Raw genomic sequence first — 57,671 nt, forward strand, 5'->3', positions numbered from 1 at the left:
GAAGGAAGAAGCCCCACCGTGGAACGCGGACGAAGAGGTGAACATGGAGGAGATCGAATCGATCGCCGCCGCCCTCGAATCCGGCGAACTCGGCCCCGAAGCGGAGGAAGACGAACTGCCGCTTGAGGACGACAAGATCCCGGACCGCTACCCTTACATCGTCGTGCTGATCGACGAGCTTGCGGACCTGATGCAGACCGCGCCGGCCGATGTGGAAATGTGCATCGCACGCATCGCCCAGAAGGCCCGTGCCGCCGGTATCCACCTGATCATCGCCACCCAGACGCCGCGCGCGGATGTCGTCACCGGCATCATCAAGGCGAACATCCCTTCCCGCATCGCCTTCCAGGTTTCCTCGCAGCTAGACTCGCGAGTCATCCTCGACACCAAGGGCGCCGACAAGCTGGTCGGCAAGGGCGACATGCTCTACCTGCCGCCCGGCTCCGCCAAGCTGGAGCGCTCACAGGGTGCCTTCGTTTCGGACGAAGAGGTCGAGCGTCTCGTCGATCACTGCGCCGCCCAGGCATCACCGAACTTCGAATCCGACATCGTCCGCTCGATCGATTCCGGTGGCGATGGCGATGACGACGAGGAAGAGATCTCCCCGGCCGACGAGGACTTGATCATGAAGTGCATCGACGTCGCCCGTCAGGAGCAGAAGTGCAGCACTTCACTCCTCCAGCGCCGCCTGCGCCTCGGCTACACCCGCGCCGCCCGCATGGTGGACATCCTCGAAGCCCGCGGCGTCGTGGGCCCCGGCGATGGTGCCAAGCCGCGCGAGGTGTATTTGAAGTGAGGGGCCTCGCCATCGTAGCAGAACCGCTGCCTCCCCAAGCGAATCACATGGTGGGGAGCTGAACATGATGCAAGGCTTGGACCTTTCGGTCATTTCGATGGATATCCCTTGAGCGTCTCCTCCACTTCGCCAGTCGGCGGCAAGGTGGGGTCTGCCCGTCTCAAGCTGAGATAAGCGGCATCGAGCAAGGAGCGCGTCTCGTCGAACTCGGCCTTGGGTGGCGTGTGGTTCATCCAGAAGGAGTAGACGTGGACGGTCCTGATGCCTTTGAAGTCTTCTCGCGTTTCAACGGTGCCTCCGGTCGTGGCAGTGGAGAATGTGAACTGCTGGAAAGCAGGATCGTGTATGATGCCCTCGGGCAGCATCCAGGAGGATCGGGGAGGGACTTCGCGCTGCTTGACCTGCTGGACACCGGGGACGGATTTGAGGGCGCGGACGACAAGCGGTGCGTCCGGTAGCCGCGCCACGGTCACAGTGCGACTCGTGCCGTTAATGATATCGCAGGCGGTAAGAACGAGGGCACTAAACGTGCAGATGAGGACGGTTGGCAGCTTCATTCGTTCTTATTGGCAGAATTCGAATCTCTCGGTGTGAGGCCAAGGATCTGGCTCCAGCGGGACCTCAGTTGCCTGCATCGGCTTGTTTGTCCTCACTTGGGAAAATTTGCTACGCCTCTCGCAAAAGCAGCACAAGCCTAAATGCTTCTTTTCTAGCATTTGATTTTCGTGAGAGGGTCCTTGGCTTGGCGCGTGACCGGAGCTGCCTTGCTTTTGCTGGCAGCGGTCCTCACCCCATATGCTCCACCGTATCTTGCCCCACCCCCACCTTCATGTTTATCCTCCCTCTCTCAAGCCATGACAACCGAGCCCGAAGCCAGCCTCGATCCCCACTTCCTGAGCCCCGCCGATGCCAGTGCTCTTTTCGAGGCGCTGCTCCGCGAGGTCCAATGGGATGAGCGGATGAAGGCGCGCAAGACCGCCTGCTTCGGGCAGACCTACGACGACTCGGGCGTGGACTATCAGCTCGTGCCGATGCACCCGCTGCTGCTGCTGCTTTGTGAAGCGATCTCTTCGCGACTCGGCTTCATGCCGACGAACTGCCTGCTGAACTACTATGAGACCGGCCGCTCCTCGATGGGCTTCCATTCGGACGCGACCCACAATCTCGCGGCGGGAACCGGCGTGGCCATCCTCTCCATCGGGGCGGAGCGCTGCCTCAGCTTCCGCAGCAAGGCGGCCCCCGAGATCGCGGTGGACTATCCCCTGCCCCACGGCTCGCTCTTCTACATGAGCCAGGCCACGCAGGACCACTGGCTCCACGCGGTGAAGAAGACCGAGACCGACGACAGCAGGATCAGCCTGACCTTCCGGCATATCCTGACGCCGGAGGAACTGGCGCTGAAGCTTGCACCATGAGCACGATCCCGAACCGCGTTCATCTCCTAACAGTCCAAGACCCGCTCTGGCTGCCGCAAGCCTCCATGCTCGTCGTTCAGTCCGTCTTCCCCCACGCGGATCGAAACTGGCACAACCGCGACGAGAGGGTCTGGGTCATCACCCCGGATGGCCGGGAGTTAGAGGCTACCGCCCACATCCAGATCACCCATCTCAACATCCGCGATCCGGACGTATCCATCGAAATGCGGTGGCCGGTGACCATGTGGCTAACGGATCGCTCGGCCGAAGAGGTCCCGAACGGCAGCCGGATCGAATGCGCCCCGGAAATGCGCCGGGCACTTCTGGGGCCGGAGACGGAAGGATAGGCGGGAGAGAAAAACCCCATCCCCTGCGTCATTTCCCGTATCGTTTCTTGCTGGCCCTTGCGCAAATCGCTCGCTTTGTTGCGTAGGAATCCGACTTCACCCACCGCGCCCGTGCTCGAACTTCAGGACGTTTGCTTCACCATCAAGAAAGACGGCGAGTCGATCAATCTCGTCGATCTGGTCAACATCAAGGTCCCCCGCGGTCACTTCATGGCCATTGTCGGCCCCTCCGGCTGCGGCAAGACCACCCTGCTCAAGACCATCGCCGGCCTGAATCCCGAGTCCGCCGGCGGCCTGTTCTGGGAGGGCCGGAACCTCTCGGTCGACGGTGACCTCGATCCTTCGGACATCGGCTACGTCCCACAGTTCTCGATCGCCTACGATCCGCTGACCGTGGACGAATCGGTCGAGGCCGCCACCAAGCTGCGGGTCAAGGTCCGCGACAATGAGGAGCTGGACCAGCGGATCGACCGGGTGCTGGAGGAGAGCGGCCTCGCCTCGATCGCTGACCGCCAGGTGAAAGTTCTCTCCGGCGGCCAGAAGCGCCGCCTCGGCCTGGCCATGGAGCTGGTCTCCGACCCCAAGCTGCTGCTCTGCGACGAAGTCACCAGCGGTCTCGACCCGCGCTCGGAACGCGAAATCGTCCGCCTGCTGCATGACCTGTCCCGCCGCGAAGGCCGGATCGTCCTGTCCGTAACCCACTCGCTGGCCCACCTGGAGCTCTACGATTCCATCCTGGTGATGCACGAGGGCCGGGTGGCCTATCACGGCCCGCCGGATCAGGTGACCCACTACTTTTCCGTCCACGATACTGAGGAAGTCTATCCGAAGCTCGCCACCCAGACCTCCGAGCGCTGGCAGAGCTCGTGGATGAAGCACCGCGATCCCTACTACACCAAGCTGGATAAGGTCCGGAAAAAGCTGATCGACTCCGGGGCCCTGCACCTGCCGCCGGAAGCAGCCAAACCCGAGCCCGCGCCCGTCAAAGTCCCCGACCCCGCCTCCCCGATAGCCACCGCCCCGGTGGAAGAGGCACGGCCACTAAGCACCCCGGCACCGAGCGAGCCAGAGACGGGGACCAAGGCGGAGGAGGAGAAGGTCCGCACACCGGGCTTCTTCACCCAGTTCATGACCCTGCTCTCGCGGCGCTGGCGGATCTTCTTCCGCGACCGCGGCCAGGTCTTCCTGCAGCTTGCGATCCTAGTCTGCTTCCCGGTGCTGGTCACCCTCTTCTCGGCAAACGCGAACAAGCCGATCGCCAGCCTCTCGGACACCCGGGTGACGGACGTGATGGCGGACGCCAAGGAACAGCAGAGCGTGAAGAAGGACCAGGTCCTCGTCGGTTCCTCGGTCTCCGGGATCATCATGTTCCAGGTGATCTTGCTCTCGCTGATGGGCTCGAACAACGCCGCCCGCGAAATCGCCGGGGAGCGCCAGATCTTCGAGAAGGAAAAGTTCGGGGGACTCAGGCCCACCGCCTATCTAAGCAGTAAAGTCGCCTTCCTCGCCTGCCTGGTGCTGGCCCAGTCGCTATGGATGGCGGTCTTCGTCAATTTGTTCGCGCCCTTCCGTGGCGGGACCGGGGGCTTCGAGAGCCACATTGTCTTCCTGCTGCTGATCAATGGCGGCATGACCGCCATCTGCCTGGGGATTTCCGCGCTTATGCGGACTGCCGAGCAGGCTTCCCTGCTCTCGATCTATCTGGTCGGCTTCCAGCTTCCCCTCTCCGGTGCCGTGCTCGCGCTGCCGGACAACGTGGAAGCCGTCACCCAGAAGTTCATCTCCGCCTACTGGGCCTGGTCCGGCAGCGTCAAGGCGCTGGATGAGAAGACCTTGAGCGCCGTCACTTCGGTCATCGATACCGGCCTGGCGGAACGTTCGGAGTGTCTCTACATGCTAGGCTTCCACGTGGCCGCCGGATTGATCGCCGCATGGATCGGGGCGCGCCGCCACCAGTGGGACTAACCACCAAGAAAAAGGCGTGTAACCTCTCGAATTTCGTGGAAACTTGCACTCGCCCCGGACGTTTTAACCGCAATCTCACGCCCTAGCTCTGCTCATATCTTATGGCTCGTCGTGCCAGTTCTGGAATCAGCCCCGCTTTGCTCATCGGGATCGCCGTCTTCGTGGCCGTCGCCTTCTTTGGCGGCAGGGCCTTCATGGGCAAGAAGAAGGAGTCCTTCGCCGGCACCAGCACGATGGACGTGAAGGACTTCCTGGATAACGGCAACTCGCTGCGCGACAACGAGTACGTCATCGAGGGCGTGGTGGATGAAAAGTACACCCGCGACTGGAGCCCGAATCAAGTGGTGAGCCTGGAAATCAAGGGCTCGGGTGAATTTCCCGACTACGTGGGCGTCGAAATCCCGCCCGAATTCCTCAAGGTCAACATCGAGCGCAAACAGCGCTACGCCATCAAAGTCAAAGTCCGGCAAGGCGGAATCCCCGTCGCAACCGGTATCAACCGCCTCTGAGCACCGCACCCGCCATGAGAACTCTCGTTTCCCTAGCCCTCCTCGCCGGTGCCGTGATCGTTCCGGCGCAGTCCCAAGTCCTGCAGCCGGAAGCCCGCGATCGGGTGACCGACAATTCCGGCCAGAACAACACCGGGGGCAATACCGACCCCAACAACCAGACCACCGGTGGCGGCCAGCAGCAGCCGAAGCAGAACAACTCGGCCTTTGGCAGCGAGCTGCCTTTTTTCGATCCCTCCGGTGAGACCGTCTCTTGGAACGGCCATACCTGGGCCGCGACTGACAATCGCTTGGTCGCCGCACGCTTCGAGCGCTACCTGAACGAGCCGGAAGACAATTCCGAGGCCGCGCGGGAATACCGCGAGACCATCTCCCAGATTCTCGAGCAGGTCTCCCCGCATCATCCGGGAGGTCCGGACTTCGCCGGTGGCGTGCGCCTGCTCCCCCGCGCCTCCACCTTCCCCGCGGATGCCAAGCTCTGCGACTCACTCTCCCAAGCGATCTACACCGCGGTCCTCGCCAAGAAGGACGTGAAGGCCACCGCCGCGCTCAACGCTGCGATGGATGATGAGAAGAAGCGGATCATCCGCAACGGCGACACACTCGCCAAAGGCACCCGCAATGGGGAACGGCGCACCGTGAGCAGTGGCGGCGGAAACAATAACAACAACAATCAGAACAACCAGAATAACAATAACAACAACCAGAACAATAGGAACAACAATAACAACCAAGGCGGCGGCCCGACTGAAGACAGCACCACCACCGGGACCGGGACCGACTCGCTCGAATACCGCGACTACGAGAGGCGCATCGAGGAGATCGACGGCATCAAGAAGGAGAACCAAGCGAAGGGCGAGATCCAGATCTTCCAGGCCAAGGTCCAGTACCAGGCACTGATGATGCAATTCTTCGTGCAGCGCCGCTTTGAGCACGTGCTGATGGCCTCGCGCTTCTACAACCAGATTTTCAAGGACGGGGACAGCAAGCTGCACATCGACAAGAAGTCCGACATGTCCAAGCTCTTCAGCGAGAGCCTTGGCACCAGCCCCACCGTCTCCGCCCTCGACTCGCTCGCCAGTGAGGCCATCCGCGACGTCGACCAAGGCGTTGAGGCCTTCAAGTTCCTGCTGGAAAAGAAGGAATACCAGAGCGCCGCCAAGCGCCTGAGCGAATCCTACATGGCCGGCGAGTTCATGCCCTCGATCCGCACCCTGCCGCGCGATGACAAGCGCAAGGTCCTCGAGTTCGTGCGCGAGTCCTACAAGCTGCTCGCCGCGCTGGACGTGAAGGACTACGGCACCGCCAAGGACCTGACCGAGAAGCTCAAGAAGAGCTCCGGTGACTTTGACCCGACCAAGGCTGAGGCCGCCATCGCGACCTTCACACGGGTCAGCAACATGCACATCGATGCTGCCAAGCTGGCGGCCTCCAAGGGTGACCACGAAAAGGCCAGCACCGAGATCCAGAAGGCCATGGAAGTGTGGCCGCAGAATCCGAAGCTCGCCGAATTCGACAAGCTGGTGGAAACCGGCAGCGGCATGGCCGTGGCCAAGAACGACTTCGACCGCCTCGTCAGCGAGGGCAACTACCGCGAGATCGTGAAGCGCCAGTACGAGCTGGCCCCCGCCATCAATGGCGACAAGGACCGCGAGGAAGCCTTCAAGCAGATCGTCACCAATATCATGAAGATCGAGCAGGCCATTGCGAAGGCCTCCGAGTTCACCAAGGCCGGCCAGAAGCCCGCCGCTTGGGAGCAGCTCGCCGTGCTGCGCAAGGAATTCCCGGACGATCCGATCCTGGGCCGCAAGCTTGAAGATCTTGCCCCTGACGTCTCCGCATTCACCCAAGCTCTCAAGAAGGCCCGCGAGTTCGAGGATCGCAAGGACAAGCAAGTCGGCTCCGCGCTCTCTTGGTACCTCAAGGCCCGAGCCATCTATCCGAAGAGCGAGTTGGCCGAGGAAGGGATCGAGCGCATGCTCAATGAAATCCTCCCCGGCGGCGGGAAGTCCGATAGCAACCGCGAAGCCAAGTCCTCCAGCAAGAAGGCCTCGGCAGACTCGAAGGATTTCGAGTGATCCTGTTAGGACCGCGGCGCTGAAAGCCGCCGGTTAATTTCAATCAAGGAAGGGCGCGGATCACGCGCCCTTTCTCTTTTTAGAAAGCGTCCTTTCCTGGGAGCGCGGAGGCACCTGCCCCGCAGAACGGTCCCCAACGACACGCCTCTTCTCCCGGCACGCAATCGCCGTCCCAAGCTCGACTCACCCACACTCACCGGCTCCTCTTCCCCCATGGAAGAACTGCCGCCTCCCGCCTTCTGGCATTCCCGCGGCTATCTCCCCCATTTCGATGGACCCGGCCAGCTGCAAGCTCTCACCTTCCGCCTCGCGGATAGCGTCCCCAGCAAAGTCCTGGCCTCTTGGAGGGCCGAACTCGGCTTAGTCACCGGAGATAACCCCACTCTCCGCAGACGAATCGCGACCTATGAAGATTCGGGGCACGGCAGCTGTTTGCTCCGCTTCGAAGCAAACGCGGCAATCGTGGCGTCCTGCCTTCTACGGGCGGATGGCCAGCGTTACCGCCTCCTTGAGTGGTGCATCATGCCGAATCATGTGCATGCTCTGATCGAGCCCTTGGATGGCATCCGGCTCGGGAATATTGTGAGGACTTGGAAGACCTACAGCGCACGGGAAATCAATCGTCGGCATCAGCGCTCGGGAGCACTTTGGGAAGCGGAGTATCATGACCGCTACATCCGGGATCAAACCCACTATGAAGCAGCGAAAGCCTACATTCGGGAGAACCCGGTGAAAGCCGGTCTGTGTGGAGTTGCGGGAGAGTGGCGTTGGAGCAGCACCTTTGAGTCAGGTTAATATCCTTGGGAGGAGAGCGCTATTAGGGACCACTCTGCGGGGCTGCTGGCTTGTATGTTGCAGCGCCATCCAAAACAACGGCCAGCCGCGGGCTGCCACATGGCGGCACGCACGGTGGGTTGATCCCCACACCGTGACGCTCCGCGAGCGCAGTCGTGGCCCTAACCGGAAGTCGTTGGGAGATCCGCCGTTAGAGCCACTTCCTCCGCACACCGTCTGCACGGACGGACTACTTCTGATCCAGATTCGCCGTCATCTCCTCATCGGTCGGCGTCTTGCTCGGCACCCCGTCCTTCGGCACATCCACGTGCGCGATCCAGGCAATCGCATTCAGGACGATGCCGCGATGGTCATCGTTCTTCCAGTTCTTGTGGAAATGCCCGCCGGTGAAGCCGAAGGCCCGGCTCTTGCCGCCATCGCGCTCATAAGCCCACATCACATGCTGCGGCTCCTTGCGCTCCAGCACCGCCGCGCGCACCTCCGGATTCCCCTCGTGCTCGCCATCCGGACGGCTCAGGGATTCCTTCGGCGGCAGGTCGGTCAGGATCGGGGTGACACCATCCATCTTCTCGCGGAAGCGCATGTGGTAGTACCACTCGTCGACGATGTTGAACTCCTTGATGCCATTGCTGATCTCATGCTTGGCTGGCTTGAATTTGCCATCCCAATGCGGGTTCACGGACCAATTGCTCTCGAAGTAACCGCCGATCACATCCAGGAAAGTCTGGCCACCTTCGCCCTTCGGCACTTCCACGGCGTAGTGGATGCAGCCGATCCCGGTGCCCGCGTCCGCCAGCTCCTTGAGCTTCTTGAGGTGCTTCATCGCCGGGTGCCCGTCACCACCGTCCGCGTAGATCACCACTGCCGCGGCACCGTCGAAGACCTTCTCATCCTGCGGCCAGCCATTGGTGACCACGGTGGCTTCCACCGGCAGACCGCTCTTGTTCAGTTGGTCCGCCAGCAGCATGCAGCCGGCGCGATGCTCGTGCTCGCCCTTCGGGTGGCTCGGTCGCCCAGCGACGAAGACGATCTTCTTCTTCGCCGACTCCGCGGCCTTGGCCGGCTCAGCGGGGCTGGGGCTCATGAGCGCAAAGGTGGCAGCACCGGCCGCAGCCAGCGCCAAGATCAGCGAACGAGGATTCTTCAACATGGGATTCCTCCCATACACGGCCATCGCGCGGCGGATTTCAAGGGATCACTCCGTCGGCATCCCCGCCGTCTTCCAATCGGCGAAGCCGCCTTGGAGAACCGCAACGTCATGTCCGCGGGCTGCCAGCTTCTCCGCGACCGTGCGGGCATCCGGACAAGCGGCGTCCGTGCAGTAAACCACCACGATCTTCCCCGCCTTCACAGCGGCACCGATCTCCACTTCGCGGCTGGCGATCTGATGGTCGAAGTCTCCCTTGGGCCAGGAGATCGCACCCGGGATCTTCCCGAAACGAGACACGAAGCCCGGCCGGGCGTCATAGATCAGGGCCGTCCCGGCCTGCTGCCGCGGGAAAAACGCCTCCAGACTGATCTCCGTCAGCGTGCCCCGGACGGGAACAGGTGCCGGGGGCGTCGGGGCGGCGGGCTTCGGCGTCACCGCTTTCTTCGGCGGGGTCGGCTTGGCCACCACCTGAGCCGGAGGGACCGAAGCGGCATGACCGGTCTGCCCCTCCTCACAGGCAGCAAGTTCCAACAGGGCCAATCCGGCGAGCAGGCAGCGCTTCACGGCGCTGATTCAAACCCTCTACCGGCCCGCTGCCAAGCGGACTCCGCCGGGTGTCGAAAAAGTCGGGATTTCCCCGATCGTGTCCGGCACTGCTTCTGCTAGATCTGGCATTCGTGCCGGTGAAAACCTTCGCCTCCCTCCTGGCGCTCACAGCGATGGCGGCTGCCGTCGAAGTGCGCGTCGCGGCCTTCAACATCGGAGCCCACTTCAACGGCAGCAATCCCGACTACAGCCTCGGCGACCCGGGGACGCCCGACTACGAGTCGGTCAAAGCGATCCTCGCCCGCATCAACGCCGACGTCGTTTCCCTGGAGGAAATCGATGGGGCCGATGTCAGCAATCCCAGCGACCTGGGCACCCTCGCGAGCAGCCTCGGCTACCCTTACATGCACATGCCGCCGGTCTCGGGGAGCCAGCCGGCCTACAGTGCCCCGCTCGATAACAACCTGCGCGTGGTGATTCTCTCCCGCTACCCCTTCGCCGCGACTGGCTTCATCACTTCACCCCCCGGTGCGCGGGAGATGACGCGTTTCCTTCCTTGGGCACGAGTGGACGTTCCGGGTACCCTCAATGATCCAACGATCGTGGGCGCCCACCTCAAGTCGAGTGATGCGACGGAGGACCGCTTCCGGCGGGCGGTGGAACTCCGGCGTCTCAGCAACTACCTGAGTTCCTCCAATCTTGATGAGGACGACAACTACATCATCGTCGGCGACTTCAACATGGTGGGGGCCAACCGCACCTTCCAGAGCCTGCCCACCACGCTTCCCGCAAGCTACACTCTCGGCGGCGATGTCAGCTTCCCGGTCAGCTATTCCTCCAATCCGGTCGCTTATTTCGGCGTTCCCGGTGTAGTCCGCCTGGACCCGCGGCAACTCAATGGCTCCGCCGTGACTTTTCCCAGCAGTGGCAACGTGCTTGATGTGATGATGGTCTCGCCGGCAATCGCAGGCCGGATGCACGCCACGGAGATCTACAATTCCGCGCTGGATACGGCCAACGGCGGCTTGCCCAAGGCCAGCGATCCGCTCGCTGCCGGCACCAGCAGCAGCGCTTCCGACCACTTCGCGATCTTCGGCGATTTCGAGCTCGATGCCGACTTGCCGAACCTGACCCTGAGTCTCTCCCTGCCGGCGGTGCTGGAGGGAATGCCAGATGGCACGGTCACCGGCACCGTGACCTTGCCAGCGGTCCAAGCGAATGCGGTGAGTATCACGCTGTCTTCGGATGATCCGGAGGCCGCGCAGCCCTTCCCGCCGGTCGTGCAGATTCCGGCCGGGCAGTTGACCGGCACGGTCACCATCCGCACACCGCGGAACTATCTGGTCGATCCGCAGCGCAGCGTGACCATCACCGCACTCGCCCCGGGCCACGATCCCGACAACGCGGTGCTGGCAGTGGAAAACACCGACGGTCCCTATGTCCTCGATGGCCAGGGCGACACGGTCACCGAGAACTTCAACGGCTTCGCTGGAAGCCACGATCCGGCACCGTGGACCAGTAGCGGCGGCATCGCCTGGCGCGGTGTCGATGACGGCAGTTCCGCGGTCGCCGGACTGCGGGCCTACGGCTCGCTTACCGATTCCTCGCTGGGCTTCCTGGCAGACGGAACCGGCACCGTCGCGGCTGCAACCTTCACCAATGGCTCTAGCCAAACGCTCACCGCGCTGCAGATCGCCGTGGATTTTGAGCAATGGCGCTCCGCTCTCGGCGGCCGCGCGGACACGCTCAAAGCCTTTCTATTCTACGATGGATCTAGTATTCCCCTGCCTGCACTGAACTACACCGCCAGCACCGCGCTGCCGACCGGCCCGGTCAGCAACGGATCCACCGCCACGCTTTCCGCCACCGCCACCGGCCTGGCCATCCCACCGGGAGCGAACTTCGAGCTGCACTTTAGCTTCACCCCCGGACCCGCAGATGTGGTGCCACCAGCGGATGTCTTCATCAACGAGTTCCACTACGACAACGCTGGCACCGACCAAGGCGAGTTCGTGGAGGTCGTTGTGGGCCCGGGCTACACCGGCCCTCTCTCCGCGGTCTCGCTGATCCTCTACAATGGCGCTGGCGGCGCGAGCTACGGGACCCACGCCCTGAATACCTTCACCGCGGGCGACACCACGCCGTCCGGCTACCGCCTATTCTGGAAGGCCATCTCCAGCATCCAGAACGACAATGACGGCATGGCTCTGGTGGTGAACGGCGTGGTCTCGCAATTCATCTCCTACGAAGGCGCCGTGACTGCCACCACCGGTCCCGCCACTGGCATGAGCGCCGTGGATATCGGCGTGGACCAGGATCCCGCGCCTGCCGCGGGCGTCGGCTCACTGGGCCTGACCGGCACCGGCGGCCAAGCCTCCGCCTTCACCTGGACCCAATTCGCCGGCGCCTATACCCCCGGGCAAGTGAATGCAGGCCAGACCTTCAGCATCCCCGCGCCGCCCTCGCAAGGCCTCGCGATCGACAACCTGAGCGTAACCGTCCTGGCTACCAGCAATCCCGACAGCGATGGCGACGGGCTCGCCGACTCGATCGATCCGGATGACGACAACGACGGCCAGAGTGATGCGGATGAGATCGCCTTCGGCACTAACCCGCTCGATGCGACTTCAATCTTCCGCCCCATTTTCTCCCGCGTCTCTCCACGCAGCTTCGAACTCCGCTTCCTCGCCGCGGCGGGCATTACTTACGCCGTGCAATCCAGCTCCGAGCTTGAGCACTGGAATACTTACACCTATCCCGGCACGGGTGAGGAAACGATCATTGCCTTCCCGCAAGTGGAGGGAAATTTCTTCGTGCGGGTGAAGGTGGGTCAATAGGCAGGCACCGATCACCAAGGGTCAGCCGGAGGGAGCAAACCTTCATCATCTCGTGTTGCGCGGGCGGGCGGAATTCTGCAAAAAGCATCCACCCACAGTTGAGATAATTTTGACGCGCAGGTGTCTCAGAAGCTCCAAGCCCGAATTAGGAGGTGGGAGCAGTTGACTTCGCACTTCCGGAGTGCACCGCACTAAACTTGAATCCTTCTTTGCAAAGAATATGCCCAATTGCGACGACATCGATCCCCAAAAGATTCGCGCTGCATCCCGGAAGCAGGATCTCGTGTACATGCGCGACAACCTTGGGGCCTCGGGTATGCGAAGAGTGTTGGCCGATCTTATTGATGTCGGCATAACGATTGCCATCGCAGTTGGTCTCTACCACGCAGGCGCGAGTCCTTGGTATTCCCTCGGATATTTCCTGATCAGGGACTGTATTCCCTTGGGACGCAGCATTGGGAAGCTGGTGACCGGTGTGCATGTCAGGGACGCTGGCAGCCTCGGGCCTTCCACATTCCTCCAACGGCTAATCCGAGGGGCCACAACCATCGCTATCCTAGCACCTCTCGGGTTGCTGATCGCGACGTTCATGGCTCTGTCCTTTGGAGTTCTCGCAGCCGCCGGATTCATTGTGATCCTTTGGGGAGGGCATTCCTCCTTCCTGCAAATGATCGGCTACGATTTCGCGACAGGCCGGACCGTCGCGGACCGGATCGCACGGACTCACTTGGTAACCATGAGCGATCTTGAAGTGCTTTCAGCTTCTGCCCGGAAACTGGAGTCCCTCCGGAGCGACCTGCCCAACCGTTAAGCCGGAGATCTACCTGAACAACGCATCCACCCCCATCGCGCTCTTCCGCAAGAACTTCGGCACCGCCTTGCTCTTCCCCGGCCGGAACAAGCGGAACACCAGCCCCAGCAGGTTCAGCGTTAAAACATGGTCGATCAGCCGGTAACCGCGCTGCCGCCGCAGCAGCAGTGAAGACAGCCAGCCCAGAGTCTGCCGCTTCACCTTGAAAGGCTCGAAGGACAGCTTGATCCGGTAGCGCTGCCGCTTCTCGCTCGGCCACGCCTTCTTATACGCCTTCTTCGAGGCACGGATACGCTCGGTGAGCTCCGGCTCGAAGGGCAGGAAGTAGTAGCGCCGCGCCAAGCGGATCAGATGGCAGAAGTCGCGCCAGTGCTCGATGTCCGCCACCGGCAGCTCCGCCGCGCGGGCCAGCTCGATCATCCGCGGGAAAAGCGCATAGGCCGCCTCGCCCTCGCGCAGCGCCCGCTCCGGATCCTGCACGAAATGCCGCAGCACCTTCCTGACCGCGTGATTGATAAACAGGCAATCCCAGTAGACATGCAAAAGCGGCGGAATCCGCACCCGCCGGAAGAACAGCTTCTGCGAGGCGAAGTCACCGATGTAGTGCAGCTCCTTCACCACCGTCTCCGCGTGGCGCAGCAACTCCAGCGCCGCGGGAGCCCTCTCCACGCCAACCAGATTCGCCACCGCGTCCTCCACCGATTCGCGGTCTCGGAAGATCCGCAGCGCGACCACCGTGTTCAGCCGCAGCCAGAAATCGCGGTCATTCTCCTCCAGAAATGCCAAGCGCCGGAAGCGGTGCCAGCCACCGGTCTGGCACCACACCGAGATCCCCGCCAGATTCGCGTCCCCCTGCAGCTCGCGTGCGAATTGCTCGCAGTCCCAGCCGATGAAACTCGGAAACTCCCCCGCTCCCTCATACTCGCGCCGCGCCTGTAGCTCCACGATCTTGCGGTGCGGCGTGCGGAAGAAGGCCCGGTTCAGTGGCAGGTAGCGGAAGAAGTCACTCTCCCCATACTTCATCGAGAGGATGAAGCTCGGCGAGTTCACTCCCACTAGCGCCTTCGCCAAGGTCCGGCGATGCCAGATCAAATCGCCCACCCGGTGCGCCCCCACCGTCCAAGTCCGGAGAATCAAGGTCCGCTCCTGGCGCTCGAAGACCGGCAGCAGGGTCCGCAGCAAGCGATTGGTCTCCGCCGCGCTGCGCACATGCAAGCGGGTGCGGATCGGATCCTTCACATCCACCCCGTCGCTCTCACCGATCCGCAGCACCAGCCCGGCCACCTCCGGGTGCGCCTTCAGGAATCCCTCCACCAGCGCCCGGTAGTATTCCTCCAGCTTCTGGCGGTCCTGCCCCAGCGCCGCCTCGATCGCCGGGGTCACCGGCAGCACGTCGGAGGTCACGTAGATCTGGAGCCCCGCCTCTTGGATAATCCGGAAAAGCTCCGCGAACTCCTCCCGGAAGACCGCGATCCGCGCCGCCGTCTCCGGCTCGTGCAGCGGGTGCGGCGCCAGGTGCGCCAGATCATCCACCGTCACCGCATTGAAGCCGGCGGCGGCGACCTCGCGGGTGAATTTCCGCATATCCTCCCGGATTTGCGCCCATTGCGTTCTGCGCGCCTCACCCTCGGTTGCTAGATGAGTGAAGGGAATCTTCGACCAATTGATCCGGCGGCGCTCATAGCCGCGGAAAAATGGACCGATCGCGTCGATGAGAAAGATCCCCGGCGGCATGATTCCTGCAACGTACGTGTCACGTGCACAGGGGGCAAAGACCGTGAATTTGACGAGATCGTCGCAATCCCGAATTTGTGGCGGGGCGCTCGGCGACCGACGCCTTGCGTGTCTACTTCGTGATGGCGCGCAGTCTCTTTTGCATCTGCGTGCTTTCGGTCGTCTTCCCGTGAAACCGCCGTTCCATCCCTCCGCAGGCCCCGCGCCCGGCTTCAGCTTGATCGAGCTGCTGGTGGTGATCGCCATCATCGGCTCGCTGACGGCCCTCGGGATGTCGGTGCTTGGCACAAATGCGGCGAAGTCCCAGCGCACCGCCACGGACCAGTTCTCCGCCGCGGTAGAGCAAGCCCGCACCGCCGCCATCACCCGCCGCAAGCCAGTGATCCTGGCCGTCGCGGAACCGCAACCGAATGCCACCGATGAGGAAGCCCGCTTCGGACTCTTCGAGGTGGATACCCTGCCGGATGCGGGAGCTTTGATCGAAGCCCGCCAAGTGGAGCGCTGGCACATCGTCCCGAACGGTGTGGTCTTCCTCGCCGGCAGGGTGCAGGAATTCGAGAACCTCTTCGATGAGACCGAAGTGGTCCTGAGCCTGAAAGGCGGCCAGGAAAAAGTCTCCGTCCATGCCCTCGCCTTCGACTCCCGCGGCGGCCTCGCCTGGCCGAAGGGTTCCGATCCGGTGGCCGTGAAGCTTGGCAATGGCCACTACGCCAGCGGCAAGCCGGTGACGGTCTCCGGCGGCGGCCACAACTCACTCCGCATCGGCCGCGTGGTGGCCCGTCCCTGGAGACTCGACTGATTCGATGAAGCTCGCCCTCCCACTTCCCGGCCTGAAGCGCGGCGCATCCCTGGTGGAGATCATGGTCTCCATCGGCGTACTCGCAGTGGTTGCTCCACTCGCCTTGGCCACGCTGTTGCAGGCCGGTGAAGGCGGCAGCACCTCACGCGCCGAAACCCGCTCGCCCCTGATCGTGGAGAACTGCCTGTCCGAACTGAGTTTGGCGCGCCAAGGCCTTTCGGCGAACCTGCCCGCCCTGCAAGCAGGCAGGGAGTTCGGCAAGGATCAGGTGATCTGCCTCGCCTTCGGCGGCGACGGCAAGCTGCTCGGCAAGATCGAGGGCCTCGGCTACGATACCGGCACCGGCAAGGTGAAGGATGAAGACGCTGCCTTCCTCGTCCGCCTGAGCGGCGTGGAGGACAAGAGCCGTAGCGACTTCCCGTCCATGCTCACGGTCAAAGTCAGCATCGAGCGGCCCGCCATCGCGGCGTCGAAGAACCGGCGGGTGATGGATTTCTACACCAAGCTGCCATGAAGCTTCCGCGACATTCCCGTGGCTTCACGCTGATCGAGTTGCTGGTCACCATGGCGATCGGCTCGGTCATCCTCTTCGTCGCGGCCTTGATGCTCTCGAAGGCGGGCGAAGGCTACGACCACGGTGCCGGCAGCGTGGCCGCGGAGCGCGAGGCCCGCGCGATCCTCCACCAGATGGGCAGCGACCTCGCCAAGGCCGAATGGCACAAGGACACCCGCTTCAAGAATGACGGTGCCGACTGGATCAAGGCCGACCTCGGATTCTTTTCCCTGCAACCGGAGGATGCGCAGTCCGAGAGCAAGCGCAGCGCCGACCTCTGCGCGGTGCACTACTACCTCCAGGACATCACGGTCGGAAACGCCACGATCCGCTGCCTGATGCGCGGCTTCCGCGAAAGCGGCGAGGTCTTTCCCGCTCTCAAGACCGGCTCGCTCGATCCCCTCTTCACTCCGGAGAAAACCGACGAGCCGGTGGCCTTCGGCGTGCTTTCCTTCGAGGCCCAGCCACTGCAGCGCTCGAAGGCCGGGCAATGGGAAAACTGGAATGGCGACAAGACCAAGGCTCCCACCGCCGTGCGCCTGCGACTGGTGGTCGCCCGCCGCGAGCTGCTCGGCAAGCTGACCACCGCGCAGGATTGGAACAGCAGCCCACTCCGCGGCGTTCCCGGCCAGGTTGCCAACAACCCCAACCTCGAAACCTACGAGGCGATCCAGAGATACGGAAACGATGCTTGAACGCCCCCGTCACTTCCAAGCGCACGCCGCGGGCTTCACCTTGCCCGCGGTCGTCATCGTCGCCGCCGCTCTGCTAATCCTCGCCGTCGGCCTGCTCTCGATCATCGGCATCGAGCGCAAGACCGCCCGCTCCTTCGCCGATGCCAAGCGCGCCGAGTTGGCCGCCCGCGCAGGCTTGGAAGACTTCCGCGCGATCCTCCGCAAGGAGACCGCGAACGACGACTATCTGGTGATCTCGGGGCAATCGCCGAACAAGCCATCCACCTCGGTCTTGGAATCACCGGCCCAGCTCTTCATCGCCCGCGGCTCCGGCGGCGGCGATAAAGTCAGCTACCGCTACCAGCCACTCTTCAGCACCCAGAAGCTGCCCCAGAGCAGCGGTGGCGGCATCCTCAAAGCACCGCCGATCGACCAAGCGGATGAGGGCAGCGAGGACTACACCCCGGTCAAAGCCCTGCCTTGGCAGGATGCCCCGCGCGTCCAGTGGGTCCCAGTACAGGATGAGAAGGGCGAGACCGTCGCCCGCTACGCCTACTGGGTAGAAGACCTCCAGGGCAAGGTGGATGCCAAGACCGCCGGCAGCGAGAACCTCGCTGATACGCCACGCAACGCCTGGCCCTTCCCCGCCTCCGGCATCAATCCCGAAGCGCCTTCCGACACGGAGCCCAAGCTCAAACAGATCGCCATCCATGCGCTCGATCCGGCGGCCGGTGAAGCCGACACCGCCGGGCTGACTCGCAAGATCGTCGATGGCCGGCCGCTGATGCTATCGCCGGAGTCGGTTGCCGCCGCAGCCGGCTTTGCCGCGCCGCTCAAGCGCAAGTCGGATGGCCTGTTGGAGAATCCCATCGCCGCCGGGCTCGAGCGCAGCGCGAGCGCGGCGATCCAACCCTACGAGGAACTCGCCACCGTGCCCTACGCGCCGGGTATCAGCACCGAGGTCGCCGGCCGGCCGAAGCTCAATCTCAACTTGCTGCTCTCGAAGCCCCGGCCCACCGCAATCGATGAATTCGCGAGTTGGATCAAGAACGGCCTGCCCGATTTCGAGTCGCGCAAGGGCGGTTTCCCCGACGATTATTTGCGGACCCTCGCGGCAAATGCCTTCGACTACGCGGACGCTGACAATGACCCGAGCTTCGCCAAGGGCGTTTACCGCGGCCTCGATGGCTATCCGCTGGTGAGCGAGTTCCTGATGAGCTTCCACTGGGACGGCGTCACCCGCGAGAACAACCGCACCTTCATCAACTTCACGGTCGGCACCTTCGCAGAACTCTGGAACATGACCGACCAGCCGGTCGAGGGCATGGCCCAGATCAGCTTCGAGACGAAGTTCGACTTCCAATTGGGAGCCAATCCTTCGGTCTCCTTTGAAGAGTATGCGATCGACAAGGATGCGGCGACTCCAGTCCTCAGCCAATCCGACGGCTACACTTGGCACGAGCCCTTCCCGGTCACCCTGCGCCCGAATGAAATGCGGGTCTATGCCAAGCGTGTCGTCCTGAAGATCGACGCGGGCCCGGCCTCTCTCTTCGTACCCAGCCCGCTTCAGATCAACTCCAACGGCTACGACCGCGAAGCAGGCTACCGCTTGCGCTGGAATGGCCAGCTCGTCGACCAATCGCGGGCCCAGATGTGGAAGTCCGGTGGCTCGGTCTACTACCCGGACGATACGGAAAAAAAATCCCGGCAATTCGTCCGCGCCACCATTCCCGCCCACAGCCACGCTTCGACCTCCAGTCCGGACGACTTCCGCAACAACATGGGCGATCCGCGGATGGCCTTCTATCTCACCGATCCTCAGACGCGGAACAATTACCCGAACAACTATAGCCCCAACCGCCGCAACATCCGCTGGGAGAACGTTTACAAGGGTGACGGCCCGACCAAGCCCCTGATCTACGGCCGGGTCTTGCCCTCCGAGTGGCCGGACCTCGGCCACGATGCCCCCTACGGCACACGTCCGTCCGTGAGTGCGGACGACCAGCGGATCAACCCCGACGATCCGAAGTTCTTCCAAGACCTGCCCACCCCGCAACGCGAGCAGGCACCGCTCCGCCTTTCCAACCAAGGCCGCTTCTACAGCGCGACCGAACTCGGCCGGGTCTACGATCCGATCATGTGGCGGCCCACCTATGCCAAGCTCGCGGATACGAATTCAATCCGGGCTGGCACCCTGCCGGGCACCCAAACCGCTTGGCCGGACGTGAACTTGGGCGCGCCTGCCAGCAGCAGCTACGGCGGCGGCAATACCTTGCGCATCGGCCGCGCGGAGCACCCGCTCTTCGATCGGGCGGGCGTGCACGCCGCGCTCCTGCTCGACCTCTTCACTGCGGGCAAGGGCACTTCCGGCAGTGCCGAGGAACGCGAGGGCCATCTGGTGGACATGCGCGGCGCCGTGAATCTCAACACCGCCACCGCCGACGCCATCCGCGCCCTCGCGGTCGGCATGCTCAAGCAAGACCCGCTGCTCTCCCAAGTGCCCTCAAAGAACCATCAGACCACTAATCTGATGGCCGCGCCCACCTCGCCACTCGACCTGGGAACTCCGACCCGCACCAAGGCCGCCGACCGCCTCGCGGAAGCGATCATTCGCTCGCGCCCATTCAATACTTCCGCCGCCGTCGCTGCCGCCAAGGACAGCACCGACAAGCCGGTCTTCGGCAACCGCGAGATGTATACGGAGGGCAACAAGATCCAGTGGACGGACTCCGCCGCGGAGGAAGTCTTCGCCCGGATCTATGAGGCCTCCACCCTGCGCTCGCGGAACTTCCGCGTCTGGGTGGTCGGCCAAGCGATCTACACGCCGCCCAAGGGTTCGGGCCGCAAGGTGGAAGTCCTCTCCGAATCCAAGAAGTCCTTCACCGTCTTCGCCGACCCCGGCGAGCGGAAGCAAGATGGCACGATCGATACCAGCACCTACCGCCCGCGAGTGACCCATGAAAACGACTTTTAACCGCCGCACCGCCCTTCTTGCGCTGGCCTCGCTGGCGCTCTGCGGAACCGTCCACGCCCAGAAGAAGGAGAAGGAACAACCGAAGGTCGGCTTCCTTCGCCTGATCAATTCCGTCGGACAAGGCACCGGCAACACCAAGCTCACCATCGATGGCGAGGACATGTTCCCGAAGGGCTACAAGCTCGGCCAGCGCACCGGTGGTATCGGCCTGCCGGCGGGCTCCAAGAAGATCACCGTCAGCAAGGAAGGCGTGGTCGAGGGCACCACCACGCTCAGCGTGGAAGACGGCGAGACCATGAACATGGTCGCCTTCGCCGAGAGGGTTCCTGCCAAGGACGACAAGCCCGAGCATTTCGAGATCAAGCTCATGCTCCTGAAGCAGCGCGACGTTGAAAAAGGCTACCGCCTGACCGTGCTGAGTGTGAGCGAACAACTCGAGACCTTGTTCGAGGTGAAGCGCGAGGGCGCAAAGGAGAAGGCACCGAATAGCGTGAAGCGCCTCATGACCACCTCGATCGACCTTGGCTCGCATGCTGGGGACGTCGGCGTCTTCCTCCGCGACCAGCCCGAATCGCTCGCCTTCTTCCGCCCGGACTCTCCCGGCAACTACGTCGTCGTCTTCTACGACGACCCCGAAGGCAAGGTGAAGGCACTCTTCTTCTACGACCCGAAATTCGTGATCGCAGGGTAAGCTTGGGAGCCTCCATCGCCCCAAGGGGGCGAACGTTGATAGCCCCGGGCAAGCGACAGCGCAGCCCGGGGTCGAGAGGTCATTCAGGAATTGGCGCCCTGTAGGGGCGCACGTAGTGGGTAAGTCTCCGCGTGATCCCAACCGCGACCCACGAGCCCTCCTTCAGAGGGCAATATCCTCAAATACGTTCACCCGGGGCCGCGCTATCGCTTGCCCCGGGCTATTGACTTTTGCCGCCTTCGGGGCATGAACTCCGCCCCTCACCCCCCACACAAAAGCGCCGTCCCCTCACGGAGACGGCGCTGGTAAAAACCGTTCGGCTCACTGGTTCGGGATCATCGCGTAGAGCGCCATGGTCATGCAGTAGGCTTCGTCCATGCGCATCTTCTTCTTCTCGTGGCCTTCGCCCCAGGAGTCGGTGTAGTAGATCTCCTCGGTGGTCGGGTTGTAGCCGAAGATCAAGCGCATGTGGCCGCCGTAGCTCTGCGGCAGGTCGCCTTCCTTGAACATGCCGAGATAGAGGGTCCAGCACAGCGGGTTCCCCTGGTCGACGTATTCCTTGATCTTGCGGCTGAACTGCGCGTAGCCGGGCTGGGCACGCTTCACATCGCGGAAGGTCCCCTTGTCGGCGTTGAACCAGAAGTTCCGTGGATCGACGTAGTAGTTCTTGGTGTCGATGTCGAAGGTCTTCACGCCGGCCTTCTTGGCCGCGGAGTTGTAGGCACGCAGGTCGCGCTCGGCCTGCTTGTCATCGTAATCGATCAGCTTGAGCGTGCGCAGGTGGACCTTGCCGGTCACACGTTGGAAGGCCTTTTCCATCTCGTCACCGCTGGTGCCGTTTTCGCCGGTATTCGCGAGTTGGGCCATCTCGTGCTGGTCCATCGTCGAGCCGAAGTAGCGGGCCACACGCTCGATCGAGGCCACCACGCAGTAGCCCTTCTGGCCTTGATCGACCATCGGGATGCCGTCGATCCAAGTGAAGCCCTTGTCGTCCTTCTTCACGTTTTCCGCAAAGGTGCCGCGGCGGGCCATCTTGGCGGGTGCGGTCGCAGCGGCGGAAACCGAAACGAGACGCAAGCGGATGAACTCGGCGCGCTTCTCGCCCTTGTTGATGCTGCCTTCGAGGGCGATCGCCGTATCACCCTTCTTCCAGGTCCAGCCTTGGATCGGCACGGCACCTTGCTGGGTGTTGCGGGTCTCGGAGCGCACGCCGGCCATCTTGCCGTCGATCAAGCCCTTCCACTCCGTCATCTTGTTGTTGAAGGTGGCGAAGGGGATCTCGCCGTCGTCACCACGGTTGAAAATGGACACCGTCGCGTCGATCGGCTTGCCATCGCGGCCACGCAGGATCACCTCGCCCACTTCTTGGCCGAGCAGTTTGAACTCCTTGGGATTGGCGCGCAGGCCATCCTTCGCGGAAGACAACCAAGCGAATCCTTCCGGCGCGTCCTTGCCTACGTAGATGCCCTTCTTCTTGAGCTCTTCCTTTAACTTCTCGTCGTTCTTATCGGGTTCCGGATCGGGCCCCTTGAGTTCACTCAGGGGCTTGTCCCAAAGGGTCTCGCTGAATAGGATGTCGTCGATCGACACCTTCTCTTTCTTTTTGTCCTCTTTGGGGGCCGCCATCGCGGGAGCCACCAGGAGGACGGCGGCAAATGCAGCTAGGGCTTTCATCTCGTGTGGTTGTTATACAATTTCGCGCACATGTCCAACCCCGTTTGGGGGTAGTTTTGTTTGAAGTATTGAAGAATTTTTGCGGAATAACGCAGTATCAAGCCCTCGCTTACGCGCCAATTGGAATCGGATTGTCATTTTCCCCTCAACTGTTAGCTCCCTAGGGATACCGAGCTGCGCATGACTCAAGATTCCCGCCAATCGCTGATCGAACTCCTCTTTCTGGCCCTCTACCTCGACGACCATTTGTCGATCGCGGAAGACGAAGTGCTGACCAACGCACTCGACTCCCTCGGCTGGGAATCCGCCCAGCCGCGCGAAATCTTTATTTTCCAAGGCTTTGCCAAGGCCCGCGAGGCAGCCGGCGATGCCATCAAGACTGACGAGTTCCTGCTGTCCCACGCGGATGTTTTCAAACGCGACGGCACCTCCGCCCCGGCACTCACCTGGCTCTACAAGATCCTCGGTGCCGACGGAATTTCGCCCACCGAAGAACGCTTCCTCCAGAAGCTGGAAAAGCGCCTCTTCCCGGATGCCTGATCCCCGTAGCGGAACGGCTGCGTCGTTCCGGCAGGGCGCGCTCGCCCCAACGATCGCCGAGCCTTCTCTCTAGCCGACGGCCCCCAGCCCATCCCCGCGGCCCCGTCGCCTCGGACTGCGTGCAACCCTGTTGCGGAATCGCCCCACAAAAGAGCAACTCCCGGGAGGCCTCTCACTCAAGCGGAAGGCTGAACCACGGATAAACACGGACGGACACAAACGAAGAAGGGCTCCGGCCTCCTTCCTCTGTCTTTCATCCGTGTTAATTGGTGTTCATTCGTGGTTAAAATCTTCCTGCGGCGATAGTCCCTACTGGATGGAGTAAGTTACTTCTCCTTCGCCAAGATCGCCAGATACGAGTTCGCCGCCTCACCCAGATCCGACTTCGGATCCAGCTTGTTGATCTCCTTCAGCAACGCGGGCAGCTCCGTCTTCTTCTCCGGCCAGCGTTGGTAGAGTGCGAAGCGCGCGGCCAAGGCTTCCTGCCGCTGCGCCTTGCTCAACTGTGGCTTCTTCAGCCAGCCGCCGATCTCTTCATCCGCTTCCTTGAACTTGCCGGCCTTGCCTTGGTCCACGGCGTCGTCGAGCAACTTGCGCCCGGGAAAGGTGTAGCGCGCGATGCCACCGGAGCGATCCTCTGGATCCGCCTCCTGCATCTGCTTCACCACGGGCTGGTAAGCGTTCTTCGGCCCGGTGTCCAAGCCGAGCAAATCCAGCCCGGCGGCCAGCATGCCCGCCCGCTGGGGACCACGCGCACCCTCGGCCTTCTTCCACAGGTCGTCGCGCTTCTTGCGCAACTCCACCGCCTTCTGGATCACCTGCTCCGGCTTGCCCAAGGTATCGAGTTCCGGAGTGCCCTCGCGCAGCGCCACCAAGCGCCCCTCGCGATCAAAAAGTGCGATCGCCGGCAAGCTGCGCGGCTTCACCACGCAGGCCTCGTTGCGCTTGGCCAGCTTCTCGTCCGCTGCGTCGGGCGACTCCTTGCGGTCGATGTCGAGGATCAGCAGCTCATCCCCTGCCGCCGCCGGGAAGCCTTCGGCCTTCCAGTGGTCGGCATACTTCTTCCCGGCCTGGCACCAGTCCGAGCCATGGAAGAGCACCGCGACGTCCTGCCCGCCCTTCTTGGCCTTCTCCAAGGCGGCCGGGAAATCCTCCGCCCGCTCCGCCGCCGTGGCGACAGCAGCCAGCGCCACCATCCAAAGCATCATCAAACCACCCTTCATTGCAGCCTCCTTCCGTAAACGTGGATCGCGGCAAGGTGGAAGACCTCCTTGCGGGAGTCATCGCGCTCAACCTTCACCCAGCCCGCCCGCGGGACCTTGCCCTCCAGCGGGATCCGCCACGGCCCGCCGGGCTTCTCGCTGCGGAAGACTTCCTGCCAGCTCTGCCCGTCTTCCGAGACCGAAACTTTGATCGGCACGATCCGGCTCGCGTTATAGCCGGTCGAGCTGTCTGCCACCACGATCCCGGACAGCTCGCCCAGTTTCGCAAGCTTCACGACGACGTTCGGGTGGACCTCCGAATCCGTGTGGAGGCGGCCACCCTTCTCCTCAAGCACCGCGGCGTGGCTCTCAGGCGAATCCCAGTTCGAGGTGGTGGACAGGCGGATCAGGCCGCCAGCGGAAAGCAGTTCGCCCGGGAAGGGCTCCAGCGGCGGCAGCTTCGCCCCCTCGCTGGTCGTGACCACCTTGGCGAGTGCTTGGAACGCATCGATGTTCCCGGTCGCCGCGGCAGCCAGAATCGCCGGGCGCAGCGCTTTGCGGGTAGCATCGCCCGCGACGCCGCCGGTGCCCGTCGAGAGGCCACGGCCGAGAGCCTCGAACCAGCGGGTATCCCCTCCCTTGCCAAAGCGTTCACTGCCCCAAGCGACGACTGGCGCGAGCCAGCTCTCCGACTTCGCCTGGAGGATCACCACCTGCTCGAAGAACTCTAACTCCTGTGCCGGCTTGCCCAAAAGTTTCACCTGCTCATCAAGCGCCTTCGGCAGGTCCCACATCACCGGCCCATTCTGGCTGGCGATGGCATTGTGGAAGGACAGCAGGAAGGGAATCCGCTCCTCCTGCGGGACGTCCTTCATCAGCGCGGCCTGGATGATCTGGGCCACGTCCCAAGCGGCTTCCGGATAGGGTGCCAGTGCTGCCAGCGCCTCATCGTAAACCTTCTTCCATTGCAGCGGCTCCAGCTTGCGGGAGTCGCGCAACCAAGTGACGTATTCCAGCCACGTCGGCTGGGCCAAGGGCTGGGCCGCAATCGCCCGTTGGTAGGCCTTTTCGGCCAGCTCCGGGTTCTTCGTCTTCAGCGCCCGGGCCTCCCAGAGATAGAGTGCGTTGCGGTCCGCCGCATACTTCTCGTCGAGCACCTTCTCCTGCAGCACGAGTTGGGTCCAGGTGCGGCCCCAAAGCGAAGTGTGCAGGCCCCGCTCCCAGGAAAGCGAATAAGCGGGCGTCCACTCCCCACGCTTGGTGCGCACCGCATAAGCACAATGCCCGGGCTCGCCCATGGTGATCGCCGGGATGCCGTTCGCGCGCGCGGCGGTCGCACCGTAGTGCGAGAGCGAACCGCAGACGCCGCCCACTTCCCGGACCCGCTCCGCGTGGATCATCTTCTCAAAGGGGGCGTAGTACTTCGCCCCGTGGATCGAGTCGCCGAAGACGTTCTCCAAGCGGTAGGGCGCCTGCCAGCAGGCCCCCGTGTAATCCTTGATCGGCAGCTTCACATGATCGCGCAGCCAGACCAGCGATTGCTCGCCCCAGCCCTCGTTCCCGGCCCAACCGCCATTGCCGCCGGCGGAAACAACGTAGCGCTTCTCCCAAGTCTCCAGAGTATCGAAAACCGGGTGCAACTTGCCGGCCTTCCGCGAGTCCCGGAAGTAGAGATAGCGGGCCGCCGCCTGGTCCTCCGGCCAATCCTTCTTCGCATACATCAGCGCCACTGCCGCGGCGGTGGTCAGCTCGTTGCGGTTCGCGAAGTCGCCCCGGTAGTCCTTCCACAGCGCTTCCGCGATGCGGACCATCTTGCCCGCATCCTCGGGTAGCGGACCGGAAAACATCAGCTCCTCCAGCAGCTTGCCCTGCAAATCGCGGAAGAAGGTTGCACGTGGCCCGTTGGTCAAATTCTTCCACTCGCGCTCGCCCAAGGCCCGCTCCAGCTCGGTCAGCGCCCATTGGCGGCGGGTCGCCACGTCCTCGGCGCGGATTTCCAGCCCGGCCTCATTCTCCGGCAAGGAGATCGCCGCCCGCAAGACCGGGGACAGCAATAAAGGCAGCAGTAAGAGGGGAGCGTGACGCGCGCGCATGATGCTAAAACGCATCAATGCTCGCTTTTGTTTCGGTTTCCAGCCCTAAAAAGACGCAATCAGGGCCTCAAAACTTCGTTCCACTGCTGGCAGGCTCCGGAGCAGGGGCACTCTGGGAGATGATTCGGAGAGCGTCATCCATCAGCCGATGGGACAGCGCCTGCAGCTCGTCGTGCTCGGACACCACACCGCTGAAGCCAACCCGCATGACCTCGGTGTCGATATTCTCAATCCGGTTGCTGTCGGCCTTGAGGATCACCCGCTTGCGGAGTTCGGTCACCGCCGCGGACTCGGAGGGCAGCTTCCACTTGGTGACGATGCCGCAGTCGCGGACCACGCCGGTGAGGATTTCATCGGTCAGCAGCTTCGCGCGCATGTCCTCCACACTCGCCTTGCGCTGCTCCTCGGTAGACTCCGCGCGGAAGGGCAGCGGGATGTAGCTGAAGTCCGGGTGCTGCTGCTTGATCTTCCAGACCGCGTAGAGCCCACCTCCTCCGAGCAGGAAAAGAACCAAGGCCCCTACGACGATCCACCGTTGCATGTCCCCGGTGTATCCTCCATTTCTGTCCCTCCAAGCCGGAAATTCATGGATTACCCCGCCACTGCCGCCACCCAGGAAAGCTTGCCAAATGGTCTGACCCTGATCCTCGATCCCGATCCGGCGGTGCCGGTGATCAGCGCCCAGCTCTGGGTGGAATCCGGCAGCCTGCACGAGGGGGCCCTGTTAGGATCTGGTCTATCCCATTTCCTGGAGCACATGGTGTTCAAAGGCGGCGGCCGTTTCGGCGCCGATGAGCTCGCCACCGCCGTCCAAGGTGCCGGCGGCCACTGGAATGCCTACACCACATTCGACCGCACCGTTTACTACATCGACGGCCCGGCCACCGGCCTGGAGACCTTCCTGGAAGTGCTGGCTGCTATGATTTTCGCCCCCGCTCTCCCGGAAGACGAATTCGCCAAGGAGAAGGACGTGATCCGCCGCGAAATCGACATGGGCCTCGATGATCCGGACGACGTGGCTAGCCGCCTGATGTTCTCCACCGCCTTTTCCGCCGATCCGCGGCGTCACCCGGTGATCGGCCACCGCGGGCTCTTCGATGCGATCCGCTACGAGGACCTGACCGGCTACCATCGCGCCCGCTACACGCCGGACCGCTGCTGCCTGTGCTTGGCCGGTGATTTCGATGCGGACGCAGTGCGGGAATCGATCGAGAAGCACTTCGGCAGCTTCACCCGCGGCAGCGGGGCTGAGCCGGTGGTGCCACAGGATGGCGTGCAGCTCGGACCACGCCGTGGCCGTGCCAGCTTCGCGGTGCCTGCCAGCCGGATCAGCATGGGATGGAAGATTCCGCCGCTCGGGCATCCGGACGTGCCGGCCTACGATCTCGCCGCAGCAATCCTCGGGCGTGGGCGCTCGGCGCGGCTCTACCGCCACCTGCGCGAGGAGCGCGAGCTGGCACTGGAGATTTCCGCGTGGTCCTGGAGCTCCGCTGGGCGCGACGGCTTGTTCGCGATCTCGGCAGAGGTGGAACCCGGGAAACGCGACGAGTTGATCGTGGCAATTCTGGAAGAACTCGCTGCCTTTCCCGGCACCGCCCTGGATGACGACATCGCCAAGGCCCGCCGCCAGATCGCGGCCAGCCAATTCAAGACCCTGACCAGCGTCTCCGGCCGCGCGACCGATCTAGCATCGAACTGGCACGAGGCACGCGATCTCGATTTCACGCGCCGCTACCTGGCGGCGCTGAATGCCACGACGGCTGCCGATGTCCGCCGCGCGATGGCGAAGCTGACGGAGGATCTGATGACCATCACGATCCTCGATCCGGAAGAAGCCCCGACACCCGTAAGCCTGAAGCCAGCCCCGCGCCTGCGCCCGGAGCCGGAATGCATCACGCTGCCGAACGGCGCGGTGATCGCGTTGCTACCGGACCACCGGGTGCCGATCTTCACCGCGCAGGTGGCGGTGCGCGCCGGTCTGGTTTCCGAGATTCCGGAGAACGCCGGACTCAACACGCTCCTCGCCTCGACCCTTCCGCAGGGCACGCTGCACCGCAGCGCCTCTGAGCTGGCAGGTCTGCTAGAGTCCCACGGGGCGACGCTCGGTGCTGCCTCCGGCAACAATGCGATGCTGGCCCAGCTCTCCGGCTTGGCTCCGGATCTCTCCGCGATGCTGCCACTGCTGGCGGAGGTGCTCACGGAACCAGCGCTGCACGGCGACTCGATCGAGCGCGAGAAGGCGAGCCAGATGGCCTCGCTGCGGGAGTCGCTAGAAGATCCGCTTTCGACCGCATTCCGCCTGGCGCGGCAGCATCTCTTCAATGGCGTCGGCTATGGCCTGTCCTCGCTCGGCACGGAAGAATCCCTGACCAAGCTCGATCGCTTCGCGCTGTCCGCCCACCACTCGCGGCACTTCCAAGGCAGCAATCTGGTGCTGGCACTGGCCGGCGACTTCGATCCGGACCACGCCCGGGCGCTGCTGAGCGAGGGCATCGGCCGCTTGCCCGAAGGCACGCCTTGGCAAGCGCCGGCGGCGAGTGTCAGCAGTGATTTCGAGATCGAGGCCTTCCTGCCGAAGAAACAAGCGGTGCTCGCTTTGGCCTATCCGGGCTGCTCGGCCTTGGCCCCGGAACGTTTCGCGCTGCGGATGCTCCAGGAATGGTGCTCGGACATGGCGGGACCGCTCTTCATTCGGATCCGCGAGGAACTCGGCCTCGCCTATCAGGTGGGCGCGACGCAGTTCCACGGCCACGATGCCGGCTTCTTTGGCTTCTACCTCGCGACCGATCCCGCGCAGGTGGATCTGGCCCAGCGCGAACTCAATGCCGAGATCACGAAACTCGCCGAGGAAGGGATTCCGGAGGAAGCCTTCGAGCGGGTGCGGGCGACTGTGCTCTCGAGCCTGGCCATCGGCATGCAATCGCCAGGAGCCATCGCCCGCCTCGCGGCGGTGGACGTGCTCTTCGGCCTTGGGGTCACGCATCACCGTGAACTGGCCGGGATCTTCAAGGCGATCACGCCGGACGAGGTGAAGGCCACGGCCGGGAAGCTGCTCGCGGTGAAGCCGGTGACGGCACGGGTGATGCCGCGGGAGTGATCGCCGCAGGAAGGCAATCGTCCGCCCGGCATCACCTTAGCTCTCTGTGAAGAGACCTAGGGCGCGAAGGATCAATCGATTGCGGGTGCTCTGGAGGCATTTCCCGCCCTACTTTGGCAGCTACTGACGGAAAAAATTCCGTACTTTCGCGTCGTCATAAGACCATCTCCGCCAATTAGTTAATTGAAATTAACTATCAAGTGGGACTTTGACAGCGCCTGACAATTAGCGTTAGATTGCGATCCCCGTTGCCTTGGAAAAGGCGGCGTCCCACACGCACACAAACACCCATACATGAAGTCGCTATCCCTTACATCCACCCGGCGAAGTCTGCTCGCCTTGGCGGGCGTGGCCGTTCTGGCCGCCCCGGTCCATGCCGCAGCGCTCCGCTACACCGTCCCGGCCGCAGCCGGAAATGCCGCGCTCGGCTCCTCGCTCGCCAGCGTCGGCGACTGGAATGCCGATGGCATTGCTGATCTGGCCATCGGCGATCCCGGATTCTCCGGCGGTGCCGGGCAAGTCCTCGTCGTGAGCGGCGATGACGGCAGCACGCTCTACACGCTTGCTGCCCCTGCCGGGAGCCAAGCCTTCGGCAGCGCGCTGGCGGTGCTGGATGCCAATGGCGATGGCACCGCGGATCTGGCGGTAGGAGCCAGCGGTGGATCCGGAGCGGTCAGCCTTTTCTCAGGTGCCGATGGCTCGTTGCTGCGGACCATCACGGCGGCCTCGCCGGGAGCCGGCTCGCTGTTTGGCGCGGCCTTGGCCAATGCCGGTGACCAGAATGCCGATGGAAAGCAGGATCTCTTCGTCGGGGCACCGGGTGCCGCCGCCTTGAATGGCAGCGTGCTGGTGATCTCCGGCTCTGATGGCGCACTGATCTGCACGCTCGCTCCGCTGGGGGTGGCCGGAGAATTCGGTGCCGCGGTGGCCAGCGTGGCCGACCTGAGCGGTGACGGCCTGCCGGATCTCGCGGTCGGTTCGCCGGGCGCGACTGCGGGTGCCGGTCTGGTGCAATTGATCCGCAGCTCGGATGCGACGGAGATCGTCGCTTCCGTGGGAGCCACGGCCGGTGCCCGCTTGGGTGCCCAAGTGGGTCTGGTCGATGATCGCAATGGCGACTCGGTGGCGGATCTGGTAGCGGGCTCCGGTTCCGGCGGCTCGGCCTTCGTGCTTTCCGGATCGACCCTGGCAGTGGTCAGCGATCTCTCGCTGGCAGGTGCCGCGACGGGCCAGCCGGTGGTTTCCGGCGGTGCGCTGGATGTGGATTTCAATGGCACGACCGAGCTGCTGATCGGTTACCCGGGCGCTGCTCCGCTGCCGAAGGTGGCGGTGCTGCCAGCTCCCCTAGCTCCCGAGCCGGCGGAATACACCGGTAGCGCGGCTGGCAGTGGCTTCGGCGCTGCCGTGGTGGTGCTGCCGGGTCTGGGCTTTGCGATCGGCGAGCCTGCGGCTGCCGGTGGTGCGGTGCACGTTTACACCGCCGCGGTAGATACCGATGGCGACGGCGTGCCGGACATCGATGACCATTGCCCGAACTCGATCCTGACCCCGACGGTGGTCTTTGGCGACGAGGACACCGGCGTGGAAAACCGCGTGGACGAAGAGGGCTGCTCGATCGCCGACCTTTTCGCCGCGCTTGAGCCGGAAAGCGGTTGGAAGAACCACGGCCAGTTCGTCTCCAGCGTTGTGAAGCTGGTGAAGCGCTTGGAACGTGATGGCACCATCAGCAAGGAAGAGAGCAAGGCGCTGAAGACCGGCGCGGCGCACTCGGACGTCGGCAAGAAGGCGAAGCCGGAAAAGCCAGAGAAACCCGAAAAGCCGGAGAAGCCATCCAAGCCGGGAAAACCTGGCAAACCCGGCAAGCCGGGCAGTGGCAGCGCCGACGATGACAACAGCGGCGATGACTCCGGCAACACCGGTGGCGGCAAGCCGGGCAAACCCGGAAAACCGGGCAAGCCAGGGAAGCCCGACAAGCCGAAGAAGTAAGATCTGATTTCAGAATCACTCAGCCGGTGGGTCCTCGTGGCCCGCTGGCTTTTTTATTCCTGCGCGGAGGGATGACTTCGGTAAAAGGGCCAACGCGGAAGATCGGGACGCCCCAGACTCTCCTGCTCGAAGTCGCCTTTGTCTTTGCTGGCGGAGATCGCTTGCAAGGACACGCGGACATCTTCGAGCCACGGATCTGTTAGCAGGCCAGGGAGGATTGAGCGATCGTAGGCGCTCAGAGGAATTGGCTTCGCACCTTCGCGCCGATGCATGAGGAAGGGCGTGACGGGACGGCCTGCGACCTGCCGGAGCTTTGAGAGGATCAAGAAGCCTGCGGGATCGGTATCGCCGAAGTGGTAGATGGGGAGATCCTCCGGGAGAAGTTCGAGAAGGCGGCGCAAGCCTTGCGTAGGATAGGCGCAGCCGAGAATGAGGGTTTCCTTGTCGACGTTCAGAGATGCGATGCGCGACAGGGTGGTCTCGGTATTCTCGATGGTGAGGATGCGCTTGGCTGGAGTGGTGGCCGAACTAGCGACCAGCAGATCGGTGGTCAGGTGGTAGCTGCCGTGGAGCTCGTCGATGATCTGCGGATCGCGGCCATCGGCGAAATGGAGGATGAGTTCACCCGCGATCTCAACGCGCAGGCGATGCAAGACGATCCCAAGCATGCCGAGAGTCAAATGCCTGTCCAACAAGGAGGAGATGCAGGACTCCACCACCAGGCGGCGGCGTTCCAGTTGCTTGGAGAGAAGCCAAATGGCGACGCTGGCTTCGCGCACGGGGGTGCCTTCGTCCCAAGTTCGTTCGGTGATGCGGAAGGTGAGATCCAAGAGTTCCGTGACGAGCGTGGGACGATTCCAGAAAAAGGGCCGCATGTGGGTGCCGGCTTCGAAAGCAGAGCGGATGCGTGCAGGCCAAGCGGTCCAGAGTTCCGGATACAGGGGATGCTCCTTCGCAGCGGCTTCGGAGATGGCAGCGAAGCATTGGCCGCGCAGGGCCTCGGGAACAGGGGCGTTGAAGAGATCACGCAGCCATGCCTCGGCCTCCAGCGGCACGCAGATGCCTTCGACGAGATGGCTGCGGTAGCGATGACGCTTGAGGGTGATCTTGCCCTCGGCCTCCAGCTTGGAGGCCTCACGTCCGGCGGTGGAAACATCTTCCGCTGAGATCACTCCAGCGTCATCGAGCAACTTCGGCCACGGTCGAGCGAAGGGCCGCGACTTGGCGCCGAGATACTTCCCGCGGGCCGCGTACCACTGCCGGTGCAGTTCGACGAGCCACGCGGGATGCCTGGGCTTCATGAGAGGGCCTCGATGAGCTTCTTGCGGTCAACGCGGACGCACCAGTTGCGGATGCTGGTGACGGTGCCGCTCTGGTCGTCGTAGGCGCGTTCGACCTTGGCCTGCACGACGGTCTGGGCGTGCTGGATCATGGTCGGGAGGCGGTCTTCCGGGAAGGCCATGACGAGTTGCAGACCGAAGTTGCGAGCCAAGGCCAAGCAGGCGTCGATGCGGTCGCCGGAGAGCTTGGAGAAGGCTTCGTCCATAACCACGAGGCCGAGGTTGCGGCGGTGGTCCTTCTTGCCGAGGTCGTAGACGCGCTGGAAGGCGGCGAGCATGGCGACGAAGAAGGGCGCCTGGTTCTCACCCCCGCTCTGCTTCTTGGCGCTCTTGTTGAGCGAGATGGCGGAGCCTTCACCCTTGCCGGCGGGAGTCGCCTGGATGTCCCAGTGATGGTAGTAGCGGTAGTCGAGTGCCTTCTGGTGGCGCGGGTCCTCTGCGTTCTCGATCGCGAACATGAGGGCCTGCTTGGCCTTCTCGATGTCTTCCTTGCCGCCGGCGGCGAAGAGTTCCATCGCGGGATTGAGGCCCTTGTCCACCAGGGTCCAGATCGCGCTGTGGGTGCGGTCGGCACGCATCGAGAGCTGGTAGCGCATGCCGCCGATGACATGGTCCATCGCCTTGTTCAGCTCGCGTTTGGTGCGCTCGGCTTCGTCGAGCTTCTCCTTGAGCACATCGAGCACCTGGTGCTGTAGGCGATCTTCCCACTGCTTCTGGGCATCCTCGGCCTCGACGCGGTAGCGCTCGAGTTCGTGCTCTTCGAGCTCCCTACGACGGGCATCGTAGCGGGTGTTCTCGTCGTCCGCGGCATCGAAGAACTCGGCGGTGTCGGGATGCTTCTCGGCAAGGGCGTTGCGCTCGAGGTCGCGGGTGTCGCGGGCCTTCTCGGCACCGCGGCGCTGCATCTCGGCGAACTCGCGCACAGCATCGATGCGCTGCGGCCATTTCGGGAACTGCTCGCGGGCGGAGTCGATCTGAGCATCGATCTCGGCATCGCGGATGCCGACGAGGCGCTCGCGGCTCAAGCGGCGCTCGTGAAGCGTGTTCTGCTCCTCTTCCTGCGAGATCGCGATGGCGTCCAAAGCTTCGCGCTCCTGCTGCTCGAACTTCGAGAGCGAGCCATTCAAGCGGCCGGTGCGCTCGATCACTCCTTGGAAGGTGCGGTCGAGCACACGGAGCTTCTCCACCGTGGCCTCACGCTCGGGCGTGGCCAGCAGGCGGATGGTTTCATCGAGGCCCTGCGCTTCCTTCTTGAGGCGCGGCAGGTCACGGAGGCCGGAGGTGCCGGGGGGAGGATCCGCTTCGTCGAGCTTCCACTGCTTGCCGCGATGCAGCCAAGTCTTCCAATCATCGCGGCTGCGGTTGAGGCGCGAGAGTTCGGCGCGGACGCCTTCAAGCTCCTCCTCGCGCAGTTCGCGCAGGCGACGCAGGCCTTCCTCGCCGATGGTGAACTCCTTCGAGGGCGTGAGGTGCAGGCGTAGCGGCGGATCCTTCAGCCAGCCATCCTTGGACAGCGCACGCGGATGCTTGTCGAGCTGCTGGACTTTATCCACCGCGGCAAGATCGCCGTAGAGGTGATCGAGATAAGCACGGGCGGCATCGTGCTTGGTATCGAAGAAGGATGCGACCGTGGCGCCTTTCCCCTTGCCCGGCTTCTTGAGTTCCTCCTGGTTTACCAAGGGCTCCTCGATGTGGCCGAGGCGACGCGCTTGATCCCATGCCGCAGTGAAGTCCTCCGCGAGCACCGCCTGGCGATTTGGCCCCATCAGGGCTTCCAACAGCGGCCACCATGGCTCGGCGTCCGGCTTCACTTCTACCACTCGGCCGAGTGCCACCGCCTTCTGACCGCGCGAGCGCAGGGCATCCAAGAGCGGCGAGGCCGTGGTGCTACCCTTGTTCGCCAGATCGTCGAGCTCACGCTTCAGCCGGGACTCGCGGGCTTCCTGGTCCTTGAGCTTCTCCTCTACCGGGCGAAGTTGCTCTTCACCCTCGCCGACGAGGATCTGATAGATCCGGGCCATGCGGCTGGCGGAATCGAGTGCAGGCGCTTCATCCGCGCCTTGCATCTCCTTCAGCCAGCCGGCGGCTTGCTCGGGCTCCTCAAGGCCGAGTTCTTCGGCGTGCTTGAGCCAGTTCTTCCAGTGCTGGGTCTTGTCGTGGAGAAACTGGCGCGCGGTCTTCGCAGCTTCGCGGAGTTGATCGATCTCCTTGCCGACTTCCTCACGGCGGGCACGGCCTTGGGCAAGGTGGGCGATCTGCGAATCGTTGCCCGCGACCAAGCGCACAGCATCGAGCTGCTGCTGCAGGTCGTTGCGCTCGGCGATCGCCGCTTCGTAGTCGGCGCGCTGCTCCTCATTCTGGCGGCGCAGCTGGTCGAGTTTGGTTTGGCGGGCATCCAGCACCTCCTTCTTCTCCTCGTGAACCAAGGCATCGCGAAGGTGGCCGAACAGAGCGGCTTCACGCGAGGCCGCGAGATAAGCGGCATGCTGATCGCAGATGCGCACCAAGCGCTGGTGCTGGTCGTGCATCGTATCGAGGCGATCCTTGGCGCGGCGATGAGCGTCCACGCTGGCACGCACCGCCTTCACGTCCGGCAGGCCCGGCTCTAACAAATAGTCGCGGATGAACTTCTCGAAGCTCTCGACCGGCTGGAAGGCCATCGAGTTCGGCAGGGTCTTGTTCATCTGGACCCGGTCGAAACCGAGGTGGCTGCGCGAGGCCATCTCCTCCAGGTAGGTCGCCTGGCGGTCCCAGACATCGCCCTCCAGATCGCGGCGGACATGGACGCGGAATTCGTCCTCGGAAAGAAAGGCCATCGCATCGTCCAGCAACTGCGGCGCGAGGAAGTCTTCCTGCTGCAAGCGGCCCGGCACGCAGAACCACAGCGTGCGCGGCTTGGCGGTGGGACCTTCGTATTCGATCCGCGCGCCCCAAGTCTCACGCCGCGGCTCGTCTTCACCGGCCGTGGCCGGCCACGAGAACTCAAGAGCCGCCAAGGTCACGCCGCTGGGACGCAGAAAGCGCTCCTGGCCATCCTTGCCCACGGTGTTCGTATCACAAAGGCAGTAGCCGCGCAGGGTGCGACCACTGCCGGCACCGGCCGCGGCCTTGTTGAAACGGCTGAGCGATTCGCCCAGCATCACGAACTGCAAGAGGTCGAGCAGCGCGCTCTTCCCCGAGCCATTCGCGCCGGTGATCAGCGAGAGCCCGGAGACATCAATGAAGTCCCGGTAGCCATACCAGTTGATGGCGATGATGCGACTGAGGTGAACACGCATGATGGGACTCAGGCGGAAGCTTCCGCGGCAGGCTGGGGCTGATAGAGGGCGGTGCGAGCGCTCCAAGCTTCGATCGAGTCGAAGGGAATGGTCCGCGCGAGGCTGGGCAGGATTTCGATCAAGGTCTCACCGATGGGGGCATTCGGATCCGGCCGCGTGGTGCGAACCAGACGATGACGCTTCATGCGGGCGAGCATATTCTCCACGTGGGTCTTCTCCGGCGGCTCGATGTTCTCGAAGGTCGATTTGAAGCGCTGCCAGAGGTCATCCACGGTGATGATCACCGACTGCTCCGCGCGGCTGGTGCGGTGGTCATCCCAAGCGCGCCACAGGACCAGGAGCAGCAGAGTCTCGTCCTTGGTGAACTGCGCGAGCAGCAAGCAGGCCTCCGGTCGCGGGCGAGCCTGAAGGAGATAGAAGTCATCATCGACGATCAGCTCCAAGCCGAGCGGCGCGAGGTAGTCCTTGAGGTGCTCCTGGTAGTGATCGCGGGCCAGCAGGAAGAGATCGCGGCCACTACCATCCGTGCCGAGCAAAGTGCCACGGCCTAACAACTCCGCCAGGATCTCGCGCAACGGGGCGCGGTCGCTATCGGGAACATCCGGCCAGAAGCGCGGCCAAAAGGGATCGGTATCGCTCATACTTGGCTCAGGCTTGGCGGGTCAGGGTGAAGCGTTCGATGGTCCAGTCCCCGGCCTGCTCGTCCATGGGGATGTTCTCGGGATGCAAGCCGTCGACACGGCGCGGGCCATCGGCGGCCCAGCGCAGCACGCGGCCATCCGCCATGGTGGCGTGGTCATAGGCGGCGGTCGCGAGCAGATCGAGCACGTCATCGATGCTCGCGGACTCGATTGTTTCCGTGCCGATGCTGGCGGCCACGCCATCGAGCAGGCGGGCGACGAGACGCGCGGCGCGTTGCGGCGTGAGGGCGAGGCGCTGGCGTTCCTTCAGCGCCTCCAGCGTGTCGTCCTCATCCTCGCGCGGGCCACCATCCACACCGAAGGAAAGATCTGCCGCGGCGCGAACCCGGCGAGTGCGCGCCAGCGATTCGACACCATAGAAGCAGCGCATCTCCGGCACCATCGGAGTAAAGTCCGGCGGCACATCCCGAAAGCCGGAGAGCTTGGTCCCGGCGTGGGCTGCATTAATCGCGTCGCAGTAGGCCTTCACGATCTCCGGACGACGGCCGCGCAGCTCGGTCTGGTAGTTGTAGCGCTGCTGCGACAGGCGGTTGAAGCTCGCCATCCGCGCATCGATCGCATCCGCGACCAGGCGGATCGAAGCGAGGCGGCGCTCGAGATCGCGCAGAGCCCGTTCACCACGCGAATAAGCTTCATCCGGTTGCCAGCCGTAATGAGCAGCAAGGCCTTCAGCGAGACGCTCTTTCACCAGCGGCTGGTCGCGGGCGTCGCCGACCTTGGTGCGGATCGCTTGCAAGCGCGGCAGCAGGCCGTTTCTACGGAGAGCATCGTAGCAGACCATGTGCTGGCCGGAGCCGAATTCCGCATAGAGCAGGCGCAGGGTCTCCGCCGGGGACTCACTGGCGCGCTGGCGTTGATCGAAGACCGAGATCAGCTTCTCCACCCCGTGGAGCTGGATCACCGCGTTCTCCAGACGCGAGTTGAGATCGGTGACTACCGCCCGGAGTTCGTCCGGCTCACGGAAGTATGGATCCAGCACCTCCGGGCGCTCCAAGGTTTCGCAGACGCCTCTAACCGTATCCGCGAAAGTGGTCAGCTCCGCGATTTCGTCCTCGGCGAGTTCGCGAAGGAGCCGCAGCAGGGGCCGAAGGCCGGGCGAGACCAGCGACCAGCGCTCGTGCAGGCCGAGTTGCTGGTCCTCCAGCCAACCGGAATCGCAGAGGCGGTTGAAAAGCTGGCCAGCCTTCTGGCGGGCATCGCGCAGGGACGCGCCTTCGTCTTCTCCGAGCGGGATGTCCGGGTGGGAGGCGAGGGTCTCGCGGACCAGGGCAATAGCGTCTGCATGCGGAATTCGCCCCGCGTCACCCGCCGCATCCGCGATCCGGTCCGCGCAGTCGATATAGATCGCCGCCGAGGGGCGCGACAGCGGCCGGAAGAAGTCCCGGGAAACGGAACCGAGCAGGCGGCGGCTGAGAGGGTCGAGATCCATCGGAAGGGAGCGGGCGGCGACGCTACCGGATCGGGGCCGGGTGCCAAGCTCCGTTGGAAAACAGGCGGCGGTTGCCACGCAAGGATTTGACATCCAAGCAAGCGCGTTTACCGCAGCTCGCCTGCTCCCGGACCACCACCAGAAGGCCCAACCGCACTCTTGGCACTTGGCACCATTCCTCTGGAACTTCAAACTCCTCCCCCCATGCCCGACGCCGACCCGCGATTCAACGAGTTCATCATCCTGCAGGCGCAGAACGCCGGGCTTTTCCTCGGCCAGATCCCCCACCCCGCCACCGGCGAAGCGTCAGTCAACCTGCGCGCCGCCAAGTCCGTGATGGACTCGCTGGAGATGCTGGTGGCCAAAACCGAGGGCAACCTGACCGAGATCGAGGAAAAACTTCTCACGACGGCTCTTGCCAACCTGCGCCCCTTATATGAGAAAGCGGCAGGGTAAACGGTCGTTTGGATTATTTCCGCCTCCTTAAGCTTCAATCATGTCCTTTGAACCCTTCCAAATCGGCAGTGTCCCCGTCGGGGGGCCTGCGCCGTTTTTCATCCTCGGTCCCTGTGCGCTGGAGTCCGAAGCCTTCGCGTGGGAAATGGCCCGCTCGATCGACGAGATCGCGAAGAAAACCGGGATCCACTACATTTTCAAAGCGTCCTACGATAAGGCGAACCGGACCTCGGTAAGCTCTTTCCGCGGCCCGGGCGTCGCCGATGGCTGCCGGATCCTCGGCGAGATCGGCAAGGCGCTGGGCGTGCCGGTGACCACCGACATCCACACCGCGCAGGACGCGGAGATCGCCGCCGAGCACATCGACCTGCTGCAGATCCCGGCCTTCCTGTGCCGCCAGACGGACCTGCTGGAAGCCGCGGCCAAGACCGGCCGGGCGGTGAATGTGAAGAAGGGCCAGTTCCTCGCGCCGTGGGACACGGTGAACATCGCCGACAAGCTGCGCGCCTTCGGCTGCCGGGATTTCCTGCTCACCGAGCGCGGCACCACCTTCGGCTACAACAATCTGGTGGCCGACATGCGTTCGCTCTACTGGATGCGCAAGGAAGGCCTGCCGGTGATCTTCGATGCCACCCACTCGGTGCAACGGCCCGGCGGGCTCGGCGGCACGACCGGTGGTGACGGTGAGCTCGCGCCGGTGCTGGCCCGCGCCGCGATCGCGACCGGGGTGGACGGGGTTTTCCTCGAGACTCACTCGGACCCTGCGAATGCTTTTTCCGATGGACCCAACCAAATCCCCCTCGAATTTCTTGAGGATCTTCTCGTCCGACTGGTGGCCATCCATCACGCCGCCCATGGTGCCTGATTGACCCGAAGTCCTCCCGGAATCACCTCTCACCATGTCCGCACCTCGTCGCCACCGCTGTTTTGCCAACGGTCTCCTGACCCGGAGTCTCATCTGCGCGACCTCGCTGGTGATGGCTGTGGCACAGGCCCAGAATCCGCCGCCCACCGCGAAGGAGGAGGAGGAGCCGGAGGACGACAGCACCGGCGGGCTGCTCTCGGGGAACGACCTCTTCCCTGACAACAGCGTCCTCAAGCACGTAATCCTGCCCACTTACGACGAGAAGCTGCATCTCACCAATACGCTGAGCGCGGAGGAGATGACGATCGTCACCAAGACGAACATCGAGGCCAGGAACCTCAAGATCGACTTCTATGGTGATGACCGCAGCCCACGCGGTTCGATCTCGCTGAAGAAGTCCTTCTTCGACGCGACCAAGAAGCTGCTGACCACCCAGGAGCCAGTGTCCTTCGTCTCGGATGAGATGAACGTGGACGGTAGCAGCATGACCTTCGACACCGAAAGCAACCGCGGTTTTCTTTTCGGCCCGGTGACTGCCGTGTCCAAGAAGGCAACGCACGAGACGACCCAGAATGCCCCCGCTGGCCAGAAGGGCACGGAGGGGAAGGCCGCCGCCGCGACGGATACCGGAAAAGAGTCGGCGGCTCCGGCGCAGGCTCAGGCTGAGGGAGCTTCTCCCGCTCCGATCCTAGTGAAGCCCAAGGTGGATCCCCTCGCTGGACTCACCACTGAAGAGAAAATCGCGGCGATGACCCTGAGTGCGGATCGCCTCCAACAAATCAAGGCCGAGGCCGCAAGCCGGGCACCTCAAATCGAGGCCGCACGCGCTGCGGCCGACAACGTCCTGGCCGAGAGCCGGGACAGATCCGAAGGAGCAAGAATCGACATGAACAGCTTTTTCACAGCCGCAGCGCTGACGATGCTCGCCGTAGATGCAGCCGAGCCACCCACCGACCCGGTACCGCGCCCAGTGATGGAGGCACCAAAAGAGGGCACCCAGAAGACCACGATCACCTCGGACGGCGGGATGTTCATCGACAATACCCAAGGGCTGACGGTCTTCTTGAAGAATGTGAAGGTTGTAAACCCCGAGTTCACCCTGACCGCCCAAAAGGAAGTTCAGGCCTTCATGACGGTCGATCCCGCTTCCGGCAAATCCGAGGCAGAACAGCGGGAGGAATGGAACAAGAAGGTCGCCGAAAAACAAGCTGCGCGGGCCGCCAAGGCGGAAGCAGAAAAGAATGGCACGGCCCCGCCTGACGCCAAGGAAGGCGAACTTCCCGCGCCGCCGGAAGAAGCAGTGAAGCCTATCAAGCCAGAGCTTACTCCCGAGCAGGCGCAGAAGCAGCAGGAGAAGCTGGAAGAGGCGCGGAAGAAGAAGCAAGCCGCGGGAGGAGCGACCGGCGACGTGAAGCGCCTGATCGCCTCTGGCACGGTGCTGATCGACTACCAGCCCAAGCCTGAAGAAGGCGAGGCGAAGAAGGATCCGGTAAAAGCCGCCGCCCACCTCGTGATTTACGATCTCGAGAAGGAGGAGATCCTCCTGCAGGGCGGGTCCCCTTGGGTCATGATCGGCACCAATCTGGCCGCCGTGAACGGCAATGATTCCTACATCCAGGTGACCCTGAAAGACGGCCGGCCGATCTATGCCGTGACCAAGGGCGGCTCGATCAAGGCCGAGCTGGAGCTGGACGACATGAAGGAGAAGGACAAGCCCAAGGAGGGCGACAAAGCCAAGACCGGGGAAAACAAGCCCGCCGCTGGCAACAACAACAAGCCCGCCGCTGGCAACAATGGCCCGAAGCCACCTGCCCACACCGGTGCCAAACCGAATAATCGCTGAAGATGCCTTCCTCCCCGTCTCCCTCGAACGGCCAAGCCCTCCTCACAGCCACCGGACTCCGCAAGTGCTACGCTGGCCGCGCCGTCGTGGATGGCGTGAGTATCGGTGTCTCTCCCGGTGAAATCGTTGGCCTGTTAGGTCCGAACGGCGCAGGCAAGACGACCTCCTTCTACATGATCGCCGGCTTGGTGCCGCCAGATGCCGGCAGCGTTCATTTCAACGGCAATGACATCTCGCGCATGCCGATGCACCGCCGTGCGCGCCTCGGCCTCGGCTACCTGCCGCAGGAAGAATCCGTCTTCCGCAAGCTAACCGCCCTGGAGAATCTGCTGGCCGTGCTGGAGACCCGCCCGGGTCTTTCCAAAAAGGAGCGCATCGCACGGGCCGAGGATTTGTTAGAGCGCTTCAAGATCACGCGGGTGCGGAACTCCGAAGCGATCGCACTGTCCGGTGGTGAAAAGCGCCGCTTGGCCATCGCCCGCGCACTCTGCACCGAGCCGCGCTTGCTGATGCTCGACGAGCCCTTCGCCGGCATCGACCCGATCGCGGTGGAAGACATCAAGGCCATCGTCCGCGAACTGCGCGAACGCGACGGACTGGCGATCCTGATCACCGACCACTCGGTGCGCGAGACGCTCTCGATCGTAGACCGCGCCTTCCTGATTCACGACGGACGCGTGATCCTCGAAGGAGCTTCGGAAGTGCTGGTGAATGATCCCATGGCCCGGAAGCACTACCTTGGCGAAGACTTCAGGATGTAAGTGTGCTCAGGCATCAGGACCTGCGCAAATCAGGCCAAGGCCTAGTCTTCCAGGCAGCTCCTACCAGTGCAAAAAAGAGACCGCCGCGGACATCACTCCGCGACGGTCTCTCCAAACACTGTGTAACTGAAACTGAGATCGTCTTCCTTTAGGTCGCCGGCAGCGCGTCACCCGAGGCGGGCTTCGGCAGCGGCTTATCCTTGCGGCGCAGGGCCTTGCGCATCTTGGTCAGCGCCACGTTCTGGAGCTGGCGGATGCGTTCGCGGGTGACACCGAATTCACGGCCGACTTCTTCCAGCGTCATCGGCGTCTTGCCGGTGAGGCCGAAGCGCTCGTCGATGATCCGGCGCTCGCGCTTGTCGAGCACATCAAGCAGTCCGCCGAGCTCTCCTTGGAGGTTGCGCTCGGACAAGCTTTCCAGCGGATCCTCGGCGCGGTCGTCACCGATGATCTCGCCGTACTCGGTGGCTTCACCTTCGTTGATCGGTGCGTCGAGCGAAGTCGGGCGCTGCGAAGCCTGGCGAAGCATGGCGAGCTTGCGGCGTGGCAAGCCGACTTCCTCGGCCAACTCTTCATCGGTCGGTTCGCGGCCGAGAGCCTCAGCAAGAATCGTCTGGATGCGGCGCATCTTGGCGATCTTGTCCACCATGTGGACGGGCAGGCGGATCGTCTTGCTCTGGTTGGCCAAAGCACGCTTGATCGACTGCTTGATCCACCAGGCGGCGTAGGTCGAAAGCTTGCCACCCTTCTTCGGGTCGAAGCGCTCGACCGCCTTCATCAGGCCGATGTTGCCTTCGGAAATCAGGTCGGAAATAGGAAGGCCGTAGCCGGAGTAGTCCTGCGCAATCTTAACGACGAGACGGAGGTTCGCCTTGATCATGTGGGTGCGAGCATCCTTGTCGCCCTTCTTGATGCGCCGGGCGAGCTTCACTTCCTCTTCAGGAGTTAGCAGGGGAGTCCTTGAGATCTCCCGGAGGTAGACCTTCAAACTGGAGTCGGAGTCGTATGACATGGCAGGGGTCCCGGTGCTCCCGGGTTCTATTGATTTAACGCCGCAGCGCCTCAGTTTATTCCTATAAACCACCCTCGTATTTGTACTTACAACGTAAGGACGGCTACTTGGGTAATTCCTTGGTATTTCCTAGCATTGCCCGTGCCCTCCCCGCTCGACGACCCGCCAAGCCTTGTCCTTCAAACGATTGCATGAATGTGCGATACAACTTGCACCTATGGGACCCAAAAAAAGGTGTCAATTTGCCACGCTAGGTGCGTCACACCGTTCAATTTGCAACGCCGCATTGTCACAGTCGAATCGCTTGACGCGATCCGCAAGGAGTTTTCGGAATCAAGCTCCCCGAAGGAACCAGAAGTCTCCCTTCTGCGGCTCCCCCGCCCCCAGCGTCAGCGACGGTAGCGGATCGGCATGTGCGATCAGGAGCACCCGCTCGCCGGCAGAGCCGCGCCATGCCGTCAGCAGGGCGGCGAAGGCCTGGGCATGATCGTAGCGGGAGATGGCGACTTGTTCGGTGGGAAAGCCGCTGCGGGTTGCCAGCCCCCGGAGCGCGAAAACCTCGTCTCGAGTACAGGACTCATCCGCGAGTTCGCCCGGCGGCAGGTGGCGCAGCTCCGCAGAGATCTGATCCTGCGCCTGCCGGTGCCGATCCCGCACCGCATCGCGCGAATGAAGGTTCCGGCAGTCCGCGACCAGCCCACGCAACGCTGGCAGCAGCACCCGTAGGCTGCGCTGTGCCTCGGTGGAGTCGAAATGGACCGCCGCCATAAAGGGGAAATAGCCCCTCCCGCGCCCATCCTCGGACTCCACCATGCGGATCAGCATTGCCTCGCTCTCACGGAGCCAGAGCAGGAAGTGTTGGTAAGGCTGCACCGGGCCTCCTTCCGATTGCTGGCGTGCCGCATTCGCCGCCATCCCTTGCAGGTAGAGCAGGCGCTTGCAGCTGCGCAAAGAAGGCGTGGAGAGCCCGAAGTCATCCATGTGGTCATTCCACGCCGGATGCTTGCCGAAGAGCGCGAGCACCGGCCCGCCGTTCCCCCGCTTGAAGTCGCGCAGGAAGTCCTTCTGAAATGCCGGATCCATAGGCGTTCTGCTTGTCTATTTGTCGAAGCTCTCGGGCCGTATGGAGGGATAGGGGGAGGTGAAAGTGAAAAGGAGGGTCAACTGTTTGCCGAAGGCAGTGAGGATCGGCAACTGGCGCGTGAGCGCAGCGCTGCTACCCGACTTCGAAACAATGTAATCAAGCGTACCCCAGACCCCGGCATCACCATCGCTGAAGGGTCCCATGTTTTGGGCCGCCTCCCACTCCACGGTGACTTTGATCGGATCCGCAAGGAAGAGCTTGCCCAAGGCCACCCGCTGCCCTCCCGGCTTGGCCTGAAGTTCGGCAGGCGGCTTGCCCACTTTCACAGCCTTGATTCCCTGCGCGATCACTACCTGGTTGTTCTTCACGAAGGGCGGCATCAACTGCAACTGGCGCTGCTGTTGAACCACAGCGGGCATCTCAAATGCCCCGATCTCCGCTTCCACCCAGTTGACCCCGAAGCCAGCATCCGCCACGGCGTTCTTGGCGCTCAGGATCGTGTCGAAGCGGGAACGCTTGTTCTGCGTTGCGCTCGTGATGTTCAACCGCAGCGGCTCCAGCGAGGTCTTCACCCGGTAGTGCCGGCTGTTGTTGAAGATCGCGTCGCAGGTCGTGAAGTCGCCCGCCATCAGCGTGATCATCTGCGCAGCCCGGCTGAACTCCGGCCCCGGCGGCAGCGCCGGCTCGCGGCTGCCGAAAGGCTTGCGGAAGATCAGCCCCTGCTGGGCCTTGAGCATTTCATTGAAGGGCCCATCGATGTACTTCGAGTAGAGCCATTCCTTCGTACCCAGATCGAGATCCACGGTGATCCGCTTGCCGCGCTCGGCGAGTTCATTCAGGCGTAGCTGCAGCTTGCGTGTCGCCTCGGCCCGCGCCCGCGTCTTTGCCGGGTCGGCGGCGGGATCCGGCTTCTCCTCGGGCAGCTTGGGAGCCTCGGGGTAAGCGGCGATTAGCTTGGAACGTTCCTCCACCCGCTTGGCCAAGCCATCGAGGATGACCTGCAACTGCCCCGGCTGCGGCGCTTGGAGCTGGCGGGTCAACTCGTTCTCGGGATCGCGCAGCGGGAAGTGCGCGAGCAGGGAGTTGAGCCGCCTGCGATACTGCGGCAGCCCGTCATCCGCCGGATCAAGGTACGCCGACCAGAGGACCGCCTTGTCCGACTCGGGATCGAATGCCCGTTGCTTCTCCTCGATCGCCACCCACGGGGCATCCGGCTGGTGGACGCCGTCGAGCGCCGCACCGATCTGCGAACCTAGCAGCGAAGGCAGCTTGGGTATGAGATCGCGCAACCGGGCATCGAACTTCGCATAGTCGACCCGCCGCATCGAGTAAGCCGCCGGATCCACGATGTCGTCGAGGTTCTTGCCAACCGTCACCAGGCTGCCGATCCACTCCTCGATCTTTTTGAAGTTGTCACCACTCTGCAGCAGGGTCCACAGCTCGTCCTCATAGATCATGAAGTCGCGCGCGAGTTTCTCACGGGCTTCCACATCCTTGTCAGTCTTCGACTGCCGCTCGTCGATGCGCCGCTTGTGCTGAGTGAAGAGGCGCATGCCGCGGTCAATCGCGCGATAGGGTGGTCCTTCGGCCATCCAGTGCATGCGATCGAGATCCCCGGAATTAATCTCCGACCATGCCTCCGCGATCAGGCGGTTGAGTTCCTTTTCGGTCTCCGCCCCGGCCGCCGCCTTGCCATTATTCGGCGCGAAGGTCGCGGGCGCAGCAACGCGGAAGAGCGGTCCGAAGATTCGTGCAGCATCGTCCGCGCTACCGATCCGCTTGGACTGTTCGATGCAGGCTTCCAACTCGACCAAGGACATCGTCGCAGCCACCTCGTCATCGGATCCGACATCGCGCTTCGAGTCGCGCAGGTTGTCGCGGGCGGCTTGGAGCAGCGGGCGGACGACGCTGCCTTCCAGGATAACGATCCGGGCTCGCTCGCGGTCGTGGCTGAGCTGCCGGTAGGCAGGCAGCGGCGCGAAGTAGCGGCCCCATCCTAGCCCCTTCTCGACCTCGGTGGAGAGCTTCTGGTGATAGGCCAGCCGTGTGAACTCGGAATTCATCACCGGCTGGTCCCCGGCGTAGCGCCAGGTGTTCTCCGGCCCGCCGCGGTCGAAGAGCGGCAGGAAGGTGCCATTGTCCCAAGTCTGGTTCGCCAGGCTCCAGAGGTTGCGCTCCGCTGCCAGACGCTTGTCGAGCTGCCGGCTCGCATACCACCCGGTGAGCAGCAGGAGCAGCAGCACTCCGGCGGTGGTCAGGTAGAAGCGCATCAGGCGGTTGCGCATGCCGCCGGCGATGTTGGTGAGACGGGTGACCAGACCGTTCTCGCGGAAGAGCTTTTCGAGAAAGAAGTCGCGCAGGAAGAGTGACTTCTCCGTCTGGTAACCGCGGACTTCCGGGAGACGCGTCAGCGGCAGGTTCAGCGCGGACGCCAGTTCCTTGTCCAGCACCGCCCCCTGGCGCAGGGAGCTGGTGAAGTAGATACCGCGGAAGAAGGGCGGCCGCTTGTTCTTCCAGCGGTCGCCATGGAAGAGGACTTCCAAATACTTCCCGAGTGGTCCGAAAAGACGCCGGAACTCGCCGGGGAAAGCATATAGCGAGTCGAGGAAGTCGAGCCGCCGCAGTTCCGGCCCGGTCGGCCAACTTGCTCCAAGCAAGCGGTCGCGGACCCGTTGCAGTCGGTCGGCGATCGGCCCTAACAGCGAAGGCGTGCGCGAGGGCTCGAAGGGATGATCCAGCGGCTCGGGATTCGACCATCCGAGCATCTGTGGCTCGAAGGACTCATTGCCCGGCGCATCGAAGAATTCGCGGAAGCCGGTGATCAGGTCGCACTTGGTGACCATCACGTACACCGGATAGCGCAGGTCGAGCGACTCCTGTAGGACCGCGAACTGCTCGACGATGCGACCCGCCTTCTCCTCGATGTGGCGCGGATCGTCGACCAGCAAGCTGTCCGCGGGAATCGCCAAAACCAGGCCCGTGATCGGATAGTCCGGACGGTAGTGCTTGAGCTGGTCGAGGAATTCTTCGAACTGCGCCTTGTTCGATTGCTCCAGCAGCAGTGCACCGGCGGTGTCCAGGATAATGGCGTCATTCGTGAACCACCAATCCATGTTGTAGGTGCCACCGACCCCTTGCAGGAGATCGTTGATGCCCTGCGGGAAGCGGATCGAACTGTGGCGGATCGCCTCAGTCTTGCCCGCTCCCGGCTCGCCGACCATCACGTAGAGCGGGAAGCGGGTCAGGTTCTTGCCGCTGTCGGTGAGGGTCTTCAGGCCCGCCTTGAACTTGTCGCGCAGCTCTTCGCGGCGCGCGATCTCGCCGGGATCGGTGGAGGGCCCACCCGCCGCAGTGGAAGCCGCAAGCTGTTGCTCGAACTTCGCCGCCTTGCGGTTGCTGATTGCCCGGACGATCAAGAAGACCACCAGCCCGATGATGATCAGGCCGGCAACGATCAGAGCAAAGATCAGCACGCCCCAGATCCCGAACTGCAGGAAGGCCATCGCTCCGAGTGATGCCAGCGTGAGCAAGCAAACGATCAGAAGGAGCAGGCCGGGTAGGCTCATGCCAGCCGACAACATAGGTCCAATAAGACCTATACGACCTATCGCTTTGCCTTGGATGCCCGCTTTCACTCTTTCACCTCCTTCGAGCGGTCTTCGGGAGCCTTGCCTTCTTCCTGGCTGGTCCACGGTTTGAGGTCTTGGGAAGAGCCGATGATCTGCCGCAGTTCGTCCGGCAGGTTCCGGTTGAAGCGCAGGTAAGCGTAGAGGTAGAGCCCGCAACCCGCCATCACAGCACACAGCACCGCCGCGATGGTCGCCAGCTTGCGTTCGCGCGGCGGTCGCACCAGATCACGTTCGTCGAGGCCGAGATATGCGGGCGGACTCAGCTTCGCCGCTTGGTCGAGATCGATGAACTGCCGGACCTTCGGCTGGATTTCCTCCATCAGCTCGCGGATTTTGTCCGGTGTCTCGATGCCTTTGAAGCCGAGGCCGAGGCAGGTGTAGTAAACCATCAGGCGCTCGGCTGCCGCAGGCGATGGCGGCTCACGCATCGCGTCCCGCAGGCTGTCGAAGAAGGCTTGGTCACCGTGGCGGCTGGCCTCGTAGCCCAGGCGGTTGTCGTGCCATTCTTCCGACTGCGGTGATTGCAGGACGTGGCGCGCCATCATCCCGTCGATGAAGTGCTTGATCGGAGTGTGGAGACGCTGGACGTGATCAGCCATCAGCGGGTCCCGCCGTGCCGTATCCGCAATGTCGGTCAGGATCGTGATCGCCCGACGGCGCAAGTCCGCGGGATCGATGCGCGCGCGGTTCCGGGCAAGGCGACTGGCCTCGCAGATGAACTCGAACACGGGTTGATAGAGTTCGTGTGCCGTCACGTCAGTTCAGCTTGAGTCACGAAGTGCGGGTCGGGATCGGGATGATGAAAGCGATCTTGAAATCGGAGGAGGCCGCGCCGGAAAACTGGATGCAGGCGCTGTCGTCATTGGTCAGGCGCTCCCAGAGTTCGCGGCTTTCCTCGGCGAGGATCCGGAAGTAGTAGAGTCCGGGATCGCGCGGCAGGCCGAAGGGCAGGTTGCGCACTTCCTTCATCTTGATGCCGCGGACGGCGACCTTGTCGCGCGCCACCTCGCCCGGTAGGAGTTGGAATTGCGAGGAATCCTCGGCCAGCGTCACCAGATCGGAAGCCGGCCAAGCCGAGCGCACCGCGAGGTAGAAGCTCGCCGCCTCGTGGAAGAGCTCGGCACTCACCGGCGCAGTGAAACGGCGGTCTTCCTTCACAAAGTCCACGCTGCGGTAGCGCTGCTTCGGTCCGGTGAGATACTTGCGGATCCGCGTCACCAGCTCGGCGAAGGCCGGATAGGCATTCGAGTGATCGTAGGCGGAGCTCGCGAAGTCTTCCTGCTCCGGTTCCAGCGCGGCAAACTCGCCTAACAGCTCGCGCAGGTGCAGGTAGAGATCGAAAGGCGGCACCTCGCCCGCCTCGACGATCGCGGGGATCGTCGCCTCGAAACGCGAGAGGATCCGAAGGCGGAAGAGGTAGCGCAGCGACTCTGGCCCGAAGGACTCGCCGAGCGGCGGATTGTCCACCAGCAGCGCGGAGAACTCGCGGCGCACCGCAGTGATGCGGCTGCCGAGGTCGCGCACCAGCTCGCGCACTCCCGGCATGCCCGCCAGCGAGAGCGCACCGGGCACGAAAGCCGGATCGCGGCGTGGGATATCGGGAAGGTTCTGGCGTTCGGTGCGGGTGATCCGGAGCACCGGCAGCAGTTCGTAATCGAGACGGCGCAGGTCGGGACCATCGAGCAGAAGGCGCGCGTTCAAGCGCCGCAGTTCCAGAACCTGCGGGTGTTGGCCGGTGTTCTCGTCATTCGTCTCGCGGCGGGCCAGGGTGTAGCGCACTGCCGCGGCACCCGTGTTGTCCTCCGCGACGTTGGGCCGCTCCTCGAACCACAAGGGTAAAGCCAAATGAATCAACAGCGTCTCCTTGCCGCTGCTGAAGGCCTCCTTGATGTTCAGCACCGGGAGGTCCGCCTCTTCCGGGAAGCGCAGCAAGGTGCCGCTGGGCAAGAGCACGTGGAGCTTGCGGAAGCGGACTTGGAAGTTCTCCAAGTCATCCTCCGCCAGATCCATGTCGATCACCCCATGCGGGAAGCTGCCGCCCAGGCGTGCGACTTGCTCGATGCGGTGGTGGACGCCGCGCTGGAATTGCTGCAGGTGGTGCGGCTGGAGAAAAAGCCCTTCGCGCCAGTGGATGTAGTCGGACATGAGAGGTTAGGAGGCTTTGGGGCCGATCATGGAACTGGTACCTTCCACCAAATGCCGGAAGAAGCTTTCCGCAAGTCGCGCGGCGGTGAAATCGGCGCAGCGGTATTCATACTCGCGCCAGAAGCGTTGCTCCGGAGCACCTCCCAGTGGCCCGCGCTCGGTGCGCCGGACCTCCGCGGCGATCCGCTCCGGCGCGAACTGGTCGAGCCAAGCCGAGGCCACCTTGTCGAGCGCCGACGGGATGGTGCTGAGCAATGCAACCAGCAATTGCCCGCTCTGCGTCACTGAGCGGCTGTATGTAGCGAAAGAGCCGCCGGTCTTGCCCTCTAGCAGACGTGCGGTTTCAGCATAGAAGCCCGCCTCGAAGGGTGTCTGCCACTGCGACTTCGGCGCGGCGGAGCCCCAAATCTTCCAGAACACCGACTCAACTCCGCCAAAAGTATCGATCAGCAGCGCGGCGGTCTTCACGACATTCAGCAGCTCCAGGGCGGCGGCCGAGCGGATGTCGAGCTTGCCGGACTTCAGCACCGTAATCGCCAGTTGCAGGTGCGGCAGGCTCTCGGTCTCGCAGCGCAAGATGGAGCGCAGGTCCGGCCCGGTGGAACCGCCTTCAGATGGCGCATGCGCCGCGACTAACACCCGCACTCGCGCCGCCAGCGTGGCGGCGGCAGCGGGATCGAGACTGCTGAAAGCATGGGCTAACTGTTCGACCGGATCCCCCGCCGCGGCAGTTGGTGAAGTAGCAGGCGCGGGCGCGGAAGCCTCGGCGGGAAACAGGCCCAACATTTCTTCAAGGTATGCCGCGCGCTCGTGAGCGGGCAGTTCCTCGACCAGCTTGCGCAGCTCTTGGCGCAAGTATTCACGCCGCTTCGCAGGTGGCAGGTGGGCGCTACTCGATTGCAGCGAGCGTAGCCGCCCGGCGCTGTCGGAAACCCGCTGCCCTTGGTTTTCGAGGGTCATGGTTCTTATTCCTAGACGACTGCATGATGGTATTCCATGCTGCGCTGTGGCAATGCCGTAAGTTCAACAACGGCCAAATTTATTTGCTCCCACAACCGTGAACCCGGACAAGTGGCACTTTGCGATGCGCAGGCGGCTCTATCAGTGGGCTTGCCTACTGCTGGCCGGAATCGCCAGCGCCCAGGACCCAAGCACCATTCCGGCTCCCGATCCCGATGGTGAGGTGCTGCGCAAGGACATCGAGATCATTGTCGATGTCTCGGGCTCGATGGATTCCGCCACCGCTTGCGAGGCGATCGATGTGGTGACGGATTTGATCCGTGGCCAGATGCGTCGCCCTTCCTCGGGCCGGGCGGATGTGCATGAGCACTGGCAGCCCTACGAAGCCAGCGACCCGAAAATGTTGGGCTACCTGCGGGTCGAGAACGCCGACAAGCGCTACAACTTCCTGAAGGTCGATTACTTCCGCCGCCTGCTCACCGGCGAGGGTGAAGTCAAACCGCTGGCCGGTGACTTCGACCAAATCAACATCACTTACTTCGGCGACCGCGAGCGGACCCTCGATCCCTCCAGCCGCTTCACCTACCGGATGGGCGACCTACACCGCATGGGCGAGCTGACGCGGACCCAGCAATTCAAGGACGGGCACACCAACCTACAACTGGCGATGGCCCAGGTGCGTAGCCGCAAGGGCAGCCAGGCTGGCTACTACCTCTTCGTGATCTCCGACGGCCAGGATGACCCCGAGGTGAACGAGAAGGACGCAACCCTGTTAGGCAACTGGGGCCCGGACCGCTTCCTCAAGGACGACCACGGCATCGTGGTGCTGGCCCACCAACCGCCGGGCCAAGTCGGCAAGAAGACCAAGCCCTACATCTGCATGGTGGCCGCCGGTTTCGATCCCGTCACCGAAACCCAGAAGGTCGTCACCAAGGAGGTGCCGAAGATCGAGGGTGCCATCACCCTGCTCGGCGGCCTTGCCTCGGAAACGCCGAAGGTTTTCCTCAACCAGGCGCCCTACTTAGCTTGGCAAATCGAGCGCGATCCCACGGCCCAAGGTCCCGGCAATGACTACAAGTTCCGCATCATGCTGGAGGACCGCGATGCACCGCAGTTGATGGTCTATGCGCTGAACACCCCCGAGTGGCAGGGTGTCTCGCGGATCTCGCTGGATGCCAAGACGCTCTTCGACGACGCGAAGGGCCGCGGCCTGCGCGCCGCCGAGTTGCCGCCGGGAAACTGGATTTTCACCGTGGAAGAACAGGAAGGCCGGCTCAAGCCGACCAGCGGCACGATCGTCGTCGAGCGCAAGCGCGACTCGGCCCTCGCGATCGCCTCGCTGGCCGGGCTGACCTCGCTCCTGCTCTTTGCCTACTCATGGTGGGCGGTGCGCCAGCGGCGGAGCAAGGTATGACAGCGGCAAGCGTGAAGACCATCGCGATCGGCCCGCCGGATGCCGGAGAACTGGCGCTGGTCGTCTTCGGCGCGCCGGTGACGGGCGATCGTGCCGAGCCCTTCTGGCTGCTGCGGCGGCATGCCGAGGCTGCCGTCTATCTCGGCGCGCTGCTCGATGCCTCCGGCGCGGTGTACGAGCTCTTGGAAATTTGGGTCCAGCGCATCGAAGGCTTTATGGCCAGCCAGCCGGTGCTGGCAAAGACCTGGACCAATGCCGACCTCGACAAGCGCTGGCAGGATCTCCGCGAGGAAATCGCCCGCGCCGACGGCATGGCAACGATCCGCCTCGGGATCGAGCAGCGGCCTGCCGCACCGGTCCTGCTGGACATCGCCCTCAAGCCGGTGAACGAGCCATGGGAAGTCTGCCGCGATGACGAGGCCCTGAAGGCCAGGGGACTCGCCACCTACAGCGGCTCGCTCCAGCGCTACCTCTGGAACAAGGCAGACGATCTCTGGGCCGCTATCGGCAATGCTCCCACCGGCGAGGTCGCCAAGCCCTTTGCCGAAGCGCTCCCCGGCCGCCGCAGCTTCAATCCCGAGGGTGGCAAGGTCTTCTGCCGCCCGGCCGGCATCATCAGCTGGCGCGACTTCTCCGCTATCCTCCGTGGCGGCGTCTGGAATCCTAGCGTCCCGGAGGAATGGCTGGCGCTGCTGCCACCGGTCCATGCCGAATTGGCGAAGGAACGCGGCAGCGAGGTAACTTTCCGGCATTTCCTCCTGCCCGCGATGGGGACTGAGGCCGGCCCCGCCGAGGCGACCTACCTGCGGCTCGCTCTCTTGCACGGCGCGGTGGAAGCCGTCGCCAAAGCCACCGCCCGCCGTGGCTCTCCCTACCTGAACCTCAGTGACGAGCACTTCGGCATCCGCCTCGGCGACAGCGGCTTGGGCCTGCCCGCCCTGTGGTCCGCCAAGGTGGTCCTGAACCGCGGCGGTGGTGCGGTGGCGGTGACCGACCCGAAGGGCAACAAGCACTTTCTGCCGGATGTGACCGCCACTCCCGGACCTTTCCGGATCGCGGGTCCGATCGATAGCCAGCGCTCGATCGGCACCCTGCGGATCCGCAAGCTTGGCGAGGTCGTCGGCGGCCGGGCCATCGTCGAGGCCACCCTCCAGACGGAGGATTTCCTCGAAGGCCAAGCCGGCTACCGGCTGGAGATCTTGGTGGAAACCCCGGGCGGGACCCGGGTGATTCCGGGCGAAATAAGCCCGGGAGGGGGACCCCGTGAGTGGCTTTTTGCCGGCACGGTCTCGCCGGAAGCCCACGGCGAATTGGTCGAAGGGGCCTCTTACTCGAAGGCGGAAGTCCTGCTCCATCCCAAGCTCGGCTCGGCCTGCGATCTCTACTCGCTGGGGATCCTCGGCCTGCAGCTCTTCCTGACCACGGAGGACCGCAGCCTGGCGGTGGTGGCGGATGAGATGCTGATGCTGCGTGAGCGCGGCGGGAACTTGCAGGCTGCCGCCCCGGAGTGGTTGCTCCGGGAAAACCCGACGGCCCTGCAATGGGAAGCTCTCGAATTGCTACTGGGAATGCTCGGAGGCAAGCCGGGCGACCGCCTGGACGAAGCGCCCGAGGCGATCTACCGCGAGCCGCTGCGACGGCTGGAGGACTTGGTCCGGCGGGCCCGGGCGGCAGTCTTCGGCGAGGGCGGGCGCAACCAGGAGATCCGCGACGAAATCCGGATTCTGCTAGATGAACTGCGGCAGGCACCGCTTTGACGATCCCGCCGCACGAAATCGTGTCGACGCGACATCACTTCGATGACAGCGTGAAAGTGTCGGCTTAAGGTCGGATCAGGATTATGGAGTTTACCACAGAGGACATCGGTGGCGTGGCGGTGGCGCGTCTGAAGGGCGTGCTGGATTCCGCGGGAGTGATGCGGATGCAGGAGAACGTGGAGAGCCAGTTGATCGGCCGCGAGCGCAAGGTGGTACTCGACTTCAGCGAGATCGACGCGCTCGACCCGATGGGCTTGGCGGAGCTGCTGCGGCTCTCGCGCTGGATCAAGGAAGGCGGCTTCCGATTGCGGGTGGCGCATGCGGCAGGGCACGTAGAGGAGGCCTTCCGCGACAACATGATTTCGGACGTGGAGTTCTTCCGCGATGTGAACAGCGCCACCAAATACACGGTGGATGCTCCCCCGCCCCGCCCGGTCGATCCTACTCCACCTCCACCACCGCCGACACCCAAACCGCAGCGGCCGGGTTTCATCAAGCGCTACTGGTGGCTGCTAGCGGCCGTGGTCGTTCTGGCAGGGCTCGGTGTCGGGGGAATGATGCTCTTCTCCGGCAAGACCCTCAGCAAGAAGGTCGAGTTCCTAACAGAGTCCGGCCAGCCGTGGAGCGACAAAGTCAGTGAGAGCCTGAAGCCGGGTGAGGAAAAGACCCTGCGCTTCAAGGTAAAGAATGCCGGCCAGATCCTGCCGATCCGCAATGAGGACTGGATCGAAATGAAGGTGCAGGACGGCCCCGATAAGGAGACCAAGGAGGTGGTCTATCACTTCGCGCCGGACAAGGACTTCCCCTCGACGGACACCTTCTTCTACGTGACCGCCGGCGACGGCAAGCCGCGGGTGAAGTCGCCGATGATCTATCTGACTTCCGATGTGAAGGCAGTCTTGCCGAAGTTCGTGACCGAGGGCCGCGACTACGAGAAGAGCCAGGATGGCAAGGAGGGCTTCCTGCTCGCAGCTGGGATCGAGGGCGAGCAGTATGGGCCTGACGGTATCGCCGCGATCGGCGGGGCCAAGATCCAATATGCCGCGAGCGGCCACGAGAAGTATGGCCTGAAGTTCGATACCATCACCGGGCGCTTCTCAGGTGAGGCGCAGTCGGCGACGCCGGATGGCGGCTACGTGGAGGTCACCATCAGCGCGAAGAACGATGCCGGCGCGGACAGCGTGAAGGCCCTGCTCTTCATCGAGAAGAAGAAGGTGACCGAGACCAAGACCCAGGCGGTGAACGTCTTCGGCGAGGAGATCGACAAGCGCTTCCGGCTGATAGACATCACCTCGCTGGAGCGCGAGAACATCGCGCTGCTCTTCGCCTACAAGGACGCGATCCTCAAGCAGGGCGAGGGTGACATCCACAAGGTCGGCACCGTGTTCTTCCCGAAGGGCGAGACCCGCCTCTCCGTGGAGTTCCAGCGCCGCCTCGACAGCGAGTTCGAGGCCGAGCGCTTCCGCGAGTTAGCGAAGAACCCGGGGACCTACTTCTTCGTGCTCGGCTTCGCCGACAAGGGTAAGACCACCGATGCCCTCAACAAGCGCCTGATTCAGGAACGCGCCGACAAGCTGAGGGACTATCTGGCCCAACATCTCACGGACCGCTACAAGCTGAGCGCCGAGGAGTTGAAGCAGCGCGTGCGGGTAATTCCCATGCTGCCAGTGCCGGATGGCAGCACCGGTCAGCCGGTGATCTTCGAGTCGCGCGAACGCAGCCGGGCCGGCGAGATCTGGCTGGTGAAGGATCCCCGCAGCAAATAAGCGCATCATGGAAGACTGGCCGGAACTCCGCTGCATCCAGGGCGCCAGCCTGCGGGTGCGGCTGGCACCGGGCCGCGCGGTGTTGATCGGCCCCTCGTATTCCTCGCAGATGTGCCTGCCCGCGGCACCAGCGGCGGGGACGGTGCTGTGGACCGGGGAGGAAGTGACACTGGAACCGGAAGGTCCCGGCTTCGAGGTCGGCGGTGCGGCGGTGGATGCGAAGGTGCGCCTTGGCGATGGCGCGGAAGTACGCCTCGGCCAGTACTTGCTGAAGTTGAGCTGGCAGGGCGCGGAACCCGCTCAAGGACCCGCCGTGGCGAAGGCAGAAGAGCGCCCGCGAATTCTGGCGAATGGCCAAGAGGTCGCGCGGATTGAACTGCGCCAAGGAATCTCGATCGGCAGCGATGCGACCTGTGATTATCAGGTCGGAAGCGCCAGCGCCCGCCGCGCCTACTGCGTGAATGTCGCGCAATCGCCCCAAGGCTTCCAAGTGGAGGCCAGTGGCTTTGAGGAGCGCGGGGTACTCCTCAATGGACAGCTCTTCAGCCGCCGCGATCTGGTGCTCGGCGACTACCTGCAGATCGGTCCGCTGTGCTTCCGCTACGATGGTGAGTCTGGCCTGCTGCCCTGCGCGAATTCCCTCGGGGCCTCGCTGGAAGCGGAAGCGGTGGGCGTGAGCTACGACGGCGGCGGGAAGTGGACGCTCGATGGCGCGACGCTGCGGGTTCCGGCCGGACACTTCGTCGGCATCCTTGGCCCCAGCGGCTCGGGAAAGACGACCTTGTTGCGCGCGGTGAGCGATTTGATCAAGCCGGGGCGTGGCGAGATTTTGTTAGATGGGCGGCCGCTTCCTTCTTCAGCGACCGAACGCCGTTCGCTGATCGGCTTCGTGCCGCAGGATGACATCGTCCACCTGGACCTGACGGTGCGGCAGGCGCTGCGTTTCGGCGCCAAGCTGCGGCTGCCGGACAGCGTGCCCGAGCACGAGATCACCAAGCTGATCGAGCGGGTGGTGGGCCGGATCTTCTTCCAGTACCGCGATCGGGATTTCGAGACGACTGATGCCGTCCGGCTGGAAGCGATGAACGCCCGCATCGCCGAGCTGCTGGCCAAGCGTGTGGGCAATCTCTCCGGTGGCCAGCGCAAGCGGGTGAGCGTGGCCGTCGAGCTGATGAGCCGACCGCGGATACTCTTCCTTGATGAGCCGACCTCCGGCCTTGATCCCGCCTCCGAGCAGGAGCTGATGTCGATGCTGCGCGACGTGACCAACTCCGGCTGCAGCGTGGTCTGCACCACCCACGTGTTGGAGAACGTCTGGCGCATGCATAGCTTCGCGGTGGTGCACGGCGGCAAGGTGGTCTTCCAAGGCGACAGCGCGGAGGCACGGACCCACTTCAGCGTGCAGGATCTCTCGACGATCTATCAGCTTCTCGAACGCTCGCCTGGCAAATGGCAAGCGACTTTACCCGGACCGACCAAGAGGACCGGTGAAGTCGCAGCCGTCCACTCCCCCGCCAAGAGCCCGCTCAAGCAGGCATTTCTGCTGCTGCACCGGCAGCTTGAATTGCTCAAGCAAGACGGCGGCAGCATCGCCCTACTGATCGGCCAGCCGGTCCTGATCGGCCTGGCGCTGAGTCTGGTCTCGGTCGATGAAGGCTCGATCCCCTACAAGCTGTTCTTCGGGATGGTCATTGCCTTTTGGTTCGGCTGCAGCAATGCCGCGCCGCAGATCGTGCGTGAGCGCGCGATCCTTCAACGCGAGCGCGGTGTCGGCTTGGGACTGACGGCCTACCTCGGTGCCAAGTTCGCGTTCTTCGGACTGCTGACCTTGTTACAGGTGATCGCGCTGTGGACGATTCTCGCGGTGCCTTGGTATCCGAAGGTTGGGACCTATCCCGCGGAGAGTGGTGCGGCGGCATGGCTCACGGGCCAAGCCTGGCAAGCCATCGGCGCGCTCGCGATGAT

43 protein-coding genes (1 of these 43 running past the window's edge) are annotated in these 57,671 nt (G+C 63.5%); 25 read left to right on the forward strand and 18 right to left on the reverse strand.

What is annotated here, in order from left to right:
* On the forward strand, positions 1–796 hold a 796-nt coding region (locus tag BV071_RS13135; RefSeq protein ID WP_035607749.1), incomplete at its 5' end, for a DNA translocase FtsK.
* Positions 797–885: 89 nt separating this feature from the next.
* Here BV071_RS13135 and BV071_RS13140 read toward each other — a convergent pair.
* Positions 886–1,353, reverse strand: coding sequence for a hypothetical protein (locus BV071_RS13140; protein WP_035607752.1), 468 nt, complete (start codon positions 1,351–1,353; stop codon positions 886–888).
* A gap of 297 nt (positions 1,354–1,650) precedes the next feature.
* On the opposite strand from BV071_RS13140, the gene BV071_RS13145 reads away from it, so the two are divergent.
* The 6 genes from BV071_RS13145 (at position 1,651) to BV071_RS13170 (ending at position 7,905) form a co-directional block, all read left to right on the forward strand.
* Entirely contained in the window at positions 1,651–2,211 is a 561-nt protein-coding gene (locus BV071_RS13145) for an alpha-ketoglutarate-dependent dioxygenase AlkB (protein ID WP_035607755.1), read from the forward strand.
* Positions 2,208–2,558: a hypothetical protein gene (locus BV071_RS13150; protein WP_035607758.1), complete on the forward strand. Its 351-nt coding sequence runs from the start codon at positions 2,208–2,210 to the stop codon at positions 2,556–2,558. Before BV071_RS13145 ends, BV071_RS13150 begins: the two co-directional genes overlap by 4 nt.
* A 57-nt stretch (positions 2,559–2,615) precedes the next feature.
* Positions 2,616–4,523: an ATP-binding cassette domain-containing protein gene (locus tag BV071_RS13155; protein WP_265594388.1), complete on the forward strand. Its 1,908-nt coding sequence runs from the start codon at positions 2,616–2,618 to the stop codon at positions 4,521–4,523.
* Between the two features lie 101 nt (positions 4,524–4,624).
* Positions 4,625–5,032 (forward strand): hypothetical protein, encoded by a 408-nt coding sequence (locus tag BV071_RS13160; RefSeq protein ID WP_265594389.1) that lies wholly within the window; start codon positions 4,625–4,627, stop codon positions 5,030–5,032.
* A gap of 14 nt (positions 5,033–5,046) precedes the next feature.
* On the forward strand, positions 5,047–7,110 hold the full coding sequence (locus BV071_RS13165) for a hypothetical protein (protein WP_035607766.1): 2,064 nt from the start codon (positions 5,047–5,049) through the stop codon (positions 7,108–7,110).
* A 213-nt stretch (positions 7,111–7,323) separates the two neighbouring features.
* Complete coding sequence (locus BV071_RS13170) at positions 7,324–7,905, forward strand: transposase (RefSeq protein WP_035607768.1); 582 nt, start codon at positions 7,324–7,326, stop codon at positions 7,903–7,905.
* Positions 7,906–8,134: 229 nt separating this feature from the next.
* On the opposite strand, the gene BV071_RS13175 is transcribed toward BV071_RS13170, so the two are convergent.
* Positions 8,135–9,055 carry a ThuA domain-containing protein gene (locus BV071_RS13175; protein ID WP_052573314.1) on the reverse strand — a complete coding sequence of 307 codons (921 nt, stop codon included), beginning with the start codon at positions 9,053–9,055 and terminating at the stop codon, positions 8,135–8,137.
* 45 nt (positions 9,056–9,100) lie between these two features.
* The gene (locus BV071_RS13180; RefSeq protein ID WP_035607774.1) at positions 9,101–9,619 is read right to left on the reverse strand and encodes a rhodanese-like domain-containing protein; all 519 of its coding nucleotides are present in this window, start codon (positions 9,617–9,619) and stop codon (positions 9,101–9,103) included.
* Between the two features lie 119 nt (positions 9,620–9,738).
* Between BV071_RS13180 and BV071_RS13185 the strand changes: the two genes are divergently transcribed.
* Together BV071_RS13185 and BV071_RS13190 are read left to right on the forward strand one after the other, a co-directional pair.
* Positions 9,739–12,438 carry an endonuclease/exonuclease/phosphatase family protein gene (locus tag BV071_RS13185; protein ID WP_265594390.1) on the forward strand — a complete coding sequence of 900 codons (2,700 nt, stop codon included), beginning with the start codon at positions 9,739–9,741 and terminating at the stop codon, positions 12,436–12,438.
* A 220-nt stretch (positions 12,439–12,658) separates the two neighbouring features.
* Positions 12,659–13,249: a hypothetical protein gene (locus tag BV071_RS13190; RefSeq protein ID WP_035607779.1), complete on the forward strand. Its 591-nt coding sequence runs from the start codon at positions 12,659–12,661 to the stop codon at positions 13,247–13,249.
* A gap of 9 nt (positions 13,250–13,258) precedes the next feature.
* Here the strand turns inward: BV071_RS13190 and BV071_RS13195 are convergent, their stop codons facing one another.
* On the reverse strand, positions 13,259–14,833 hold the full coding sequence (locus BV071_RS13195; protein WP_265594391.1) for a hypothetical protein: 1,575 nt from the start codon (positions 14,831–14,833) through the stop codon (positions 13,259–13,261).
* A gap of 319 nt (positions 14,834–15,152) precedes the next feature.
* Here BV071_RS13195 and BV071_RS13200 point away from each other — a divergent pair, with 319 nt between their 5' ends.
* Genes BV071_RS13200 through BV071_RS13220 form a run of 5 tightly spaced genes read left to right on the forward strand, consistent with a single transcriptional unit; the run spans position 15,153 to position 20,674 of the window.
* Entirely contained in the window at positions 15,153–15,782 is a 630-nt protein-coding gene (locus tag BV071_RS13200) for a GspH/FimT family pseudopilin (RefSeq protein WP_035607784.1), read from the forward strand.
* 4 nt (positions 15,783–15,786) lie between these two features.
* Positions 15,787–16,296, forward strand: coding sequence for a hypothetical protein (locus tag BV071_RS13205; RefSeq protein WP_035607786.1), 510 nt, complete (start codon positions 15,787–15,789; stop codon positions 16,294–16,296).
* Complete coding sequence (locus BV071_RS13210; RefSeq protein WP_035607789.1) at positions 16,293–17,030, forward strand: prepilin-type N-terminal cleavage/methylation domain-containing protein; 738 nt, start codon at positions 16,293–16,295, stop codon at positions 17,028–17,030. Before BV071_RS13205 ends, BV071_RS13210 begins: the two co-directional genes overlap by 4 nt.
* A complete protein-coding gene (locus tag BV071_RS13215; protein WP_035607791.1) occupies positions 17,023–19,983 on the forward strand; it encodes a hypothetical protein in 2,961 nt (986 codons plus the stop codon). The genes BV071_RS13210 and BV071_RS13215 overlap by 8 nt, the downstream gene beginning before the upstream one ends.
* On the forward strand, positions 19,967–20,674 hold the full coding sequence (locus BV071_RS13220; RefSeq protein ID WP_035607795.1) for a hypothetical protein: 708 nt from the start codon (positions 19,967–19,969) through the stop codon (positions 20,672–20,674). The genes BV071_RS13215 and BV071_RS13220 overlap by 17 nt, the downstream gene beginning before the upstream one ends.
* A gap of 321 nt (positions 20,675–20,995) precedes the next feature.
* Here BV071_RS13220 and BV071_RS13225 read toward each other — a convergent pair whose 3' ends face one another.
* Positions 20,996–22,348 (reverse strand): C39 family peptidase, encoded by a 1,353-nt coding sequence (locus BV071_RS13225; RefSeq protein WP_035607797.1) that lies wholly within the window; start codon positions 22,346–22,348, stop codon positions 20,996–20,998.
* Positions 22,349–22,528: 180 nt separating this feature from the next.
* Between BV071_RS13225 and BV071_RS13230 the strand changes: the two genes are divergently transcribed.
* Entirely contained in the window at positions 22,529–22,888 is a 360-nt protein-coding gene (locus BV071_RS13230) for a hypothetical protein (RefSeq protein WP_035607800.1), read from the forward strand.
* 326 nt (positions 22,889–23,214) lie between these two features.
* On the opposite strand, the gene BV071_RS13235 is transcribed toward BV071_RS13230, so the two are convergent.
* From BV071_RS13235 to BV071_RS35375, 3 genes are all read right to left on the reverse strand, one after another.
* A complete protein-coding gene (locus BV071_RS13235) occupies positions 23,215–24,096 on the reverse strand; it encodes a hypothetical protein (RefSeq protein ID WP_265594392.1) in 882 nt (293 codons plus the stop codon).
* Positions 24,097–24,107: 11 nt separating this feature from the next.
* Positions 24,108–26,183, reverse strand: a complete 2,076-nt coding sequence (locus BV071_RS13240) for a hypothetical protein (RefSeq protein WP_035607805.1) — start codon at positions 26,181–26,183, stop codon at positions 24,108–24,110.
* A gap of 67 nt (positions 26,184–26,250) precedes the next feature.
* On the reverse strand, positions 26,251–26,724 hold the full coding sequence (locus BV071_RS35375; RefSeq protein WP_035607809.1) for a hypothetical protein: 474 nt from the start codon (positions 26,722–26,724) through the stop codon (positions 26,251–26,253).
* 45 nt (positions 26,725–26,769) lie between these two features.
* Between BV071_RS35375 and BV071_RS13250 the strand changes: the two genes are divergently transcribed.
* Complete coding sequence (locus BV071_RS13250; protein WP_035607812.1) at positions 26,770–29,280, forward strand: pitrilysin family protein; 2,511 nt, start codon at positions 26,770–26,772, stop codon at positions 29,278–29,280.
* Positions 29,281–29,574: 294 nt separating this feature from the next.
* Positions 29,575–31,266 carry a hypothetical protein gene (locus BV071_RS13255; protein WP_265594393.1) on the forward strand — a complete coding sequence of 564 codons (1,692 nt, stop codon included), beginning with the start codon at positions 29,575–29,577 and terminating at the stop codon, positions 31,264–31,266.
* 53 nt (positions 31,267–31,319) lie between these two features.
* Here the strand turns inward: BV071_RS13255 and BV071_RS13260 are convergent, their stop codons facing one another.
* The 4 genes from BV071_RS13260 to BV071_RS13275 are packed head-to-tail and all read right to left on the reverse strand — an operon-like array spanning position 31,320 to position 38,014.
* Complete coding sequence (locus tag BV071_RS13260) at positions 31,320–32,567, reverse strand: Wadjet anti-phage system protein JetD domain-containing protein (protein ID WP_035607821.1); 1,248 nt, start codon at positions 32,565–32,567, stop codon at positions 31,320–31,322.
* Positions 32,564–35,884: an SbcC/MukB-like Walker B domain-containing protein gene (locus BV071_RS13265; RefSeq protein WP_035607826.1), complete on the reverse strand. Its 3,321-nt coding sequence runs from the start codon at positions 35,882–35,884 to the stop codon at positions 32,564–32,566. The genes BV071_RS13260 and BV071_RS13265 overlap by 4 nt, the downstream gene beginning before the upstream one ends.
* Positions 35,885–35,892: 8 nt before the next feature.
* The gene (locus BV071_RS13270) at positions 35,893–36,525 is read right to left on the reverse strand and encodes a DUF4194 domain-containing protein (protein ID WP_035607829.1); all 633 of its coding nucleotides are present in this window, start codon (positions 36,523–36,525) and stop codon (positions 35,893–35,895) included.
* A 7-nt stretch (positions 36,526–36,532) separates the two neighbouring features.
* Positions 36,533–38,014, reverse strand: coding sequence for a Wadjet anti-phage system protein JetA family protein (locus tag BV071_RS13275; RefSeq protein WP_035607832.1), 1,482 nt, complete (start codon positions 38,012–38,014; stop codon positions 36,533–36,535).
* Between the two features lie 204 nt (positions 38,015–38,218).
* Between BV071_RS13275 and BV071_RS13280 the strand changes: the two genes are divergently transcribed.
* Genes BV071_RS13280 through lptB form a run of 4 tightly spaced genes read left to right on the forward strand, consistent with a single transcriptional unit; the run spans position 38,219 to position 41,939 of the window.
* Positions 38,219–38,470 (forward strand): DUF1844 domain-containing protein, encoded by a 252-nt coding sequence (locus tag BV071_RS13280; RefSeq protein ID WP_052573316.1) that lies wholly within the window; start codon positions 38,219–38,221, stop codon positions 38,468–38,470.
* A gap of 40 nt (positions 38,471–38,510) precedes the next feature.
* Positions 38,511–39,335: a 3-deoxy-8-phosphooctulonate synthase gene (gene kdsA / locus BV071_RS13285; RefSeq protein WP_035607835.1), complete on the forward strand. Its 825-nt coding sequence runs from the start codon at positions 38,511–38,513 to the stop codon at positions 39,333–39,335.
* A gap of 34 nt (positions 39,336–39,369) precedes the next feature.
* Positions 39,370–41,178, forward strand: a complete 1,809-nt coding sequence (locus BV071_RS13290) for a hypothetical protein (RefSeq protein WP_035607837.1) — start codon at positions 39,370–39,372, stop codon at positions 41,176–41,178.
* A 2-nt stretch (positions 41,179–41,180) separates the two neighbouring features.
* Positions 41,181–41,939, forward strand: coding sequence for an LPS export ABC transporter ATP-binding protein (gene lptB, locus BV071_RS13295; RefSeq protein WP_035607841.1), 759 nt, complete (start codon positions 41,181–41,183; stop codon positions 41,937–41,939).
* Positions 41,940–42,087: 148 nt separating this feature from the next.
* Here lptB and BV071_RS13300 read toward each other — a convergent pair whose 3' ends face one another.
* The 6 genes from BV071_RS13300 to BV071_RS13325 form a co-directional block, all read right to left on the reverse strand.
* On the reverse strand, positions 42,088–42,951 hold the full coding sequence (locus tag BV071_RS13300) for an RNA polymerase sigma factor RpoD/SigA (RefSeq protein ID WP_035607844.1): 864 nt from the start codon (positions 42,949–42,951) through the stop codon (positions 42,088–42,090).
* 333 nt (positions 42,952–43,284) lie between these two features.
* Entirely contained in the window at positions 43,285–44,034 is a 750-nt protein-coding gene (locus BV071_RS13305) for a hypothetical protein (protein WP_035607847.1), read from the reverse strand.
* Between the two features lie 15 nt (positions 44,035–44,049).
* On the reverse strand, positions 44,050–47,601 hold the full coding sequence (locus tag BV071_RS13310; protein ID WP_265594394.1) for a type VI secretion protein IcmF/TssM N-terminal domain-containing protein: 3,552 nt from the start codon (positions 47,599–47,601) through the stop codon (positions 44,050–44,052).
* Positions 47,602–47,666: 65 nt separating this feature from the next.
* Positions 47,667–48,419 (reverse strand): DotU family type IV/VI secretion system protein, encoded by a 753-nt coding sequence (locus tag BV071_RS13315; RefSeq protein ID WP_081885975.1) that lies wholly within the window; start codon positions 48,417–48,419, stop codon positions 47,667–47,669.
* A 16-nt stretch (positions 48,420–48,435) separates the two neighbouring features.
* Entirely contained in the window at positions 48,436–49,809 is a 1,374-nt protein-coding gene (gene tssK / locus BV071_RS13320; protein WP_035607855.1) for a type VI secretion system baseplate subunit TssK, read from the reverse strand.
* 6 nt (positions 49,810–49,815) lie between these two features.
* Entirely contained in the window at positions 49,816–50,769 is a 954-nt protein-coding gene (locus BV071_RS13325; protein ID WP_035607858.1) for a hypothetical protein, read from the reverse strand.
* 97 nt (positions 50,770–50,866) lie between these two features.
* Between BV071_RS13325 and BV071_RS13330 the strand changes: the two genes are divergently transcribed.
* The 4 genes from BV071_RS13330 to BV071_RS13345 form a co-directional block, all read left to right on the forward strand.
* Positions 50,867–52,183 (forward strand): hypothetical protein, encoded by a 1,317-nt coding sequence (locus tag BV071_RS13330; protein ID WP_035607861.1) that lies wholly within the window; start codon positions 50,867–50,869, stop codon positions 52,181–52,183.
* A gap of 11 nt (positions 52,184–52,194) precedes the next feature.
* Entirely contained in the window at positions 52,195–53,940 is a 1,746-nt protein-coding gene (locus tag BV071_RS13335; RefSeq protein WP_265594395.1) for a hypothetical protein, read from the forward strand.
* An 83-nt stretch (positions 53,941–54,023) separates the two neighbouring features.
* Positions 54,024–55,706: an STAS domain-containing protein gene (locus BV071_RS13340; RefSeq protein ID WP_035607867.1), complete on the forward strand. Its 1,683-nt coding sequence runs from the start codon at positions 54,024–54,026 to the stop codon at positions 55,704–55,706.
* A gap of 7 nt (positions 55,707–55,713) precedes the next feature.
* Positions 55,714–57,671: the 5' portion of an ATP-binding cassette domain-containing protein gene (locus tag BV071_RS13345; RefSeq protein ID WP_035607870.1), read on the forward strand. 475 nt of this gene lie beyond the right edge of the window; only the first 1,958 of its 2,433 coding nucleotides appear in the window; it begins with the start codon at positions 55,714–55,716; its stop codon lies off the right edge, out of view.

The organism is Haloferula sp. BvORR071, assembly GCF_000739615.1.
GTDB lineage: Bacteria > Verrucomicrobiota > Verrucomicrobiia > Verrucomicrobiales > Akkermansiaceae > Haloferula.

Bases quoted from the DNA above. Each gene is read 5' to 3' on its own strand.
- BV071_RS13140 (WP_035607752.1), bottom strand. From the start codon at position 1,353: ATGAAGCTGCCAACCGTCCTCATCTGCACGTTTAGTGCCCTCGTTCTT.
- BV071_RS13145 (WP_035607755.1), top strand. From the start codon at position 1,651: ATGACAACCGAGCCCGAAGCCAGCCTCGATCCCCACTTCCTGAGCCCC.
- BV071_RS13150 (WP_035607758.1), top strand. From the start codon at position 2,208: ATGAGCACGATCCCGAACCGCGTTCATCTCCTAACAGTCCAAGACCCG.
- BV071_RS13160 (WP_265594389.1), top strand. From the start codon at position 4,625: ATGGCTCGTCGTGCCAGTTCTGGAATCAGCCCCGCTTTGCTCATCGGG.
- BV071_RS13165 (WP_035607766.1), top strand. From the start codon at position 5,047: ATGAGAACTCTCGTTTCCCTAGCCCTCCTCGCCGGTGCCGTGATCGTT.
- BV071_RS13170 (WP_035607768.1), top strand. From the start codon at position 7,324: ATGGAAGAACTGCCGCCTCCCGCCTTCTGGCATTCCCGCGGCTATCTC.
- BV071_RS13175 (WP_052573314.1), bottom strand. From the start codon at position 9,055: ATGTTGAAGAATCCTCGTTCGCTGATCTTGGCGCTGGCTGCGGCCGGT.
- BV071_RS13190 (WP_035607779.1), top strand. From the start codon at position 12,659: ATGCCCAATTGCGACGACATCGATCCCCAAAAGATTCGCGCTGCATCC.
- BV071_RS13195 (WP_265594391.1), bottom strand. From the start codon at position 14,833: ATGCGGAAATTCACCCGCGAGGTCGCCGCCGCCGGCTTCAATGCGGTG.
- BV071_RS13205 (WP_035607786.1), top strand. From the start codon at position 15,787: ATGAAGCTCGCCCTCCCACTTCCCGGCCTGAAGCGCGGCGCATCCCTG.
- BV071_RS13210 (WP_035607789.1), top strand. From the start codon at position 16,293: ATGAAGCTTCCGCGACATTCCCGTGGCTTCACGCTGATCGAGTTGCTG.
- BV071_RS13215 (WP_035607791.1), top strand. From the start codon at position 17,023: ATGCTTGAACGCCCCCGTCACTTCCAAGCGCACGCCGCGGGCTTCACC.
- BV071_RS13220 (WP_035607795.1), top strand. From the start codon at position 19,967: ATGAAAACGACTTTTAACCGCCGCACCGCCCTTCTTGCGCTGGCCTCG.
- BV071_RS13225 (WP_035607797.1), bottom strand. From the start codon at position 22,348: ATGAAAGCCCTAGCTGCATTTGCCGCCGTCCTCCTGGTGGCTCCCGCG.
- BV071_RS13230 (WP_035607800.1), top strand. From the start codon at position 22,529: ATGACTCAAGATTCCCGCCAATCGCTGATCGAACTCCTCTTTCTGGCC.
- BV071_RS13235 (WP_265594392.1), bottom strand. From the start codon at position 24,096: ATGATGCTTTGGATGGTGGCGCTGGCTGCTGTCGCCACGGCGGCGGAG.
- BV071_RS13240 (WP_035607805.1), bottom strand. From the start codon at position 26,183: ATGCGCGCGCGTCACGCTCCCCTCTTACTGCTGCCTTTATTGCTGTCC.
- BV071_RS35375 (WP_035607809.1), bottom strand. From the start codon at position 26,724: ATGCAACGGTGGATCGTCGTAGGGGCCTTGGTTCTTTTCCTGCTCGGA.
- BV071_RS13250 (WP_035607812.1), top strand. From the start codon at position 26,770: ATGGATTACCCCGCCACTGCCGCCACCCAGGAAAGCTTGCCAAATGGT.
- BV071_RS13255 (WP_265594393.1), top strand. From the start codon at position 29,575: ATGAAGTCGCTATCCCTTACATCCACCCGGCGAAGTCTGCTCGCCTTG.
- BV071_RS13260 (WP_035607821.1), bottom strand. From the start codon at position 32,567: ATGAAGCCCAGGCATCCCGCGTGGCTCGTCGAACTGCACCGGCAGTGG.
- BV071_RS13265 (WP_035607826.1), bottom strand. From the start codon at position 35,884: ATGCGTGTTCACCTCAGTCGCATCATCGCCATCAACTGGTATGGCTAC.
- BV071_RS13270 (WP_035607829.1), bottom strand. From the start codon at position 36,525: ATGAGCGATACCGATCCCTTTTGGCCGCGCTTCTGGCCGGATGTTCCC.
- BV071_RS13275 (WP_035607832.1), bottom strand. From the start codon at position 38,014: ATGGATCTCGACCCTCTCAGCCGCCGCCTGCTCGGTTCCGTTTCCCGG.
- BV071_RS13280 (WP_052573316.1), top strand. From the start codon at position 38,219: ATGCCCGACGCCGACCCGCGATTCAACGAGTTCATCATCCTGCAGGCG.
- kdsA (WP_035607835.1), top strand. From the start codon at position 38,511: ATGTCCTTTGAACCCTTCCAAATCGGCAGTGTCCCCGTCGGGGGGCCT.
- BV071_RS13290 (WP_035607837.1), top strand. From the start codon at position 39,370: ATGTCCGCACCTCGTCGCCACCGCTGTTTTGCCAACGGTCTCCTGACC.
- lptB (WP_035607841.1), top strand. From the start codon at position 41,181: ATGCCTTCCTCCCCGTCTCCCTCGAACGGCCAAGCCCTCCTCACAGCC.
- BV071_RS13300 (WP_035607844.1), bottom strand. From the start codon at position 42,951: ATGTCATACGACTCCGACTCCAGTTTGAAGGTCTACCTCCGGGAGATC.
- BV071_RS13305 (WP_035607847.1), bottom strand. From the start codon at position 44,034: ATGGATCCGGCATTTCAGAAGGACTTCCTGCGCGACTTCAAGCGGGGG.
- BV071_RS13310 (WP_265594394.1), bottom strand. From the start codon at position 47,601: ATGAGCCTACCCGGCCTGCTCCTTCTGATCGTTTGCTTGCTCACGCTG.
- tssK (WP_035607855.1), bottom strand. From the start codon at position 49,809: ATGTCCGACTACATCCACTGGCGCGAAGGGCTTTTTCTCCAGCCGCAC.
- BV071_RS13325 (WP_035607858.1), bottom strand. From the start codon at position 50,769: ATGACCCTCGAAAACCAAGGGCAGCGGGTTTCCGACAGCGCCGGGCGG.
- BV071_RS13340 (WP_035607867.1), top strand. From the start codon at position 54,024: ATGGAGTTTACCACAGAGGACATCGGTGGCGTGGCGGTGGCGCGTCTG.